General features: G+C 55.5%; 59 protein-coding genes and 2 pseudogenes (2 of these 61 cut by a window edge). 28 read left to right on the top strand and 33 right to left on the bottom strand.

The annotated features are described in order from the left end of the window. The 5 genes from urtC to B2Q93_RS01965 all read right to left on the bottom strand — a co-directional run. Positions 1-269 carry the 5' end (the start) of an urea ABC transporter permease subunit UrtC gene (gene urtC / locus B2Q93_RS01985; protein ID WP_046885595.1) on the bottom strand. Its footprint begins 805 nt before the window's first position, so the window shows 269 of its 1074 coding nt (coding positions 1-269); the start codon lies at positions 267-269; its stop codon lies beyond the left edge, outside the window. Beyond that, complete coding sequence (gene urtB / locus B2Q93_RS01980; protein WP_286808898.1) at positions 269-1843, bottom strand: urea ABC transporter permease subunit UrtB; 1575 nt, start codon at positions 1841-1843, stop codon at positions 269-271. The genes urtC and urtB overlap by 1 nt, the downstream gene beginning before the upstream one ends. A gap of 17 nt (positions 1844-1860) precedes the next feature. After that, entirely contained in the window at positions 1861-3132 is a 1272-nt protein-coding gene (gene urtA / locus B2Q93_RS01975; RefSeq protein WP_207291783.1) for an urea ABC transporter substrate-binding protein, read from the bottom strand. A gap of 197 nt (positions 3133-3329) precedes the next feature. Beyond that, positions 3330-4433 (bottom strand): cobalamin-independent methionine synthase II family protein, encoded by a 1104-nt coding sequence (locus tag B2Q93_RS01970; protein WP_046885592.1) that lies wholly within the window; start codon positions 4431-4433, stop codon positions 3330-3332. A gap of 162 nt (positions 4434-4595) precedes the next feature. Beyond that, positions 4596-4994, bottom strand: a complete 399-nt coding sequence (locus tag B2Q93_RS01965; RefSeq protein ID WP_046885591.1) for a rhodanese-like domain-containing protein — start codon at positions 4992-4994, stop codon at positions 4596-4598. A gap of 68 nt (positions 4995-5062) precedes the next feature. Here B2Q93_RS01965 and ftrA point away from each other — a divergent pair, with 68 nt between their 5' ends. The 3 genes and pseudogenes from ftrA to B2Q93_RS01950 all read left to right on the top strand — a co-directional run bounded on the left by ftrA (position 5063) and on the right by B2Q93_RS01950 (position 8381). Next, positions 5063-6055 carry a transcriptional regulator FtrA gene (gene ftrA, locus B2Q93_RS01960; protein ID WP_286931814.1) on the top strand — a complete coding sequence of 331 codons (993 nt, stop codon included), beginning with the start codon at positions 5063-5065 and terminating at the stop codon, positions 6053-6055. A 270-nt stretch (positions 6056-6325) separates the two neighbouring features. Next, a pseudogene (locus B2Q93_RS01955) lies at positions 6326-6514 on the top strand (SOS response-associated peptidase family protein); the annotation flags it as partial. A gap of 1141 nt (positions 6515-7655) precedes the next feature. Then, positions 7656-8381, top strand: coding sequence for a colicin Z family toxin (locus B2Q93_RS01950; RefSeq protein ID WP_286931679.1), 726 nt, complete (start codon positions 7656-7658; stop codon positions 8379-8381). A gap of 61 nt (positions 8382-8442) precedes the next feature. Here the strand turns inward: B2Q93_RS01950 and B2Q93_RS01945 are convergent, their stop codons facing one another. From B2Q93_RS01945 to dcp, 3 genes and pseudogenes are all read right to left on the bottom strand, one after another. After that, entirely contained in the window at positions 8443-8841 is a 399-nt protein-coding gene (locus B2Q93_RS01945) for a hypothetical protein (protein ID WP_040076100.1), read from the bottom strand. A 358-nt stretch (positions 8842-9199) separates the two neighbouring features. Further along, positions 9200-9936, bottom strand: a pseudogene (locus B2Q93_RS01940) (cytosine-specific modification methylase); the annotation flags it as partial. Positions 9937-9945: 9 nt separating this feature from the next. Continuing rightward, positions 9946-11991 carry a peptidyl-dipeptidase Dcp gene (dcp, locus tag B2Q93_RS01935; RefSeq protein ID WP_286931678.1) on the bottom strand — a complete coding sequence of 682 codons (2046 nt, stop codon included), beginning with the start codon at positions 11989-11991 and terminating at the stop codon, positions 9946-9948. A gap of 125 nt (positions 11992-12116) precedes the next feature. On the opposite strand from dcp, the gene B2Q93_RS01930 reads away from it, so the two are divergent. Further along, a complete protein-coding gene (locus tag B2Q93_RS01930) occupies positions 12117-12656 on the top strand; it encodes a DUF2058 domain-containing protein (protein WP_040075776.1) in 540 nt (179 codons plus the stop codon). Positions 12657-12662: 6 nt separating this feature from the next. Here B2Q93_RS01930 and B2Q93_RS01925 read toward each other — a convergent pair whose 3' ends face one another. Continuing rightward, positions 12663-13346: an RluA family pseudouridine synthase gene (locus B2Q93_RS01925; RefSeq protein WP_286931677.1), complete on the bottom strand. Its 684-nt coding sequence runs from the start codon at positions 13344-13346 to the stop codon at positions 12663-12665. Between the two features lie 260 nt (positions 13347-13606). Then, positions 13607-14011, bottom strand: a complete 405-nt coding sequence (locus B2Q93_RS01920) for a hypothetical protein (RefSeq protein WP_286931676.1) — start codon at positions 14009-14011, stop codon at positions 13607-13609. 76 nt (positions 14012-14087) lie between these two features. On the opposite strand from B2Q93_RS01920, the gene B2Q93_RS01915 reads away from it, so the two are divergent. From B2Q93_RS01915 to B2Q93_RS01895, 5 genes are all read left to right on the top strand, one after another. After that, complete coding sequence (locus tag B2Q93_RS01915) at positions 14088-14477, top strand: hypothetical protein (RefSeq protein WP_286931675.1); 390 nt, start codon at positions 14088-14090, stop codon at positions 14475-14477. 166 nt (positions 14478-14643) lie between these two features. Then, positions 14644-15387, top strand: coding sequence for an LEM-3-like GIY-YIG domain-containing protein (locus B2Q93_RS01910; RefSeq protein ID WP_286931674.1), 744 nt, complete (start codon positions 14644-14646; stop codon positions 15385-15387). 160 nt (positions 15388-15547) lie between these two features. Then, positions 15548-15793: a YmjA family protein gene (locus B2Q93_RS01905; RefSeq protein WP_046885573.1), complete on the top strand. Its 246-nt coding sequence runs from the start codon at positions 15548-15550 to the stop codon at positions 15791-15793. Positions 15794-15881: 88 nt separating this feature from the next. Further along, positions 15882-16628 (top strand): bifunctional NADP-dependent 3-hydroxy acid dehydrogenase/3-hydroxypropionate dehydrogenase YdfG, encoded by a 747-nt coding sequence (ydfG, locus tag B2Q93_RS01900; protein ID WP_046885572.1) that lies wholly within the window; start codon positions 15882-15884, stop codon positions 16626-16628. A 90-nt stretch (positions 16629-16718) separates the two neighbouring features. After that, on the top strand, positions 16719-17405 hold the full coding sequence (locus B2Q93_RS01895) for a GntR family transcriptional regulator (protein ID WP_040075785.1): 687 nt from the start codon (positions 16719-16721) through the stop codon (positions 17403-17405). Positions 17406-17447: 42 nt separating this feature from the next. Here B2Q93_RS01895 and B2Q93_RS01890 read toward each other — a convergent pair whose 3' ends face one another. After that, positions 17448-17879 carry a universal stress protein gene (locus B2Q93_RS01890; RefSeq protein WP_212478051.1) on the bottom strand — a complete coding sequence of 144 codons (432 nt, stop codon included), beginning with the start codon at positions 17877-17879 and terminating at the stop codon, positions 17448-17450. A gap of 262 nt (positions 17880-18141) precedes the next feature. Between B2Q93_RS01890 and ydfZ the strand changes: the two genes are divergently transcribed. After that, positions 18142-18345, top strand: a complete 204-nt coding sequence (gene ydfZ / locus B2Q93_RS01885) for a putative selenium delivery protein YdfZ (RefSeq protein WP_040075787.1) — start codon at positions 18142-18144, stop codon at positions 18343-18345. A 41-nt stretch (positions 18346-18386) separates the two neighbouring features. Here the strand turns inward: ydfZ and B2Q93_RS01880 are convergent, their stop codons facing one another. The 5 genes from B2Q93_RS01880 to B2Q93_RS01860 all read right to left on the bottom strand — a co-directional run bounded on the left by B2Q93_RS01880 (position 18387) and on the right by B2Q93_RS01860 (position 24178). After that, positions 18387-19850: a mannitol dehydrogenase family protein gene (locus B2Q93_RS01880; RefSeq protein ID WP_286931673.1), complete on the bottom strand. Its 1464-nt coding sequence runs from the start codon at positions 19848-19850 to the stop codon at positions 18387-18389. A 215-nt stretch (positions 19851-20065) separates the two neighbouring features. Beyond that, positions 20066-21445, bottom strand: coding sequence for an MFS transporter (locus B2Q93_RS01875; protein ID WP_040075790.1), 1380 nt, complete (start codon positions 21443-21445; stop codon positions 20066-20068). Between the two features lie 53 nt (positions 21446-21498). After that, on the bottom strand, positions 21499-22515 hold the full coding sequence (locus B2Q93_RS01870) for a Zn-dependent oxidoreductase (protein ID WP_286931672.1): 1017 nt from the start codon (positions 22513-22515) through the stop codon (positions 21499-21501). An 11-nt stretch (positions 22516-22526) separates the two neighbouring features. After that, a complete protein-coding gene (gene rspA / locus B2Q93_RS01865) occupies positions 22527-23741 on the bottom strand; it encodes a starvation-sensing protein RspA (protein WP_040075792.1) in 1215 nt (404 codons plus the stop codon). Positions 23742-23851: 110 nt separating this feature from the next. After that, on the bottom strand, positions 23852-24178 hold the full coding sequence (locus tag B2Q93_RS01860) for a YnfA family protein (RefSeq protein WP_046885568.1): 327 nt from the start codon (positions 24176-24178) through the stop codon (positions 23852-23854). A 148-nt stretch (positions 24179-24326) separates the two neighbouring features. On the opposite strand from B2Q93_RS01860, the gene B2Q93_RS01855 reads away from it, so the two are divergent. Continuing rightward, the gene (locus B2Q93_RS01855; RefSeq protein WP_233804646.1) at positions 24327-24656 is read left to right on the top strand and encodes a DUF1283 family protein; all 330 of its coding nucleotides are present in this window, start codon (positions 24327-24329) and stop codon (positions 24654-24656) included. Positions 24657-24695: 39 nt separating this feature from the next. Here B2Q93_RS01855 and B2Q93_RS01850 read toward each other — a convergent pair whose 3' ends face one another. Beyond that, on the bottom strand, positions 24696-25406 hold the full coding sequence (locus tag B2Q93_RS01850; RefSeq protein ID WP_207293692.1) for a YnfC family lipoprotein: 711 nt from the start codon (positions 25404-25406) through the stop codon (positions 24696-24698). Positions 25407-25510: 104 nt separating this feature from the next. Here B2Q93_RS01850 and B2Q93_RS01845 point away from each other — a divergent pair, with 104 nt between their 5' ends. From B2Q93_RS01845 to dmsD, 5 genes are all read left to right on the top strand, one after another. Beyond that, positions 25511-25816: a DUF1161 domain-containing protein gene (locus tag B2Q93_RS01845; protein WP_207293691.1), complete on the top strand. Its 306-nt coding sequence runs from the start codon at positions 25511-25513 to the stop codon at positions 25814-25816. A gap of 147 nt (positions 25817-25963) precedes the next feature. Further along, complete coding sequence (ynfE, locus tag B2Q93_RS01840; protein WP_286808880.1) at positions 25964-28402, top strand: selenate/tellurate reductase subunit YnfE; 2439 nt, start codon at positions 25964-25966, stop codon at positions 28400-28402. Between the two features lie 10 nt (positions 28403-28412). Beyond that, positions 28413-29030: a DMSO/selenate family reductase complex B subunit gene (locus B2Q93_RS01835; protein ID WP_040075798.1), complete on the top strand. Its 618-nt coding sequence runs from the start codon at positions 28413-28415 to the stop codon at positions 29028-29030. A gap of 1 nt (position 29031) precedes the next feature. Beyond that, a complete protein-coding gene (locus tag B2Q93_RS01830; protein ID WP_233804460.1) occupies positions 29032-29883 on the top strand; it encodes a dimethyl sulfoxide reductase anchor subunit family protein in 852 nt (283 codons plus the stop codon). Positions 29884-29925: 42 nt separating this feature from the next. After that, a complete protein-coding gene (gene dmsD, locus B2Q93_RS01825) occupies positions 29926-30540 on the top strand; it encodes a Tat proofreading chaperone DmsD (protein WP_286931671.1) in 615 nt (204 codons plus the stop codon). Positions 30541-30563: 23 nt separating this feature from the next. Here dmsD and B2Q93_RS01820 read toward each other — a convergent pair whose 3' ends face one another. From B2Q93_RS01820 to B2Q93_RS01790, 7 genes are read right to left on the bottom strand one after another with little or no spacing between them, the layout of a single operon-like run. Next, complete coding sequence (locus tag B2Q93_RS01820; RefSeq protein WP_286931670.1) at positions 30564-31661, bottom strand: fatty acid desaturase family protein; 1098 nt, start codon at positions 31659-31661, stop codon at positions 30564-30566. Continuing rightward, on the bottom strand, positions 31648-32775 hold the full coding sequence (locus B2Q93_RS01815) for a sterol desaturase family protein (RefSeq protein ID WP_286931669.1): 1128 nt from the start codon (positions 32773-32775) through the stop codon (positions 31648-31650). Before B2Q93_RS01815 ends, B2Q93_RS01820 begins: the two co-directional genes overlap by 14 nt. Beyond that, the gene (locus B2Q93_RS01810; RefSeq protein WP_286931668.1) at positions 32768-33385 is read right to left on the bottom strand and encodes a phosphatase PAP2 family protein; all 618 of its coding nucleotides are present in this window, start codon (positions 33383-33385) and stop codon (positions 32768-32770) included. The genes B2Q93_RS01815 and B2Q93_RS01810 overlap by 8 nt, the downstream gene beginning before the upstream one ends. Continuing rightward, on the bottom strand, positions 33382-34668 hold the full coding sequence (locus tag B2Q93_RS01805) for a F390 synthetase-related protein (RefSeq protein ID WP_286931667.1): 1287 nt from the start codon (positions 34666-34668) through the stop codon (positions 33382-33384). Before B2Q93_RS01805 ends, B2Q93_RS01810 begins: the two co-directional genes overlap by 4 nt. Then, complete coding sequence (locus B2Q93_RS01800) at positions 34665-35471, bottom strand: MBL fold metallo-hydrolase (RefSeq protein WP_233804447.1); 807 nt, start codon at positions 35469-35471, stop codon at positions 34665-34667. Before B2Q93_RS01800 ends, B2Q93_RS01805 begins: the two co-directional genes overlap by 4 nt. Further along, entirely contained in the window at positions 35449-36465 is a 1017-nt protein-coding gene (locus B2Q93_RS01795; protein ID WP_046887264.1) for an NAD-dependent epimerase/dehydratase family protein, read from the bottom strand. The genes B2Q93_RS01800 and B2Q93_RS01795 overlap by 23 nt, the downstream gene beginning before the upstream one ends. After that, entirely contained in the window at positions 36462-37478 is a 1017-nt protein-coding gene (locus B2Q93_RS01790; RefSeq protein ID WP_233804445.1) for a 3-oxoacyl-[acyl-carrier-protein] synthase III C-terminal domain-containing protein, read from the bottom strand. The genes B2Q93_RS01795 and B2Q93_RS01790 overlap by 4 nt, the downstream gene beginning before the upstream one ends. 388 nt (positions 37479-37866) lie before the next feature. On the opposite strand from B2Q93_RS01790, the gene osmY reads away from it, so the two are divergent. From osmY to clcB, 5 genes are all read left to right on the top strand, one after another. After that, a complete protein-coding gene (gene osmY, locus B2Q93_RS01785; RefSeq protein ID WP_046887262.1) occupies positions 37867-38577 on the top strand; it encodes an osmoprotectant ABC transporter permease OsmY in 711 nt (236 codons plus the stop codon). Positions 38578-38598: 21 nt separating this feature from the next. After that, complete coding sequence (locus B2Q93_RS01780; RefSeq protein ID WP_046887261.1) at positions 38599-39498, top strand: glycine betaine ABC transporter substrate-binding protein; 900 nt, start codon at positions 38599-38601, stop codon at positions 39496-39498. Positions 39499-39507: 9 nt separating this feature from the next. Continuing rightward, the gene (gene osmW / locus B2Q93_RS01775) at positions 39508-40155 is read left to right on the top strand and encodes an osmoprotectant ABC transporter permease OsmW (protein WP_040075814.1); all 648 of its coding nucleotides are present in this window, start codon (positions 39508-39510) and stop codon (positions 40153-40155) included. Beyond that, entirely contained in the window at positions 40155-41303 is a 1149-nt protein-coding gene (gene osmV, locus B2Q93_RS01770; RefSeq protein WP_046887260.1) for an osmoprotectant ABC transporter ATP-binding protein OsmV, read from the top strand. Before osmW ends, osmV begins: the two co-directional genes overlap by 1 nt. A gap of 97 nt (positions 41304-41400) precedes the next feature. Beyond that, positions 41401-42693: a voltage-gated ClC-type chloride channel ClcB gene (gene clcB, locus B2Q93_RS01765; protein ID WP_286931666.1), complete on the top strand. Its 1293-nt coding sequence runs from the start codon at positions 41401-41403 to the stop codon at positions 42691-42693. Here clcB and bioD read toward each other — a convergent pair. The 3 genes from bioD to B2Q93_RS01750 form a co-directional block, all read right to left on the bottom strand. Then, positions 42646-43341, bottom strand: a complete 696-nt coding sequence (bioD, locus tag B2Q93_RS01760) for a dethiobiotin synthase (RefSeq protein WP_040075818.1) — start codon at positions 43339-43341, stop codon at positions 42646-42648. The genes clcB and bioD overlap by 48 nt on opposite strands. 126 nt (positions 43342-43467) lie before the next feature. Further along, on the bottom strand, positions 43468-44688 hold the full coding sequence (mlc, locus tag B2Q93_RS01755) for a sugar metabolism global transcriptional regulator Mlc (protein ID WP_040078502.1): 1221 nt from the start codon (positions 44686-44688) through the stop codon (positions 43468-43470). Between the two features lie 127 nt (positions 44689-44815). Continuing rightward, positions 44816-45715 carry a LysR family transcriptional regulator gene (locus B2Q93_RS01750; protein WP_233804434.1) on the bottom strand — a complete coding sequence of 300 codons (900 nt, stop codon included), beginning with the start codon at positions 45713-45715 and terminating at the stop codon, positions 44816-44818. A gap of 121 nt (positions 45716-45836) precedes the next feature. On the opposite strand from B2Q93_RS01750, the gene B2Q93_RS01745 reads away from it, so the two are divergent. The 5 genes from B2Q93_RS01745 (at position 45837) to B2Q93_RS01725 (ending at position 50529) form a co-directional block, all read left to right on the top strand. Beyond that, entirely contained in the window at positions 45837-47090 is a 1254-nt protein-coding gene (locus B2Q93_RS01745) for an MFS transporter (RefSeq protein ID WP_286931665.1), read from the top strand. Positions 47091-47163: 73 nt separating this feature from the next. Next, positions 47164-48648: a carboxypeptidase M32 gene (locus tag B2Q93_RS01740; RefSeq protein WP_233804430.1), complete on the top strand. Its 1485-nt coding sequence runs from the start codon at positions 47164-47166 to the stop codon at positions 48646-48648. A 98-nt stretch (positions 48649-48746) separates the two neighbouring features. Next, complete coding sequence (locus B2Q93_RS01735) at positions 48747-48986, top strand: DinI family protein (protein ID WP_040075822.1); 240 nt, start codon at positions 48747-48749, stop codon at positions 48984-48986. A gap of 137 nt (positions 48987-49123) precedes the next feature. After that, complete coding sequence (gene asr, locus B2Q93_RS01730) at positions 49124-49441, top strand: acid resistance repetitive basic protein Asr (protein ID WP_046887255.1); 318 nt, start codon at positions 49124-49126, stop codon at positions 49439-49441. A gap of 269 nt (positions 49442-49710) precedes the next feature. Beyond that, positions 49711-50529 (top strand): trypsin-like serine peptidase, encoded by an 819-nt coding sequence (locus B2Q93_RS01725; RefSeq protein WP_286931664.1) that lies wholly within the window; start codon positions 49711-49713, stop codon positions 50527-50529. Positions 50530-50707: 178 nt separating this feature from the next. Here the strand turns inward: B2Q93_RS01725 and mdtI are convergent, their stop codons facing one another. From mdtI to B2Q93_RS21310, 3 genes are all read right to left on the bottom strand, one after another. Beyond that, positions 50708-51037, bottom strand: coding sequence for a multidrug/spermidine efflux SMR transporter subunit MdtI (gene mdtI, locus B2Q93_RS01720; protein WP_040075825.1), 330 nt, complete (start codon positions 51035-51037; stop codon positions 50708-50710). Further along, entirely contained in the window at positions 51024-51386 is a 363-nt protein-coding gene (gene mdtJ / locus B2Q93_RS01715; protein WP_040075826.1) for a multidrug/spermidine efflux SMR transporter subunit MdtJ, read from the bottom strand. Before mdtJ ends, mdtI begins: the two co-directional genes overlap by 14 nt. A gap of 118 nt (positions 51387-51504) precedes the next feature. Further along, entirely contained in the window at positions 51505-51675 is a 171-nt protein-coding gene (locus tag B2Q93_RS21310; protein ID WP_422655509.1) for a hypothetical protein, read from the bottom strand. 129 nt (positions 51676-51804) lie between these two features. Between B2Q93_RS21310 and B2Q93_RS01710 the strand changes: the two genes are divergently transcribed. Then, positions 51805-52842, top strand: a complete 1038-nt coding sequence (locus B2Q93_RS01710) for an AI-2E family transporter (RefSeq protein WP_207293671.1) — start codon at positions 51805-51807, stop codon at positions 52840-52842. 3 nt (positions 52843-52845) lie between these two features. Here the strand turns inward: B2Q93_RS01710 and B2Q93_RS01705 are convergent, their stop codons facing one another. Together B2Q93_RS01705 and B2Q93_RS01700 are read right to left on the bottom strand one after the other, a co-directional pair. After that, a complete protein-coding gene (locus B2Q93_RS01705; RefSeq protein WP_233804421.1) occupies positions 52846-53796 on the bottom strand; it encodes a zinc-dependent alcohol dehydrogenase family protein in 951 nt (316 codons plus the stop codon). Next, entirely contained in the window at positions 53786-54682 is an 897-nt protein-coding gene (locus tag B2Q93_RS01700; RefSeq protein ID WP_233804418.1) for a LysR substrate-binding domain-containing protein, read from the bottom strand. Before B2Q93_RS01700 ends, B2Q93_RS01705 begins: the two co-directional genes overlap by 11 nt. A 111-nt stretch (positions 54683-54793) precedes the next feature. Between B2Q93_RS01700 and B2Q93_RS01695 the strand changes: the two genes are divergently transcribed. Then, positions 54794-55405 carry a LysE family translocator gene (locus B2Q93_RS01695; protein ID WP_233804415.1) on the top strand — a complete coding sequence of 204 codons (612 nt, stop codon included), beginning with the start codon at positions 54794-54796 and terminating at the stop codon, positions 55403-55405. On the opposite strand, the gene smrA is transcribed toward B2Q93_RS01695, so the two are convergent. Beyond that, a protein-coding gene (gene smrA, locus B2Q93_RS01690) for a DNA endonuclease SmrA (RefSeq protein WP_233804413.1) crosses the window boundary here: on the bottom strand, positions 55402-55851 show its 3' portion. 114 nt of this gene lie beyond the right edge of the window; 450 of the gene's 564 nt are visible here — the last part of the coding sequence; its start codon lies off the right edge, out of view; it ends in the stop codon at positions 55402-55404. The genes B2Q93_RS01695 and smrA overlap by 4 nt on opposite strands.

Raw genomic sequence — 55851 nt, 5'->3', positions numbered from 1 at the left:
GCATACCCGCCGAGGGCGAAGAAGATCCCGTGCCCCAGTGACAACATGCCCGCGTAACCCCAGACCAGATCGAGGGCCACCGCTACGATGGCGTAGCAGAGAATTTTGCCAACCAGGGTCAACATCCAGGTCGATACTGCCAGCGGATGGGTGGCCGGCAAGAGCGACAGAAAGGGCAGCACCAGGAGCGCCGCCAATAGCAGACTGCCGACAATCGGTGCGGTACGTGGCGCTTTGCGCGCCAGGGTTAATGTCAGTGGCTGGCTCATTAGTCAATTACCCTCCCTTTCAGTGCAAACAGACCCTGCGGCCGTTTCTGGATAAACAGAATAATCGCCACCAGGATGAGTATTTTGCCCAGCACGGCGCCCATCTGCGGCTCCAGAATTTTATTGAAGATACCCAGCCCGAACGCGGCCGCGACGCTACCTGCCAGCTGTCCGACGCCCCCGAGTACAACCACCAGGAAGGAGTCGATGATATAGCCCTGACCCAATTCAGGACCGACGTTGCCCAGTTGCGAAAGCGCCACGCCGCCCAGCCCGGCAATGCCCGATCCGAGGCCAAACGCCAGCATATCGACCCGCCCGGTGGGCACCCCGCAGCAGGCAGCCATATTGCGGTTTTGCGTGACTGCCCGGACGTTGAGCCCAAGACGCGTTTTGTTCAGCACCAGCCAGGTGAAGAACAGCACCATCATGACAAACACCAACACGACAATGCGGTTCCACGGCAATATGAGGTTGGCAAAAACCTGTACCCCGCCGGAGAGCCAGCCGGGATTTGCGACTTCGAGGTTTTGCGCCCCAAAACCCATACGCACCAGCTGGATCAGCATCAGGCTGATGCCCCAGGTGGCGAGCAGCGTCTCCAGCGGACGGCCATACAGATGGCGGATCACCGTGCGCTCCAGCGCCATTCCAATCCCGGCAGTTAGCAGAAAGGCGACCGGCAGCGCCACCAGCGGATAGAGCCCCAGCCACTGAGGCGTGAATTGCGCCATCGCCTGCTGCACAATCCAGGTGGCGTACGCGCCAAGCATCAGCATTTCGCCATGCGCCATATTGATCACCCCCAGCAGGCCATAGGTGATCGCCAGCCCGAGCGCCGCCAGCAGTAAAATGGAGCCGAGTGACAGCCCCATAAAGGCCTGGCCCAGAAGATCGCCTATCATCAGCCGACGCTCAATCTGCTTCAGACTGTGGCTTGCCGCCGCGCGTACGCTGGCATCGGGTTCGGTTTGCGCCTGCGTGTAGGGCGTAAGCAGCGCCTGCGCCCCGGCGTCGTCTGCCTCACCCAGCGCGGTCACGGCCTGGCGGCGCACTTCTGCCTGCGGGCTGGACAGTTGCAGGCGGGCAATCGCCAGATTGAGCGCCTGGCGTATCGCCTCGTTTTGCTCGGCGTTCAGCCGCTGCTGCATAAAACCCAGCATCGCGGGCTGGGCATCCCGCTGCAGCAGCTTTGCCGCAGCAAGACGATCCGTGACGTTGTCACTGATAAGCTGATGGGTTGCCAGCGCGGTGGCGGCGGCAATACGTAGACGGTTAGTTAGCCGCACCGCCTTAGGCTGTCCCTGCGGCGTCGCGGCGCTGCTCAGGGTGTCATAGCGCCCGTTGTGGCGGGTAAAGGCGTGTTTCTTTGCATCGACGTAAAGATTCTCCTGTTGCAGTGCCTGTAACAGCGGCAGCCTGGCCGGGTCCGGCGTCGTCGCCCACTCCCCGAGCAGTACCGCCTGCTGGCTGCGGCTGGCGGCAACAAAGGTATCGGCGTCCGTTGCCTGCGCCATCCCTGGCACCAGCCCGGCAAGCCACATGATGGCGATGAGTAAGCGCAGCATGCTCATGGCTGATCTCCCTGAACTTAGTTACTGGCGGTTTTGATAGGGGTGTCGGGTTTTTTATCGTTACCGGCGATAAACGGGCTCCATGGCTGAGCGCGCACCGTGGCATCGGTCTGCCAGACCACGTTGAACTGACCGTTATCTTCGATTTCACCGATCATCACTGGCTTATGCAGGTGGTGGTTGGTTTCATCCATGGTCAGGGTGAAGCCAGACGGCGCTTTAAAGGACTGGCCCGCCATAGCGGCACGCACTTTATCCACGTCGGTGGTACCGGCCTTCTCAACCGCCTGAGCCCACATATGGATCCCCACATAGGTGGCTTCCATCGGGTCATTGGTCACCACGGTATCGGCGTTCGGCAGCTTATGCGCTTTGGCGTAGGCTTTATACGCGGCCACAAACTGCTGGTTGTCAGCGTTATCGACCGATTCGAAATAGTTCCAGGCGGCCAGATTCCCCACCAGCGGTTTGGTGTCGATACCGCGCAGCTCTTCTTCCCCAACCGAGAAGGCGACGACCGGCACGTCGGTGGCTTTTACCCCCTGGTTCGCCAGCTCTTTATAGAAGGGAACGTTAGAGTCGCCGTTAATGGTAGAGACCACTGCGGTTTTGCCGCCAGCGGCAAATTTTTTGATACTGGAGACGATGGTCTGGTAGTCGCTGTGACCAAAGGGCGTATAGACCTCTTCAATATCTTTATCCTGAACCCCTTTCGAGTGCAGATAAGCGCGCAGGATTTTGTTAGTGGTGCGTGGATAGACGTAGTCGGTGCCCAGCAGGAAGAAGCGCTTCGCGCTGCCGCCATCTTCACCCAACAGATACTCCACCGCCGGGATCGCCTGCTGGTTAGGTGCCGCGCCGGTGTAGAAAACGTTCGGCGACATCTCTTCCCCTTCGTACTGGACCGGATAGAAAAGCAGGCCGTTCAGCTCTTCAAATACCGGCAGAACCGATTTACGCGAGACCGAGGTCCAGCAGCCGAACACCGCGGCAACCTTATCCTGGCTCAGCAGCTGGCGCGCTTTTTCAGCAAACAGCGGCCAGTTCGAGGCGGGATCCACCACCACCGGCTCCAGCTTTTTACCCAGTACGCCCCCTTTGGCGTTAATTTCATCAATAGTCATTAACGCCACGTCTTTCAGCGGCGTTTCAGAAATAGCCATCGTGCCGGAGAGCGAGTGCATGATGCCGACTTTGATCGTTTCAGCGGCCTGAACGCTGAAACTCATCCCCATGGCCACCACAGAGGCGGAGAGAGCAAAAGCTTTTATTAAGGTACGACGGTGCATATTTTCACTCCTGAAATGAAAGCTGTGCGAAATCGTCCGCGACGACAGGACGTTGAAAGAGCAAAACATCAGTTCAGAAGTGAATGAGCAAAAAGGATGCCAGGTTGACAGCGTGCGGGTTTAGCGAGGTTTAACGGAGGGAGATGGTGCAGCGGCACAGCGTTGCATTAATTAAGTGCAACGCTGTGCCTCATTTTTTACCAGACTTCGCTGGCGATGCGGGTGACCAGGCGAACCTTGTCCCACTGTTGTGCTTCGGTCAGGCTATTGCCCTCTTCCGTTGATGCAAACCCGCACTGCGGGCTGAGGCAGATCTGATCTTTAGCCACATACTGGCTCGCCTCTTCCAGACGCGCTTTCACCCCTTCTGGGTTCTCCAGCTCGCCGTTTTTGGTCGTGATCAGACCCAGCACAACCTGCTGCTTGCCCGGACGGACGAAACGAAGGGGAGCAAAATCACCGCTGCGATCGTTATCGTACTCCAGGAAGAAAGCGTCAACGTTCACCGTGCCAAACAGAACTTCGGCCACCGGCTCGTAGCCGCCCTCCGAGATCCAGGTTGAACGGAAGTTACCGCGACAAACGTGCAGGCCGATGGTGAGGTCGTCGGGCTTGCCCTCCAGCGCTTTGTTCAGAACACGCGCATAGGTGCGGGCCAGTTGCTCGGGGTCGTCACCGCGCTCAATGATCTGCCGACGCTGATCGTCGGAGCAGAGATAGGCCCAGACGGTGTCGTCCAGTTGCAGATAGCGACAGCCTGCTTCATAGAAGGCGTGGATCGCATCGCGCCAGGTGGTGGCCAGATCGTCAAAATAGGCATCCAGTTCAGGATAGACGGTGGCATCGATATCTTTGCGACCGCCGCGGAAGTGCAGCACGCTCGGGCTGGGGATGGTCATTTTTGGCTGCGCTTCACCGCTAATGCTTTTGAGATAGCGGAAATCTTCCAGCATAGGGTGCGCGCCAAAGCCCAGTTTGCCGGTAACCCGCACGCCGTGGGCTTTAGTCTGCACGCCGTTGAACTGAATACCCTGGCTGGAATCGTAACGCTCCACACCCTGCAGACCGTCGAAGAAATCGAAGTGCCACCAGGCGCGACGGAATTCACCATCCGTCACCACGTGCAGGCCGCAGGCACACTGCTGCTCAACAACATGGCGGATGGCGTCATTCTCTATGGCACGCAGCGCGCTGGCATCAATCTCACCGTTGGCAAATTTCACCCGCGCTTCTTTAATCGCGTCAGGGCGTAAAAAACTGCCAACTACGTCGGCGCGGTATGGGGCGTTATGTCGCTGCATGCTTTTCTCCTTTATCTGTCGGCAGATGATTGCCGACAGTGATAATTCATCTTATGAATCTTTAGACTTCTGGATGTCTAAATGTCCAAAAAAGATGTCACATGCGACCCGCCACGGCAAACGAGAAAAATTCATGTGTGTTGAATAAAATTCATGTTGCACTCAGTCGCCGCTGGCGAAGGCGAAGTTTTCATCCTCCCAGCCGGTGATCCCCCCCAGCATGATCTTCACCGGCAGTCCCAGCCGGGCGAGTTTCAGCGCCGCGCGATCGGCTCCGTTACAATGCGGCCCGGCACAGTAAACGACGAACAGCGTACCCTCCGGCCACTGAGCCATCTTTTCGGCGGTGATTTGCGACCAGGGTAAATGGATGGCACCCGGCAGGTGGCGATGGGCAAAATGCGCCGCCTGCCCGACGACGTGCAGTAACACGAAATCCTGCTGACCACTGCTCAGGGCATGGTGCACATCCGCGCAGTCGGTCTCTACGCTCAGACGACGCAGAAAATGGGCGACCGCTTCTTGCGGCTCGGCGACGGGGAACTCGGTAACATAACTCATGGCTTTCTCCTGTGTGTCTGTGTTAACACTAGAGTAACGAGAGACGATGCCTGTGAATGCCAGCACCTATGCCAGAAAACAGCAAAAAGATGACAAACTTAAGACATATTGCGCGCCCGCGTGTGGTGGCACTGGCCTATGACGGCCTCTGTACTTTTGAGTTTGGCGTGGCGGTGGAGATCTTCGGCCTGCCGCGCCCGGAAATGGGCGAGAACTGGTATCGCTTTGCCGTGGCATCTGTGGATGGCGGCGAGCTACGGGCTACGGGCGGGATCCGCATGGTCGCCGATGGTGACCTGTCGCTGCTGCAGGAGGCGGATTTGATTGTCGTTCCTGGCTGGCGTGGCGTAGAGAGCCCGGTGCCGTCAGCGCTGTGCGTAGCCCTGCAACAGGCACAGCAGCGAGGCTGTCATCTGCTCTCTATTTGCTCAGGCGTCTTTGTGCTGGCCGCTGCGGGGTTACTGAATGGCCAGCGCGCAACCACGCACTGGCGCTATACCCAAACCCTGAAGAGCCGCTTTCCGCGCATTAACGTGGTGGAAGATGTGCTGTACCAGGACGAGGGGCAACTACTAACGTCCGCGGGGAGCGCTGCGGGTATTGATCTGTGCCTGCACGTGGTGCGACGTGATTATGGCATGGAGGCGGCTAATCAGGTCGCGCGCCGCCTGGTGATCCCGCCCCATCGCGATGGTTCTCAGACCCAGCAGCTCAGCCGCCCGGTGGCACAACTGCGTGAAAGCCAACGGCTGGGGCAGTTATTCGATTACCTGCATCAACATCTGACCCTGGGGCATACGGTCAGCTCCCTCGCCCAGCGCGTGGGGATGAGCCAGCGTACGTTTCTGCGACGTTTTCAGGAGGCGACCGGTACCACCCCTGCCCGCTGGCTGCTGAACGAACGCCTGACCCGCGCCAAAGAGTTTCTGGAGAACAGCCGCCTCAGTATTGACCGTATCGCCGAACAGACCGGCTTCGGTAATACCGCTACGTTGCGCCATCACTTCCGACAGCACTTTGCCCTGTCGCCTGCCCAGTACCGCAAACAGTTCTGCTCGTGAAAGCAGGCAAAAAAAAACCGCCAGAGACTGGCGGTAAATGCTTGCATGGATAGATTTTGTGTTTTGGTATCTACGTTCCCGGTATTCCGTGCCGGGTTGCGGATCGTTTAATACGCTATCATGGAGAAAGTAAATGAGAGGTAAACGGCGCACAAAGAGCTGAGCTGCCCCGGCGTGATGGCTAACAGAGTGAGAATCTGCCATTTTCTACCCGGGGCCTGAGTCACTACAGAGTACTGGCGAAAACACCTAACCTTTAAGGAGGTTTCTATGTGTGGACGTTTTGCACAAGCCCAAACCCGGGAAGCGTACCTGGCGTTTCTTGCTGACGAAGCCGAGCGTGATATTGCGTACGATCCGGCTCCAATCGGCCGTTATAACGTGGCGCCGGGAACGAAAGTCTTGTTACTCAGCGAACGCGATTCACAATTACACCTCGATCCCGTCTTCTGGGGTTACCTAAAACATCAGCGTTGTTTTCCTGCTTTTGAAGTCCGGGTATGCCAATACCTACGAATCCCTTCATCCTCGAGCAGAGGACGACAGGATACCATCCCATTTCTGGAGTAGACGAGACATCGGCTATCGAGCGGCAATGAACCTATCAGCTTGCCATCCGAGCGCCTGACGATGTCGTACCAATCACCTTGCTCTTGGTCTTCTTTCACACAACCCCCTCTTGCTATCAACAAATTTACACTCAACCGGCAGGGATAAATCCCCTATTGGAACAAACTCACCAGAGGTCTGAAAGTCCCTAACAGGGCTGCCGGAAGAAAATTTAATTATTAACTAAGCCAAAAAACCACACACCAAAATACTGTACGGATAAACAGTATTTATTCGTTTGGCCTAAGTATGCACGCGAAAGGCATGATAGCGCAAGTTCATTTATCTAACTGATTTGGATAATTTTTTCCGCTACTTCCGTGTAAATAACGACCGTTATTTTTAACACTTAAAACAGCCAAAAACTCCGGGGTAAATGACTGATAAGAAAACCTCAGGCGTCTCGAGTCAGCGCCGCCCCGGCGGCTAAATATAATTATCGGGAGTGACACTATTTGTCAGGTTGGTATTTTGTTGGTTCGCTGTGTCTATTCCTAAATCGACTCTGACACAAAGTAGGCCACCCCGGTTGCGACCATTAATATGCCGATCTCTCTGCGTCCCATAGTCGTCAGGTTGCTCATACGCCAAACCTAACAAGTTCATTTCTACCCTCTCATATAGGGTGTAAAGTGCTCACGCCCCACCCTAATTGATAATGATTCTTGTTATTGACAACATTAAATCAGCGATGTACGATTGATTGACTGTACAAATATACAGTCATTTAAGTGCCTAAGCGCTGACGTGTTAAGTGATTAACCGGATCTGGATGCCTGTGGTTTAAGGATGAACAGCAGGCATTGACCTACGACAAGGAAGTTTCATCAATAAAACCAAGGTTATCTTTCTTGACCGCCAGTGAAGTGTTTTTGCCTGCATGTCATGCAAACTATAACCATGAAATATAGGGACAGATGGACTTTCCCTCATCAGCACTTGAAATATCAAGAATCAGAAAAAGAATCGAAATTAATTAAAAGGAATTTCTATGCCTAAAGATCATAACCTCAACGTCAATTACGATGTCTTTAACTGTAATGAAGGTGTTCCGCCTGAGCCAGGCTTGTCATGGAACATGATGACAGGAACATGGGAATGGGATAGTTTGAAAATTAGCGCAAATTCAATTCCTGATAAACTCCCACAGGAAATCAAAGATGCACTGGAAAATAATATCTGTGTTGTCTGTGGCAAAAAGAACTGCCCTTATATTACTCAAGACCAAGATTATAAAAAGCTTACAGATGCTCTTAAAAAAGGGGATAAGACTCTAGCTAATAGTATTTATCGAATTAAATTTGCACAGTTTCATAACGGGAAAGAGGCTCGTATCAATGAGACGATGAAAAAGATTCGCTCTAACAAAGCTGGAGGCGGTGTTTTTTGTCAGCCACGAACTTCCTACAATGGCCCATTTGAATCCCGCCGTGTAATTGCAGTTCCGGGAGCTTGGAGTGAATGGGTTGTACTAGAAGGTTTCAATGGGAGTTTACAGCATCCACAACCTTCAACTATCAATTTCAGTCCTTCATCTAACACAGAATCATCATTCGATGTTGAGGTTAAATATCCTGAGTATAACCAGATGAAAACCATCAGAACCATGGGGCCGGGGTCATTTTCGTTAACAGCAACAGGAGCCGGGAACTCTTATGCAAGGGTCAGATCTCACTCTGTTCCTGTGACGGTAACTTTGGATTTTCCTAAACGCTAATGAGAAGTGAAAATCATGGCCATAACATTAAGCGGTGGCCATGATTTTTAAATTGGTAGTTTTAATTGCTCTTGTTGTAATAAAGAACGATATCCTTTCCTATTTGTTCATTTTCCACAGGCATTTTGAAACCCTTTTCCGTAGATAGTGCGCTAGCGATGTAACTGTCCATTAATAGCTTAGAGTTAAAATATGTTCGCAAGCGCCCCCCTACGTTATTTTTTACTATGGCGTTTAGCTTTTGGGCACAGTCCTTAGTGTTTTTTAATCTTATACTCGTTGAGTAGAAAACTTTAGAATCAAAAACCCCATCGTAAAATCTCACTTCTGAAACACATTCCTTTGTCAAAACGAAGGTTTCATTGTTTGATTTGTATACAAGCCCACTGGTCGCACTGGATGCAAGTGAAGAGGACGTAATAAAAAGCAATCCGAGTGCTAGCTTTTCAAAGGATTTCATTTATACCGCTCCGTAGTTGTGAATGTTCATAACCCATCAATTAAAATGATGCCTATTTTTACAGAGCTCACATTCTTCCATTTTATTGTTTTGTAAGCGTATCACGTTTTGATTGGGCGGTGGGGTTAAAAAATCTAATCACGGATAGGCTTTTCTCAATTGCCGCCTGGTTTAATTTCTCAGGCTGAGCCATAATTCTGGGCCGGATTACTGCATAAAGCACAGTCTGACAGAATTCGGAAGCGCCTTTCTTTGATGGCTCTATAGTTCAATAGGTATAATATCTTCTGTTCGCGTTATGCAGCGATTGCATTAAAAAGCCGCGTTTAAGCGGCTTCACTTTAATCGATTATGCAGCTTACTTAGTTCTGCACAGCTCGGGTAGGTTTGCCCTTACCAGTGCTCCAGCATACGACGGTGGGACTGCATTCCCACACCGGGCCACCAGCTCATCCTTCGTGTACTTCAGTCCGCGATAGTCCCGGTCGATGACGTACCAGTCCGGGAATCCCTGCGCCCGGTACAGTTCGTGTGGCTGGAGCATGCGCATCCCAATATCAACGATCCGATACAGCACGCCATCCACTATAACTGAGCCGTCGGAGTCCTCGCTGCAATACTCGCGAAGGAACTCGAGTACTTGCCGGGCGCGTTCTTCGTTGTAGCCTTCGACAGCAAGCGTGGTCTTCACTTCCCCGACATGAGTGCCGCCAGCTGTTAAACCCGGTGCTGGAGCATCCACTACCCGGCTATCCTGACAGGTACCACGCAGCATCACCAGGTGCGATGTGACCAGGCCATGGTGATCCGTGGTAGTAACCGTATGGGCCGGTTCATCCAGAGGCACACCTGCGCCCTGGTAGTTACCGCCAAAGTGTTTAACCAAATTAGCTGCTACCAGCCCAAATTTGCCGCCGCCAGCAACAACCGTTCCCAGCGGCTTATCCAGTCCAGTACTCACGGCGCTTGTCCAGGGCGTTCGCCATAACCCATTTGAATCAGGGTGGGCATCACCAACTGCGATTTGCCACCACCACCAGCGGTGACCGTTGCGCTCGGCTCATCCACTCGATGCCCGGTTTTGTTTCCAGCCTGAAAAAGTCCTTACGAATTTAATCCGCGATTTACCAGCATTGGTTCAATCTGCGGATCATGCCCACGCCACGCGCGATAAAGTTCAGCTAAATCAGTGCTATTCCCTCGGGACAAAATCGCCTCACGGAATTTCTGCCCGTTCTCGCGGTTCAATCCGCCCTGCTCCACAAACCACTGGTAGCCGTCGTCGGCCAGCATTTGCGTCCAGAGATAGGCGTAATAACCCGCCGCGTAACCGCCGCCGAAAATATGGGCAAAATAGCTGCTACGATAGCGTGGCGGTATGGCCGGGAGATTGAGTTGCTCTTTCTCAAGGGCTGCGGCTTCGAAGGAGTCGACATCCTGCGGTGCTTTATCGGCGCTGATACTGTGCCAGTTCATATCCAGCAGCGCGGCACTCAGCAGTTCGGTCATGTCATAGCCTTTATTAAACTGGGTGGCGCTGAGCATTTTCTCACGCAGCGCGTCCGGCATTGGCTCTCCGGTCTCGAAATGACGAGCGTAGTGGGCAAAAACCTGCGGATGGCTGGCCCAGTGTTCGTTGATCTGCGAAGGGAATTCCACGAAATCGCGCGGTGTATTGGTCCCTGAAAGCGTGGCGTAACGCTGGCTGGCAAAAAGCCCATGCAGAGTATGGCCAAATTCATGGAACAGGGTGATGACATCGTCCCAGGAGATCAGCGCAGGCTGACCGTTGGCCGGTTTCTGGTAGTTACAGACGTTGTAGATTACCGGCCGCGTGGCGAACTCATGAGATTGCTCGACGAAGTTGCCCATCCACGCGCCTCCGCCTTTCGAATCACGGGCAAAGAAATCGCCATAGAATAGCGCCAGCCCGTCATCGTTATCATCGAAGATCTCCCAGACGCGGACATCCGGGTGATAAACCGGGATATCGCTACGCTCAACAAAGCGAATGCCAAAGAGCTGGCTTGCCGCCCAAAAAACGCCGTCGGTGAGCACCGTATTGAGTTCAAAGAAAGGTTTGACCTGACTCTCATCCAGCGCATATTTCGCCAGCCGCACGCGCTCGGCATAGAGAGACCAGTCCCAGGCCTGAGCCGTAAAGCCGCCTTGCTCAGCGTCAATTACATGCTGAATGTCCGCCAGCTCTTTTAGCGCGCGCCCTCGCGCCGCCGGGACAATGCCGCGCATAAACTCCAGCGCCGCCTGCGGCGTTTGCGCCATCTGGTCGGCCAGCTTCCAGTTGGCAAAACTCTCGAAGTTGAGCAGTTCAGCCTGCCGGGCACGCAGCGCGGCCAGGCGACAGACGATAGCGCGGGTATCGTTTTGGTCGCCCTTCTGCGTGCGCAGCCAACTGGCCTGAAAAAGATTTTCACGGGTTTGCCTGTCACGAAGCTGTTGCAACGCGGGCTGCTGGGTGGTGTTAAGCAGCGGAATCAACCAGCGATCCTGGAGCCCCTTTTCCTCTGCGGCCTGCGCGGCGGCGGCTACCTCTGCCGGGCTGAGACCCTCTAACTGATGGCGATAATCAAGCACTAACCCACCCGCCTTATCGGCAGCCAGAAGCCGCTGATTGAACTGGCTGGTCAGCGTCGCCGACTCGGTATTTAACGCTTTTAGTTCTTCCTTACCTGCGGCATCCAGCCGCGCGCCGGCCAGAATAAAACGCTGATAAAGCTCTTCAGTCAGGCGCAGAGATTCAGCATCCGGGGCCTGGTCGTGCCGCTGGTTATAGACAGCCTCAACGCGGTCAAAAAGGGCATCGTTAAGCCAGATATCATTAGCGAGCGCCGCCAGTTCGGTTGAGACCGCCTCCTCCAGCGCCTGCAGAGAGTCGTTGGTATGTGCTGAGGTCATGGCGAAAAAAACACTACTGACGCGCGACAGCAGCGCCCCGCTCTTTTCCAGCGCTAAAATCGTGTTGTCAAAATCAGGCGGCAGGCGCTGACTAATGATGGCGTCAATCTCTTCACGCTTCTGGCGGATCGCTTCGTCAAAGGCCGGACGATAATCGTCGTCGTTGATACGGTCAAAAGGGGGAGCCTGGTAAGGTAACGCGCTGATTTCAAAAAAAGGATTGTGCTGCGACATGACGAACTCCTGAATAGGGTGAATCTCACCAGAGTAGGCCAGCGCGCCACTCCCTGCAATCCTGGTATCCTGTTAATAATTGCAGGTATAATCGTGGAAAATGTTTAACGGGTTCAGAGAAGACGATGACAAAACTCACCTTACAAGAGCAAATGCTCAAAGCTGGCCTGGTCACCAGCAAGAAAATGGCCAAAGTCCAGAGAACCGCTAAGAAGTCGCGCGTTCAGGCCCGTGAGGCGCGTGAAGCCGTAGAAGAGAATAAAAAGGCGCAGCAAGAGCGGGATAAGCAGCTGAGCGAACAGCAGAAGCAGGCAGTGCTCTCTAAAGAGTTCAAAGCACAGGTGAAGCAGCTCATTGAAATGAACCGCATTCCCCTCTCTAAAGGCAATATTACCTTTAACTTTACCGACAATAACGTCATTAAAAAGCTGGAAGTGGATAAGACCACCCAGGCCCAGTTGATTAACGGACGTCTCGCCATTGCGCGTCTGGCCGTTGATAACAAACCGGAAGGCGAATACGCCATCATCCCGGCGAGCGTTGCCGAGAAAATTGCCCAGCGTGATGCCGGCAGTATTGTGTTACACAGTGCGCTGAGCCAGGAGGAGCAAGATCAGGACGATCCTTACGCCGATTTCAAGATCCCTGATGACCTGATGTGGTAAACCGCGTCAGAACGGGCTGGCATGATGTATATCTATCACCGCATGGCTGACCGGATGGACAAAATGCAGCTCGCTGGCATGCAGCATCAACCGCAACGTCTGTTCCGTGCCCGGCTGCAGACGCCCGCCGTAGAGATCGCAGCCTAATATCGGGTGACCCAGGTGCTGGCAATGAATGCGCAATTGATGGGTTCGCCCGGTCTCAGGGATAAGTGCCACCCGGCTTACTGGCAGACCGTCGCGATAAAAACGCTCCAGAATCCGATAGCGAGAGCGTGCTGGCTTACCCTTGATAGCGCAAATCGACATCAATGGAAACAGCGCAGGATCTTTAGCAATGGGCGCATCAATCACCCCTTCATCATGGCGAAGATGGCCACAGAGCAGCGCGCTGTAGCCTTTTTTTACGCTGCGCTGGCTGAACTGCCGGCAAAGCGCTGCGTTAATGGGTTTAGTGCGAGCGACCACCATCAGCCCGGATGTGCCAAAATCGAGACGATGCACCAGCGCGCAGCCGGGGAATCGCTGGACCAGGCGGTAATGCACCGAATCAAGATTCTGCGGGTTTTTACCCGACAGACTGAGCAAGCCGGCAGGTTTGTTGATCAGCACCAGGTGTTCGTCCTCATAGAGGATCTCTATTTCGTCATGGCACGGTGGTGCAATAAAGGTATCAACAATGGTAGACATCAGGTCGCCTGCTGTAAGAAAGGGGGCGAATAATATCCCATTCTTTACCGCTACGCGAATTGCCACGCTGCAGAGTGAATGTTACGCGCCCGCTCTGACGATGCAAGGCAAGCGCCCTCGCCCTCTTAACTGGCGGCGCGGCAGAATGTTCTCTTTTTCCTTTTTTGATTACGCAAAGCAAGCGGGGATTACACGTCTGTGAGAGCGGGAACATTAATAACAGGGTTGATAATAAAAAACGTTTACGCCCGCCATGCTTATTAGCTCCAGCTAATAGAATCGAGCAGACCTGAAATATCCTCCCGAATTTCCATCCCGGAATCTGTTAAATCAACAATAGAAAGAATACTTTCATTGCCCAGTTGAATATTGACCTGCTCTACCACCAGCGCCAGATGCGTCATTACCGCCTGGAGCCCGTGAATGTCAACATTAACTTGATCGAGACTGAGATAGCAGACGCCCCTCGCTGTGATCGCAAAACTTGCGCACCGGTTAGTGTAGTGTTGGTGAAAAGCCGTAATCCACTCGGCCGTTGGGCAATAATAAGGCTTTATTTGGATGCAGAGACGCTCAACGATACCCTTATTAATAATGCACGCCGCTTTATCAAAGTCCGTCAGAGTGACAGCATGTGTCATAAAAATCGAGGCAGGCTTTTTCATCAGGGTAGTTCTTATTTATGAGAGAGATACATTTCATGCTATAATACCTATCCCCTGTCTTCAACCGTCACTTTTTATGCCGCAACTTATCTGGTGTCTCGATAACTATTTCGAAGAGAAGAAAAAAGATTGTTATTTCGTGGTATTCGGCCGCAAATTTCCCATAAAGCATGATGATAATTTTAAAAAGAGTGAAAATCCGCCGGGTAGAGCAGCGTTATTAAGCTGGTTTAAAGCACACTATCCCCATATAGCGGTCGAGCCGGTATGGCCGCACAGCAGCACCAGTCTGTCGCTCTTCTTTGATCGGGAATACGATGGTTCTGTCACGATTGAGTTTGACGACGAGAGTCTGCGTGCGTTCTGCGAAGAGTGGGAAGATGAAGACCAGAACGGGTGTTCCAGAGACGGGACGTTCATCTGTTATCACCTGCCTTATGCGTCTTACCTGGAAAATCGATCATGAAATGAATGTCGAACACCATAAATACAAAACCTTCTTTTCTACTTGATAGAGGAAAGGGGTTGTTTAGTTTTAAGGCGAAATGGCACCGGTATAAACAGTGAAGCTCTGCTTAAAAATGCCGATAGTGTTACTCGTAATTTATCCTGACAATCAAGGAAGCTGAACTGTGATGGATTTATCCAAATATGTAAAATCATTAAATATGGCGCAATCCTATGTTTACGCCTTTTATGATCTCGAGGATGAGACTAAGAGACCTTTTTACATTGGCAAGGGCAAAGGTGTACGCTGTATTGACCATATTAAACGCCCCGATGAATCACCCAAATCAACACAAATTAAAGCGCTTATGGCCAGAAATAGCCTGGGCATCGACATCCTTCGTCACGGCATGGAGGAATCGGCTGCGAAACTGGTAGAAGCGACCTGTATCGATCTACTAGGCGTAGATACGCTTACCAATAAAGTCCGTGGGAGTAGTTCATTAATGGGCCGCATCACGCTCGATGAACTGCACCGATTACTGCTTAAAGAAGAGACAACAATAGCGCCGGAACACGCCGGGCTGGCGTTCTTATTAAATAGCACCTACAAATCAGGCATGAGCGATCTCGCATTATATGAGGCGACGCGCGGCGTTTGGGCGAGAGTTCCGAAAGATGACAACCTCAAATTTGCCTATGCCACCTACGGTGGGCTTGTGATGGAGGTATATCAAATTGAGTGCTGGATTAAAGCAGGTTCACAACAATACTTCACCCGTGAGCTAACTCTCAAACCGGAAACCAAACGTATGGAGTTTGTGGGAAGAGTAGCCTCACAGGAGGTTCGGGATTTATATGTTGGTAAACTCATCAGTAAAAGACCAGGCTATGGCAGTCCCTTTGTTAAGGTCGGTACTGGCAATTAACCCCTAATTTATGCCCGAGGTGGCTGTTTTGCAGTGAAGAACGCGGGCACATATTCTTTTTCCTCACTTCCCGCAAACCTGAAGAGTGCCAGGCTGAGCCATTACAATGCTATTATCTCTCACAGCCAACCCAATCCCCGGCACTCTTTCGGAGAAAACAATGAACCACGACATTCCCCTCAAGTTTTACGACATCGTTGACGAGTACGCCACTGAAACGGACATTGCCGTTAACGACGCCGAGCGCGACACTCTGGCGCACTATTTTCAGCTGCTGATCACCCGTTTAATGAATAACGAGGAGATCAGTGAAGAAGCCCAGCAAGAGATGGCCGCAGAGGCCGGTATTAACCCGCTGCGCATTGATGACGTTGCCAACTTCCTCAATCAGTGGGGCAATGAGTAGCCCACATTAAGGCCATGCAGCGGCCCTTACCCTGCGCCAGATCACATGCTATGGTAGTACAACACAAAAAGCGTTGAGGAACAGTGAGATGATTATTTTAGTAACTGGAGCGACCGCAGGTTTTGGTGAAAGTATTACCCGTCGTTTTGTGGCCAACGGTCACAAAGTGATTGCCACGGGCCGCCGTCAGGAGCGTTTGCAAGAGCTGAAGGATGAGCTGGGTGACAGCATTCTGACCGCGCAGCTGGACGTGCGTAACCGCGCCGCCATTGAAGAGATGATCGCAAACCTCCCTGCCGAGTGGCGTGAAATTGATGTGCTGGTTAACAACGCCGGTCTGGCGCTGGGCATGGAGCCTGCGCATAAAGCCAGCGTTGAAGACTGGGAAACGATGATCGACACCAACAACAAAGGACTGGTCTACATGACCCGTGCCGTGCTGCCGGGTATGGTTGAGCGTAACCGCGGCCATGTCATTAATATTGGCTCTACTGCGGGCAGCTGGCCTTATGCAGGGGGTAACGTTTATGGCGCCACGAAAGCTTTTGTTCGTCAATTCAGCCTCAACCTGCGTACCGATCTGCACGGCACCGCTCTTCGCGTGACCGATATCGAGCCCGGTCTTGTGGGCGGAACCGAGTTCTCTAACGTGCGCTTCAAAGGCGACGACGATAAAGCCGGTAAAACCTACGAGAATACCCAGGCCCTGACCCCAGAAGATGTCACCGAGACGGTCTGGTGGGTCGCGACCCTGCCGAAACATGTCAATATCAACACCGTAGAGATGATGCCGGTCAGCCAGAGCTTTGCTGGCCTGAGCGTCCATCGCGGCTGATCTTCCTCTCCCGGCCTGCGGGCCGGGTATGGGATGACCGGCAAAAGAATGGTAGTATTTACCGCTTAATTCTTCGAGAAATCACAACGCATGGCCGCAGAATCGCAACTTAATCCTACACAGCCCGTCAACCAGCAAATCTACCGCATTTTGCGCCGCGATATTGTGCGTTGCCTGATTCCGCCGGGAACGCCGCTGTCGGAAAAAGAGGTCTCCGTGCGCTTTGACGTCTCCCGTCAGCCAGTGCGTGAAGCTTTTATCAAACTGGCTGAAAATGGACTTATCCAGATCCGTCCGCAGCGCGGCAGCTATGTTAATAAAATCTCGCTTAATCAGGTGCGTAATGGATGTTTCGTGCGCCAGGCCATTGAGTGTGCGGTGGTCCGCCGCGCCGCCAGCCAGGTAAACGACAATCAGTGTTATCTGCTGGAACAAAATCTGCACCAGCAGCGTATAGCCATTGAGCGCAAGCAACTTAATGACTTTTTCCAGCTCGACGACGAATTCCACCAGAAGCTGGCGCAAATCGCCGACTGCCAGCTGGCGTGGGATACGGTTGAGAACATTAAGGCGACTATCGATCGGGTGCGTTATATGAGCCTTGACCATGTCTCCCCGCCCGAGATGCTGTTACGCCAACACTACGATATTTTCAGCGCGCTGGAAAAACGCGATGGGGATGCGGTGGAAAAGGCGATGACGCTGCATCTGCAGGAGATTGGCGAGTCCGTGCAGTTAATTCGTCAAGAAAATAGCGACTGGTTTAGCGAAGAGTAATGCTGCCGCATCCTGTTATATTACCAGGATGCGGCAAAATAATTAGCGAACCACTAATACCGGAATTTTGGCATAGCGTAAGACGGATTCGGCGTTTGAGCCTAACAGATGGGTGGTGACGCCCGGTTTTTTTGAGCCAATAACAATCACGTCATATTCACCGTCAGCACTCATGGCAATGATTTCGTCGCGCACGTTACCGAATCGTACCCGCGTCTGAATATTTTCCGGCGCGATATCGAATAGCCGCTTCAAGTCATTCATCTTCTTTTCTGACTCTTGCGTCATATAGTTTTCAAACTTTTTAATGTCTGACGAGAAACCTCGTAACATGGCGCGTCCGCTGACCGGCAGAATGTTTAATAGCGTGATGGTGGCATTATCAGCCATAGCGAGAAAAGAAGCATGGCGCACCGCTTTATCGCTTAAATCCATTTCAAAGACATCGACAGGCATCAATATTCTTTTGTACATCGTCTCTCTCCTTATTGCGCTAGCCAGGTTGCTTAACGGTATTAAGAGTGACACGATGAAATCAAACCATTCCTAAACAGTCCCGTCAGGAAATTACCTTAAGAGGTAAAGAAATGTCGGCCTGAGTTATTCTTGCTGTGAGATAAAAAAGTGTGAGTTTGATCAAAAACAAAAAAACGGCTGCGCTACAGGCGTATTAATACTATCCCGTGAGCGGCAAGAACCATCACGTCGCTTCGGTTAGCATTAGAGGAGAAATATGATGATGACTTACGACCGCAACCGTAACGCAATTTCCACCGGCAGCCGGGTAATGATTAATAGCACCGGCACTACAGGCACCATCCGCGCGATTCATAGCGAAGGGCTGAGCGCCGCTCAGGTACGCCGCAGCAAAACGGTAGAAGTCGAGGGCGTAGAAGGCCGATTCGAACCGGTTGAACTCATCCGCCTCGGTTTGCATTAAGAGGCCGAATCATGCCGCCGCGCACGGCGGCATCTCCTGACTCAGCGGGAAGCGGCGTACTGCGCCACCGTCGCCTTCGCCCCCAGCTTCAACAGTGTGAGATAAGCCTGTTTCACCGCCTCAACAAAGATTTCATCCTGCGGTAATTCATTGCCGAAAATCGCTTCAATACCCAATAGCGCCGTGACCCGACTCACCCCTTCTTCACTGTGCTGTACCGCCGCCTGAATAACCGGCAGCAGCGGGTCGCACACCTCGATAGGTTGTCCCTGCTCATCTACTCCGCTCACATAGCGCATCCAGCCCGCCACGCCCAGCGCCAACAGCGGGAAGCTACGTTGATGTGCCCGATGCCAGCGCACGGAGTCGAGCATTCGCTGCGGCAGTTTCTGGCTACCGTCCATGGCGATCTGCCAGGTGCGGTGACGCAACGCCGGATTGCTGTAGCGGGCAATTAACAGCTCAGCATAACGGTGAAGATCCACCCCTTTCACCTTCAACGTGGGCGCCTGCTCCTGGAGCATCAGCGCCTGCGCTGCGTGGCGGTAGTTCGTATCTTCCATGCAGTCATTGATATGCTGATAACCCGCCAGATAGCCCAGATAGGCGAGGAAGGAGTGGCTGCCGTTTAACATACGCAGCTTCATCTCTTCGAAGGGGACAACGTCTGCAACCAGCTCCGCCCCTGCCTTTTCCCACGCCGGTCGCCCTGCTACAAAGTTATCCTCTACTACCCACTGGCGGAAGGGTTCACAGGCAACCCCGGCAGGGTCGCGTACGCCGGTAATGTGCGCGATTTTATCCAGCGTATCGGCGGTAACGGCAGGCACAATACGATCCACCATGGTGGACGGAAAGGTGACATTCGCTTCAATCCATTCCGCAAGCTCGCTTTCTACCGCCCGGGCGTAAGCACAAATAACATTTCGGGTAACGTGACCATTTTCAGGCATGTTGTCGCACGACATCACGGTAAAGGCCGGCAGCCCTCGCTGTTTACGACGAGATAGCGCCTCGACCACCACGCCGGGAGCAGATTTCGGCTGATGGGGGTTTTGCAGGTCTGCCACGATAAACGGATGATCGAGCATCAGTTCCCCGCTGGCAGGTGCATGGCAGTAACCTTTTTCCGTAATGGTCAGCGAAACGATGGCGATTTGCGGTTCGCACATGGCTGCCAGCACGGTTTCCAGGCCGTCCACATCCGCATGCAGCGCTTTTGTGACCACCCCAACAACGCGTGCAGTCCAGGCATCGGCAGACATTTCCGCTACGGTATAGAGGTTATCCTGCGCGCGAAGATCGGCAATTTGCTGCTCACCGCCGATCAAATTAACCTCGCAGTATCCCCAGTCGCTGCCCTGCTCTGCCGCCAGGATATCGGTGTAGACTGCCTGATGCGCTCGGTGGAATGCACCAAAACCGAGATGAACAATGCGCGTTTGCAGGGTATTTCGATCGTAGCGCGGGAGCGTCGCGTTTGCCTTTAATAACGGATTTTCCATAATTGACTCTTTTAGCGAAGATTTATCTCAGGCGCGTCGCCGCGTCCCAGAGGAGTCGCGGCGGCACCGGCTTACTAAACTAACTAGAATGGTAGAAGCTATAAAAAGAGAGCTGCCATCTACCATACTGATTGTTGAAGCCGGGTTATTGATTTACGTTAACTTTTAGGCAAGTGGTGTGACAGCTATTAAAAGCTGTGTGACAACATTCGCCATCAGGATAAAGCGCCCTGCTTAGCGCGTGCGCCATCCCGCGCAGGCTTTGCTTCGGCTGCATCTTCCAGGGCGCTCAGATCACGATCACGCACTTCGGGCATCAGCACGGCAGAGACCAGACCAATCACCGAGTAGACCACCACCATGACCGCGATCGGCCACCAGGCACCGGTCATATTGCAGAAAATTCCTGCCAGCACCGGACCGAAGCCCACCGCCACCAGCCCCCCCGCCTCTTTCGAGATCGCCATGCGGGTAAAGCGATTACGCGAGCCAAACATCTCCGCCATGGTAATGTTTTCCAGTGCAAACAGCCCCAGCACCGCGACGTTGTGGATGATGATAATGGACGCCATGATCACCCCTGGCGCGTTGGCTTTGTCGACGATAATCGACAGCATCGGCCAGGCCAGAAGAATGGCTGAAATATTGAGGATAATATAGGGTAAGCGACGGCCAAACTTATCTGAGAGCCAGCCCAGCAGTGGAATCGAGATAAAGCCCAGGAACGAACTGATCATCAGCGCATCGGTAGGGATGCTCTTATTAAACAGCAACGTCTGCACCAGATAGCCCGCCAGAAACGTCTGAATCAACCCGGAGTTACCCGCCTGACCAAAGCGCAAGCCGGTCGCCAGCCAGAAGGATTTGCTTTTAAACATCGCCCCCAGAGTGCTCTCCTGCGGCGCCGTCACGGCTGGCGCCTCTTCGGCATTCACCTTTTCGAAGACCGGGCTCTCTTTCAGGTTCATACGCAACCAGATAGCAAAGATCATGACCACCACGCTTGCAAGGAACGGGATACGCCAGCCCCATGCCACCAACTCTTCCCGGTCGAGGGCAAAGAACATAATCGCCCAGATCGCAGTGGCGCTCAGGGTGCCGCAGTTGGTGCCCATCGCCACCAGTGAAGAGATGATCCCGCGTTTACCTTTCGGCGCATACTCCGCCAGCATGGTGCCTGCCCCGGAGATTTCCGCCCCGGCGCCAAGCCCCTGGATGATACGCAGCGTGACCAGCAACACCGGCGCAAAAATCCCGATCTGCGCATAAGTAGGCAGCACGCCAATCAGGGTGGTGCAGATCCCCATCATGGTAATGGTGATAAACAGCACTTTTTTACGGCCAATGCTGTCGCCCATTTTCCCGAAGATAAAAGCCCCCACGATACGGGCGATATACCCCGCGCCGTAGGTACCCATCGCCAGGATCAGGGCCATTGCGGCAGACTGTTCCGGGAAGAAAATCTCGTGAAAGACCAGCGCGGCGCCCAGCGAGTAGAGCTGAAAATCCATGAATTCGAGTGCAGTCCCAAGCCAGCCCGAGACTGCGGCTTTGACGAGATCAGAGGTGCTTCTTTCATGTTGTACTTGAGTCATATTGGCTATCTCAACAGGGTAAGATGCGTACTACCAAACCGCATTCGTCATAATTAAGAGAACGTCAGTAATACCTTGCAGCAGTGCCGCTGGTCTTTTTCAAAGCGTTCAATGGCGTCTTTAACATCGTGATAATCAAAGGTATGGGTAATAAGTTTGTCGGGGTCGATAAGTCCCTGCTCGAGCCAGCTAATCACCACCGGGAACTTATTGGCATTCAGTCGCGACGAGAAGATCGACAACTCTTTGCCGGTGATCCCCTGCTGGACAACCTGGCTTGGCTCGCTGGAAAAGCCCATCAGCACAATACGTGCCGCAGGGGATGCCAGCGTAACGGCTTCCTGCAAAATCGACGGATGACAGGCCGCGTCGATGATTAATGTCGGTTTGATCCCTTTTGCTTCCAGCTCTGCCTGCAGTGAACCATTGCCGTTATTAATCACCCAGTCCGCACCGCTGTGTTGCGCCATCTCCAGACGCTCGTCGATACGATCGACCACGATGACCTGACTGACGTTGTACACCCCTTTCAGCGCCTGAGTGGTAACCAGGCCCATGGGGCCCGCCCCATAAATCAAGGCCACATCCTGTTCTAGAGGGCTGGCATGTCCGGTGACGTTCGCGGCAATCGTGAAGGGCTCCACCATGACCGCATGTCTGTCGCTGATGGTATCCGGGATGGGCCAGGCATTTTTTTCTGGCACCACGGCATACTCGCTAAAGCCGCCGTCACGGTGCACCCCCAGCACCACCAGTGAGGTACAGACATTGGGCTTACCCACCGAACAGGGATAGCAGTGGCCGCAGCTGATCACCGGGTCGACAGAGACTCGCTGCCCTATGCGCGCGTGGTCAACCCCCTCGCCCACGGCATCAATCACACCAAAGAATTCATGACCGATGACCCGTGGATATTTGGCGAAGGGGTTATGGCCACGATAGATATGGCTATCGGAACCACAAATTCCCGCCAGCTTCACCTTAACCCGCACCTCCCCGGCTGCGGGCTCTGCCCGCGGTCGCTCTTCAATGACCAGCTCTTCAGGTTTCTGGATGACGATACTTTTCATCTTCTGCTCCTTTACCAGTTCCACAGGGTGCCATCTTCCAGACGGGCAACCGGCAGATAGGCGGGATCGTAGGGATATTTTGCTGCCAGTTTTTCATCAAACTCGATGCCGAGTCCGGGCTTGTCGCCTGGGTGCATGTAGCCGTTGTCGAAACGCCAGCTATGCGGGAAGACTTCCAGCATCTGTTCGGAATAGCCCATATACTCCTGCACGCCAAAGTTCGGCACCCACAGGTCGAAATGGAGAGCCGCCGCGTGGCAGATCGGCGACAGATCCGACGGCCCGTGCGAGCCGGTACGTACCTGGTAGAGCGAGGCGAAATCGGCGATACGACGCATGCCGGTGATCCCCCCCGCGTGGGTAATGGTGGTGCGGATATAGTCGATCAGCTGTTCTTCAATCAGTTGTTTGCAGTCCCAGATGCTATTAAAGACTTCGCCTACCGCAATCGGGGTTACGGTATGCTGACGAATTAAACGGAAGCACGCCTGGTTCTCTGCCGGCGTAGGATCTTCCATCCAGAACATGCGGAACGCCTCGATGCTCTTACCGAAACGCGCAGCTTCAATTGGCGTCAGACGGTGGTGCATGTCGTGCAGCAAATGCTCGTTAAAACCAAATTTATTCCGCACGGCATCGAACAGCTTCGGTGTGAAATCGAGATATTTTTCGGTTGACCAGAGCTGCTCTTCCGGCCAGTTGCCTTTGGTGGCAGGCTCGTAGGCCAGCCCTTTGCCCTTCGACATGCCGTAGGTGGTTTTCATACCCGGCACACCGCACTGCACACGAATCGCCTTAAAGCCCATCTCTTTGTGGCGGGCGTAATCTTCCAGCACATCATCAATGCTATGGCCGGTGGTGTGGCAGTAAACCATCACCCCTTCACGGGAGGCGCCGCCCAACAGCTGATAGAGCGGCATGTTTGCCGCTTTAGCCTTAATGTCCCACAGCGCCATATCCACGGCCGAAAGAGCAGACATAGTCACCGGGCCGCGACGCCAGTAAGCGCCTTTATAGAAGAACTGCCAGATATCCTCGATGCGATGCGCATCGCGGCCAATCAGTTGCGGACAGAGGTGATCTTTCAGGTAGGAGGCGACAGAAAGCTCGCGACCATTCAGGGTGGCATCGCCAAGCCCGACGATACCGTCGTCAGTGGTAATTTTCAGCGTGACAAAATTACGGCCTGGGCAGGTAACAAATACTTCAGCCCCAACAATCTTCATGTTCCGGTTCCTTACATCTTGCGTTGTGATGCAGGAAATTTATGCAATAAGCCTACTACCATACAAGTATTTCGATCAAAAAATCCTCACCGGATCACAAAAAGAGGCGCTCAGGGGCGCCCCCATCCTGCCACGATAATCAGCATGCCGCAGAGCGCTATCGCCGCGCCTGCCCAGTCATACGAGCTCAATTTCACCCCATCCACGACCCGTAACCAGAGGAGAGCCGTGCAGACATAGACACCACCGTAGGCGGCATAGACCCTGCCGCTGGCCGCCGGATGCAGAGTCAATAACCAGACAAACAGCGCCAGCGCTACCGCCGCAGGCAGCAAAAGAAACACCGACCCACCCCGCTTCAGCCAGAGCCAGGGCAGGAAACAGCCCAAAATTTCACAAACTGCAGTGGCGAAAAAGAGTAAAGTTGTTTTAATCATATTTAACGTACTTTGAGGGGGTTGAGTTATTATACCCAACTCTATAAGGAAGCGTTCCACACAACTGATGTGGTTTTGCCCTCAAAATGGACTGTTGTAGAATCGACGGCGTCATTTTCGAATCTTCGCCGTTCGGGAGAAAATCACCATGAATACAATGAGTATACGTCTCGGATTGGTTGCCCTGCTGGCGGCGATGTTTATCGCTCCAGTCTCTGCCAATACTAGCAAGTTGATTATCGAATCCGGGGATAGCGCGCAAAGCCGTCAGAACGCTGCAATGGATAAAGAGCAGTGGAACGACACCCGCAGCCTGCGCCATAAAGTTAATACCCGCGCAGAGAAAGAGTGGGATAAAGAGGACGTGGCCTTTGATGCGCGCGATAAGTGCCAGCAAAGCGCGAACGTTAATGCCTACTGGGAACCCAATACCCTGCGCTGCCTTGACCGCCGCACCGGCCGCAGCCTGGCACCCTAATCGCCCTGCACTTTACCGCGCAGATCCCTGCGCGGTTTCTCAATAGTAATCAATTGTGTTTTTGATGGTGTATTTGTGTTCCTGCGCCGGTTTTACGCTCTGATCCACAATCAGGAGCTCGCAGGTCACGGGGTTGTCATGGCGATCGTAATCGCAACTCTGCTTGACGTTGCCCAGCGTCTTGTCGTTCAGCATGCTGACGGCGGTATAATCCAGCCGCTTGCGAAGATCCGCAGAAGGTTTGGAGGCCACCGACAGCCGTTGCTCCCCTGAAACGCTCGTCTTGCCCAACGGATATCCATCCACATCGTAACGATAGCTAACATCGGTCTCTTTCCCGTGCGCGCTGACAATAAACCCGGCGTCATTGGTCTCCCATGAAGTGCCTGAAGCAACCATCTCGGCCAGCTGACATTTACCCTGTAAACGCAACTTTTTCTGCATCGTCTGCGCGTCGAGGTAGTAGTTAGCATTAAGTACCAGCGCCACCCCCGAATTCGATTCGATGTCGTGGATCTCCAGGGTATCGAAACACCCTTCGGTGGATAACGAACCGCTGACCCGTTTCGCCACTTCCCCTTTCTCATTCATCAGAGTCTGACTGAACTCTTTTACCGGTCCGCGCAGGGGATCAAAGTCAAATTCATTAGAAAAGCTTGCCATTTCAGGCGTAAACGAAAGCGGTGCTGAGGCGTTATCACATCCCGCCAACAGTGTCGTCAGGGCTAAACTGGCTGCAATTTTCTTCACGTAACTCACCAAATCTGGAGATAATTCTCAATCATATTAGCAAATACAGACGTTTACACTAAGCCTGCTAAAATTAACCTGATGCCAAACTAAAGGAGGCGGTTATGAAACAGTTACCTTTGATTACTGCACTGCTGCTGGCTGGCGTGGCTCCGGCTGCCCTGGCGGCACCCGATTCCTGCGAACGGGTTAAAAGCGATATACAGCAGCGAATTATCAATAATGGCGTACCCGAGTCGGGTTTTACCCTCAACATTGTGCCGAACGACCAAAGCGATCAACCCGATACTCAGGTTGTTGGTCACTGTGCTAATGACAGTTATAAAATTCTCTATACCCGCACCAGCAGCGGCAATTACCCGGTAAGCGGTGCCGCCACGCAAGACAATGCTCCCACCGAGCCCCAGTAACTTTCCCCCGCCCTGGCGGGGGAAATGCCCTCTTCATTGATAAGGATTAATATTTTCTACCTCTAAACAGGTAACACTCCCTTCGTCATTAGCCTGGTAATCATCAGGCATGAAATTGTTTGCACAACAATAACGATGGAGTGAGCTATGTCCGATCATCAGCACTGGGGGGCGATCAGTCGCCGAAGCCTCGTCAAATCCACCGCTATCGGTTCCCTCGCTCTTGCAGCGGGCGGGATTTCCTTGCCTTTTGGGTTACGTAGCGCGGCTGCGGCAGTTCAGCAAGCCACGCAGCCTGCAGAAGATAAAGTCGTCTGGGGCGCCTGTTCTGTTAACTGTGGCAGCCGCTGCGCGCTGCGTCTGCACGTTCGCGATGACGAAGTGTGGCGGGTCGAAACCGATAACACCGGCGAAGATATCTACGGCAATCACCAGGTTCGCGCCTGCCTGCGCGGCCGCTCTATCCGCCGGCGTATGAATCACCCGGATCGCCTTAACTATCCGATGAAACGGGTGGGCAAACGCGGCGAAGGAAAATTTGAACGTATCAGCTGGGATGAAGCCCTGAACCTGCTGACCGACAGCCTGAAAAAGGTGGTAAGCCAGTACGGTAACGAAGCGGTCTACATCAACTACTCCTCTGGCATCGTTGGCGGCAACGTGACCCGTTCGTCCCCGTATGCCTCGCTGGTGGCACGCCTGATGAACTGTTACGGCGGCTTCCTCAGCCATTATGGTACTTACAGTACCGCACAGATAGCCTGTGCCATGCCCTACACCTACGGCAGCAACGAGGGTAACAGCACCTCCGACATCGAGAACAGCCAACTGGTCGTCATGTTTGGCAACAACCCGGCGGAGACGCGCATGAGCGGCGGGGGTATTACCTACTACCTCGAACAGGCGCGGGAGCGCTCAAACGCCCGAATGATCGTCATCGATCCGCGCTATACCGACACCGCGGCCGGACGTGAAGATGAATGGATACCCATCCGTCCCGGCACCGACGCCGCACTGGTGAGCGCCCTGGCCTGGGTATTGATTACCGAAAATCGGGTTGATCAAGCCTTTCTTGATACCTACTGCGTGGGATACGACGAAAAAACCCTGCCAGATGGTGCCCCGGCCAACGGGCATTACAAAGCCTGGATTCTGGGGGACGGCGAGGACGGTCTCGCCAAAACACCTGAATGGGCGGCCAAAATTACCGGTATTCCTGCCGAACGTATTGTGAAGCTGGCGCGCGAAATCGGCAGCGCTAAACCGGCCTATATCAGCCAGGGGTGGGGTCCACAGCGTCATGCCAACGGCGAGCTGAGTGCGCGCGCCATCGCAATGCTGCCAATCCTTACCGGCAACGTCGGCACCCATGGTGGCAACAGTGGCGCGCGGGAATCTACCTATACCATCACTATCGAGCGCATGCCGGTGCTGGAAAATCCGGTCAAAACGCAAATCTCCTGTTTTAGCTGGACGGATGCCATCGCCCGCGGACCGGAAATGACCGCTACCCGCGATGGCGTACGCGGTAAAGAGAAGCTGGATGTCCCCATCAAATTTATCTGGAACTATGCCGGAAACTGCATCACTAACCAGCACTCGGATATCAACAAAACCCACGCCATTCTGCAGGACGAGAGTCAATGCGAGATGATTGTGGTGATCGACAACTTTATGACCTCCTCGGCGAAGTACGCCGACCTGCTGCTGCCCGATTTAATGACCGTAGAGCAGGAAGATATCATCCCTAACGACTACGCCGGGAATATGGGATATCTCATCTTCCTGCAACCGGCGACCTCGCCCAAATTTGAGCGCAAACCTATCTACTGGATAATGAGTGAGGTGGCTAAACGTCTCGGCAAGGATGTCTACGATAAATTTACAGAGGGGCGCACGCAGTCAGAATGGCTGCAATACCTTTATGCGAAGATGGTGGCCCGGGATCCGCTTTTACCCGCTTATGATGAGCTGAAGAAAATGGGCATCTATAAGCGACGCGATCCTGCCGGGCACTTTGTGGCGTACAAGAAATTCCGCGAAGACCCTCTTAACAACCCGCTGAAAACGCCCTCCGGCAAAATTGAAATCTACTCCAGCAAGCTTGCAGATATCGCCCATCGCTGGGAGCTTGCGCCAGACGAGACCATCAGCCCCCTGCCCATCTATGCTCACACCTTTGAAGGCTGGGATGATCCGGCGCGTGACCGCTATCCGCTTCAGCTTTTTGGTTTCCACTTCAAGGGACGCACCCACTCAACCTACGGCAACATCGACGTGCTGGAGGCCGCCTGTCGCCAGGAGGTGTGGATCAATCCGCTCGATGCCGCGTCGCGTGGGATTAAAAACGGCGATCTGGTCCGGGTGTTTAACGGACGCGGCGAATTGCGTATTGCCGCAAAAGTCACGCCGCGCATCATGCCCGGCGTCAGCGCGATGGGCCAGGGCGCCTGGCATAACGCCGACATGAATGGCGATCGCGTCGATCACGGTGCCTGCGTTAACACCCTCACCACGCACCGCCCCTCACCGCTGGCGAAGGGGAACCCTCAGCACACCAACCTGGTGCAAATTGAGAAGGCATAAGGAGTAGTCGATGACCACCCAGTATGGATTTTATATTGACTCCAGCCGCTGCACCGGGTGCAAAACCTGCGAGCTGGCCTGTAAAGATTACAAAGATCTGACCCCGGACGTGAGCTTCCGTCGCATTTACGAATACGCAGGCGGCGACTGGCAGGAGGATAACGGCGTCTGGCAGCAGAACGTCTTTGCCTACTATCTGTCGATTGCCTGTAACCACTGCGAAGACCCGGCCTGCACCAAAGTCTGCCCGAGCGGCGCCATGCACAAGCGGGAAGACGGCTTTGTGGTGGTTAACGAAGAAGTCTGCATTGGCTGCCGCTATTGCCATATGGCCTGCCCGTACGGCGCGCCACAGTACAACGCCGCCAAAGGCCACATGACCAAATGCGATGGCTGTTACGATCGCGTGGCAGAGGGCAAAAAGCCGGTCTGCGTGGAGTCCTGCCCGCTGCGTGCGCTGGACTTCGGCCCGATTGACGAGCTGCGGCAGAAACACGGCAAGCTGGCGGCCGTTGCGCCGCTGCCGTCGGCGCATTTTACGAAACCAAGTATTGTCATTAAACCCAATGCCAACAGCCGACCAACGGGTGATACCACCGGCTACCTGGCCAATCCGAAGGAGGTATGAGATGGGAAGCGGATGGCATGAATGGCCTCTGGTCATTTTTACGGTATTTGGGCAGTGTGCCGTGGGGGCAATACTGGTGATGGGCTTTGTCCTGATGCGGGAAAGTAATGGTCCGGCACGGGAGCGGATCCTGCGCATGATGTTCTTTGTCTGGCTGGTGATGGGGGCAGGCTTTATTGCCTCGGTGCTGCATCTGGGCTCGCCGCTGCGGGCCTTTAACTCCCTGAACCGCATCGGGGCCTCTGCCCTCAGTAACGAAATCGCCAGTGGTTCGCTCTTCTTTGCCGTAGGCGGCCTCGGCTGGTTGCTGGCGATGTTGAAGAAACTGCCGGATGCGCTCTACACCGCCTGGCTGGTGATCACCCAAATGCTGGGGATCGGTTTTGTCTGGGCAATGACCCGCGTCTATCAGATCGATACCGTCCCCACCTGGCATAATGGATATACCACCCTGGGCTTCTTCCTGACGGTGCTGTTGGGCGGCCCGATTTTGGCTGCGCTGTTATTGCAGGCGGCAAAAGTGAAGGTCCATAGCCAGGCGGCGGCATTAAGCGTCCTGGCGCTGCTGGTCGCTGTGGCAGTGGTGGTGCTGCAAAGCAACATGCTCGCCACTGTTCACAGCTCCGTGCAGCAGGCCAGTACCCTGCTACCGGAGTATGGTTCGCTGCAGGTGTGGCGTATCATACTGCTTGCTGCCGGGCTGGGATGCTGGCTGTGCCCACTGCTGCGACGCCAGTCGCCGAAAACCTGGGGGCTTGCTGCAGGGCTTGTTCTGGTCGTCATGGGTGAGTTAATCGGCCGTGGCCTTTTTTATGGTCTGCATATGACAACCGGCGTGGCTATCGCCGGATAAACCGGCGCGGGTTTGCCCCGCGCCACTGCAAGGGATGTTGGCATGAATTCTGTTTTACATCGCGAATCTTTCGCTTTTAGCGCCCGGGTTCTGGGCGCCCTGTTCTGGTACGCACCGGATAGCGCCGAGGCGGCACCGCTGGTAACGGCCCTCTCCACAACGGACTGGGCCGCCGACTGGCCTCTTTCATCGGAACAGCTGCAACCTGTGGTTGAGATCCTGCAATCGCCGGCCGATGAACCGTTACCTGAAGCCTGGCAGCGGCTCTTTATCGGCCCCTATGCGCTACCGGCTCCGCCATGGGGTTCGGTTTGGCTGGATCGTGAATCGGTGCTATTTGGTGACTCGACGCTCGCGCTGCGTCAGTGGATGCGTGATAACGCCATAACCTTTGAGGCTCAGCAAAATGAGCCCGAAGATCATTTCGGTACCCTGTTGATGCTCGCAGCCTGGCTGAGTGAAAACGGGCGTGACGATGCCCGCGATGCGCTACTGGCAGAACATCTGCTGCCCTGGAGTCAGCGTTTTCTCTCCGTGCTGGAACAGGAGGCAAAGCATCCATTCTATAGCGCGCTCGCCCAACTGGCCCGCCTGACGCTGGAGTCGTGGCGAACGGCGCTGCCCGTCCCGGTCGCGAAAAAACCGCTCTATCGTTGATAAACCTGCCCTTCGGGGCAGGTTTACGCCTCTGGCTTTTCACCCATCCGTGTTAAAAATCGCTGCTGGAGCTTCAGCAGATCGCGCAGCGACAGGCGCTGGTAATCCAGCCCTTCTTCACGTGCTATGGCCTCGATCACCTGACTTAAATCGTGATAGTGGCGATGATTCCAGTGCGGAAAGAGATGATGGGTCAGATGAAGATTCAGCCCGCCCAGCCAGTAGCCCAGCCATGCCGGACGGGTAGACCAGTCAAAGGTGGTAGTGAAGACATGGGCCAGCCTGCCCTCACTCATCTTGCCGTTTTCCGGAGGTAACTGCGCGTGGCCCTTCGCCCAGTGGGTACCGATGACCAGCATCACGAAGAAGAGCGACGAGGTCATCTGGCTCGCCAGATAGATACCCGCTACTGTTCCGGCGCTAAAACTGTCTGCCATTACCCAGCCAGGTAACAGCAGCGAGAACCCGATGTGTGCCCCCTTACCGCAGAGAAAAACCCACCAGCCGGCGAATCCACGCTTCTCGAGGTGGGGAGTGACCGGCGTCAGCCCGCCTCTGTCCAGCCAGTCCATCACCCAGATATACCAGGGAAAGGTCAACGCGGCCACCAGCGGCCAGTAGTAGCGTTGCGCCTGCATCATGGGCCGCCAGCGCTGCCAGGGGCTCTGACGCAGCAGGCCGTTTTCGGCGGTATCAGGATCGTAGCATTCGATATGGGTATAACTGTGGTGAAAACGTACGTGACGCACCCGCCAGCAGTCCGGATCCATGCCCAGCGGTACCGTGATGAGCCGGTTTAGCCACCGGTTCGCACTCCTGCCGCGCAGAAAGGCATTGTGGGAGGCGTCATGCATAACATTCACCGCCAGTAACATTGCGCAGACTATCATCAGCAGATACCAGACAAAAAAGGACAACAGGTGCTGCTGGATGAGCGCCACGCCATAACAGAGCAGACACAGCGCCAGCAGAGCCAGCGCTTTACCGACAGTGCGCGCATCTGCGTAGCGGTGATCATTATTTTTTGCCAATAACGCCCGTGACTCACGCTGTAACGCCCTGACCAGGCGTGGATCGTCTGCAGGAAAACGAATCGATTTTTGCGGATTAAACAGGTTCACGCTGTGCCTCGTTCACCCTGCGCCCTTGACCCGCCAACAGCGCAAGGGCGTGCACAACGAGCCCGGCCATCCCCCCCAGCCAGTAAGGCTGGCGCCAGTCCCAGATGCCGATAAACAGCAGCGGCAACCCCAGCGTCACCAGCAGCCAGAGCACCACTCCCCACAGCTGCCCATCGCTGATCCCGCACAGCGCGATAGACCCTGCGGCCAGTAATAAAAACAGCGCGGTCTGCTGCGTGGTGACCCGCTCAATGTCGTAGCCGTAAAGCTGGATATAACCCAGCACCAGGCCAAACAGTAAGAGCGCGCCGGCGATCACGATCGTAGCTGAGACGTTAAACCGCCGGGGCGGTTGAGCACGCGTTTTTCGCACCCCAAGCATGCGCAGGAAAGGCAGATTGCTCTCCCGCAGAGGATTAGAGGAAGGACGTTCACCCTGCACACCGTAACCGGGCTCGACGGGTGGCGTGACGCGACAAAAAGTACCAAATAACTTGTCCCAAAAGATAAAGGTACCGCCGTAATTGGAGTCGGCAAAGCGGCGCGCCTTGTAATGGTGTACCCGATGATGTGACGGTGTAACAAACAGATATTCCAGCCAACCCAACTTTGGTGTTAAGGCATTGTGGTTAAAGAACTGCGCGCTGTAATGCAGCACGGAGACGACTAAAAAAACGCTTAACGGGACGCCGAGCACCGCTAACACCAGAAAGAACGGGATCCCCGTTAATGAGGAGTACCATGAGTTCCTCACCCCCAGTGAAAGATTGAAATGCTCGCCCTGATGGTGCACCACATGTACCGCCCAAAGAGCGCGCAGCTTGTGGTGAAGGCGATGGAGCCAATAAAAACCAAAATCCCACGCCAGAAGGGTGAACAACCACAGCCAGACCGGTGATACGCCATCAAAAAGGTGCAGACTGAAGCGGCTGAAGACCAGCCCGTAACAGAGCACCTCGGTGCATCTAAACAACCACAGGACGATATGCCCGGAGTTGATGTTAAAGACAACATCGTGCCAGTCGATTTTTTGTCGCCCGGTCAGGTGTAAAATGCCCGCTTCGCCAAACACCAGAATCAGCATAACAATAATCGGAACCAGTAAATCACTCATTAATACGCTCCCTGTGTAATGTCCGACGCCTCTCCAGGTGTAACGCCAGCCAGCCGCATCCCCAGGCCAGCATGCCGCCACCCAGCAGATCGATAAACAGATGCCTGCGCAGCTGCAAGATCGAATATCCAATGGTAAGCGCCCAGACCAGGCTTGCCACCGTCAATACGCCCTGCCGTCTGGCGGCAATAGCCCAGACGGAAAGCAGGGTTAACGCCGCATGCAGCGATGGAAAACAGTTTTGTGGTGAATCGACGCTAATAAGCCAGGTCAGAAGTTGCGACGCGCTGCCGTCGGAAGAATAAGTGGGATAATGAAGCGTGGTCGGCCAGAGCAGGTAAATCACGCCTGCACCCAGCGCCGACAGCTGCATGGCGCATGTCAGCCAGCGCAGGCGATCGCGCGGAACCAGCAAATACCCAAGCGGCACCAGCAAGAAAAACGACAAATAGAGCCAGATTGCCGAGGGCGAGAAAGGAATACTGGAATCGATAGCCATCGGTGTCAGATGATATCCCTTCCCCTGCAGACGATCGCTGAGTGCGTAGGCCACCCCCACCGCCCCCCAGCCGAGAAGCATGTGCCACAGACGGGGTTTTATCGCATTCATGCTTCCCCCTGGCGACGGACGATACGCCGTCTTTTATGGGCAAAGTGCGCCGGTAACGGCCGGGAAATTAAGAACCAGTCCAGCGACGCGGGGGCGATCCCCTGGCGGGTGAAGAGCTCGCTGAGAGCCGAGCGACACTGCTCAAGGATCGCCTTGTCGCAATCCGCTATTAATGTCAGGCTCGCCGCTCCATTCTGCTCCAGCCGGTAGTCCGCCGTCAGGGGCAATGTCTGGGCCAGCACGCGGCTACAGGCATCAGCAAACACCACCTGTGGCTTACCTGCCCGATCGGGAAGTTGCAGCTGATCGTCCCGGCGCCCTTCGATGCGCTCGATGGCGCGGGCGGCGTTGCCGCAGGGGCATGGTGTCGTGCGCGCAACCAGCACATCGTCAAGCCGATAGCGCACAATGGGCTGAGTGGTGCGCGTAAAATCGGTAATCAACGGAATAAAGCGGCGATCGTCCAGCCACTGGGGCTCAATATGCACAAACTCTTCATTGAGATGCAGCGTGCCATGAGCACAGGTTGACGCCAGAAAACCTTCCGTTGCCTGATAGATTTCCCCCACTGAACCAAAAGTCTGTTTGAGCAAGGGTTTGTCCTGTTCGTCCAGCACCTCTGCTACCGAGATGACCTTTTTCACCGATAAGCTCAGCTCGCCGGCCTGTACCGCCAGCGCCAGGGCGCGCAGCACCTGCGCCGGGGCAACGATCAGGGTCGGAGATTGTTGTGCAAGACGGACAAGCCCGGCAGAAAACGGTGCCAGTAGATCGTAAAACTCGAGGCTCAGCCAGCGGTTATTGACGCTCTGATAGAGGTTGTTATCCGCACGCAAAAAAAGCGCCACGCGCTCGCCGGCGAACAGGCCATCCGGCAACGCTTTCGCCAGTATCCCGGCGGCCCAGACCTGCTGCTCATACGGGCTGACCACAAACAACCCGCGTCGCCCGGAGGTCCCCGACGAGAGCCCCACGCTATAGCGCCCTATCGTTGGACGAAAATCCCGACTCTGCTCGCTCTGCAGCGCACAGGCCATCAGCGCGTCGCGCTTCAGCCCGGCGGTGTTCATTTCATCGAACTTTTCCATCATCAGCGCCTTATCCATGGTGGGCCACTGGCTGAGAGGTAACCTGAGATAACGGCGAAACCATGGGCTTCGGGACAGCACCCGTTTTTTAAACCTTTCCAGGCGCCGGGTCTGCCACGCTTCCAGCGCCTCGCGGTCGGTAAAACGCAGATGGCGGGTGCGATAATAGCGCCATAGCAGCCGAAGCGGGATCATAAGTCTCCCTCATGGCAAAGACGGATATCCACCTGCCCTTGTTGCCAGAGCTGGTTGAGCTTTTCCAGCGTGCGATAAAACGCCGCCGGGTCAGACATCACCAGGTTCGCCAGGCGCGACGGCCCTTTCAGCTCCCGGTAACTGGTGGGAGACCAGGCGGCATCTGCCGCCAGTAGGGTCCATCCCGCATCGGTAAGCACAAAGGCGCCAAAATGCCCTGCGGCATGGCCTGGCAACGGCACCAGCAGAATTTCGTCATTGCTACCGGGCAATAGATACCCACGATCAAAGGGCATCAGCGCCGCAGGTAGCGCCACGCATTCGAAGCGCTCAAAGAAAGTGAGCGACGATTCAAACTCAGCGGGAAATAGCCCGGGGACAAAGGCCTGCCGCAGCGCGGCAAAGCCACGCAAATGTCTCACCTGCTGCCAGCCTTCCCCCGAGCAGAGGCAGGCTACGCCAGGAAAATCGCGTAACCCGGCAACATGGTCGGCGTGGTAATGCGACAGAATAATGCCGTCGATATCCCCGCCGGTGATGCCGCGCGCGAGCAGCTGTTGGGCCAGCGACGCCTGCGGGTCAAAGTAGACGGGCGTCATCTGGCGATAAATGCGAAAAACGCCTTCGCGGGTATATTGCTCAAACCACGAGGCATAACCCGTATCCCATAGCCAGCGCTTGCCCCCTGCCTCCAGCAGCCACGCGCGGGAAGGAAATTTGCAAACGCGAAAGCCGGCGCCTTTCAGCGCCATGCAGCCAATATGGGTACAGTAGCCCACTTCAAAGGCGGTAATCGTTGCCATGCGTTCTTAGCCACTCCCCGGTACGTGCGATGCCATCATCCATTGTAAACACCGGGTGATACCCCAGTTCATCAATGGCCCTTTGTTGACTTAAGGTCATATCGAAACAGACCGTGCCCGCACTATAGCGGGTAATGCGTGGTTCCTTGCCGCTGCAATGGCCCACTAGCTCCATACCGCGAGCCACCAGCGACATTAGCGGCCAGGGCAGCGCCTGGATGCGATAGTTCAGGCCAAGCTGCTGGTGCAGCAGCGCGTTGAGCATCGTTTTAAGCTGCTGCGGCTGATGGTTAGTGATGTTATAGACGCTGCCGGAGCGCAGCCCGGCCTCGCCGGTGGCGAGGGTCATGGCGTGCACCACGTTTTCGACATAGGTCAGATCGAGTAGCGCCTCTCCGCCGCGTGGCAAGCGCAGCACGCCGCCGTCGCGGTGCAGTTGCTGCAATAGCCGCGGTACGATCACCCTGTCGTGAGGGCCGAACAGGCCGCGCGGGCGCAGAAGCACAAAGGTGGTGGCCGGGAAGCGCGCAACCGCAGCCTGAATCCGCTCTTCAGCGGCGTATTTGCTGCTGGCGTAATGGCTGGAAAAATGGCGCGCCCGGTCACTCTCTTGTACATCGTAGCGATGCTGAAAGTCGAAATAGATGGCCGGAGTCGAAATATGAATAAAGCGGGGGATTTCCAGCTCCCCAGCGGCCTGCGCCAGGCGGCGGGTGGACTCGACATTGGCCTGCCAGAAGGCGGCGCGCCCGCCCCAGGGCGACGATTTCGCGGCACAGTGCCATACTGCGTCGCAGCCGTTCATTAACTGGCGGCACTCCGCCTCGCTGGCAGTCGTTAACTCGAGCGGGATAAAGTGCGCCCCCGCCTGCATTAAAGCGTTGCCTTCCGACCGATTGCGACCGGTGGCGACCACCTGATGCCCTTGCGCCAGTAATTGCGAAACGGCATTGCGACCCAGTCCGCTGGTCGCGCCTGTGACCAGGATCTTCATGGGATCAGCACCATTCCTGCAAGGGTCAACCCCGCTGCCGTCCCAATCAGCATGACGGGTTTACCCGGCTGGAAACGCCCGGAGATGACCGCTTCATGTAACGCAGTCGGAATTGAGGCCGCCACCTGATTACCGTAGTAGCGATAGATGTCGACCAGTACCGCTTCCGGCACCTTGAGGCGCTTACGCATATGCTCAAGCGAAAGATGGCTGGCCTGATGGGGTACCACGGTAGCAATCTCATCAAGGGCAATACCGCTTTTTTGCAGCAAACGTGCAAAATAGTCCTCAATCAGCGATGCGGCGAAGCGGAATAGGCGTTTGCCCTGCATGTGGAACAGGAAATCGCTATCGGTCATGCCCGCGCGCGGGTTACGTCGCGTGCCACCGGCGCGGATTTCACACAGTTCGCTGCCATCGGGATACATTTCAATCAGACTGGCGACGATACCGCTGGCCCCATCTCCTCGTTCAACGATAGCGCAGGCCGCGCCGTCGCCAAAGATCAGCGAAGACTCTTCATGCGCCCAGTCGATACCCCGCGAAGCGATATCCGCCGAGACAATTGCAATACGCCGATAAGCGCCGCTATTGAGCAGGCCGGCCGCCACTTCCAGCGCTGAGATAAAGCTGACGCAGCTGCTGTTAATGTCAAATCCGGCTACGCCTGCGGGCATATTCGCCGCCTGCAAAATATGGATCGCGCTGCAGGGTAGCGCCTGAACGGCAATGGCCGAGGCGCAAATCAGCAGGTCGATGGACGAGGGGGCGAGCGACGCCGAGGCCAGTGCGTTATGCAGCGCCTCTGCCGCCAGAGCCGCCTGGCTGGCCTCTGCCGTGGCATGATAGCGCCAGAGAATATTTGAGCGTCGCTCAACATAGCCTTCGGGCTTACCGAGCTGGCGGTCCAGCGTTGCGGATACGATTTTTTCTCCCGGTAACGCAATGCCCGTGGCAATAATTTTTAGCGCTGTCGTGGGTGCGCCAGTCACCCCTGTTTTTCCCTGCAACACACTCACTTCCCTCTGCAGAATTTGTGATAGTTCTTTTTATGCTGGCTCAGGTCACCACGTAAGAGACGCTGAGCGGTAACGCGAAGAGTACAGGCGAACAGACCAGGCTGCCAGACCCGCGTTTTCAGGGTTGACAGCCGCCACCATAGTGACGTTGTCACTTGTTGCATCGCGGTTTAAGACTATTCTGCCCGGCCCTGTGCCATACGTTATGCCATAAGGCGTAACACCCTGTTTTCCCTCTAAACCTTGCGCAACAGTTTTTGTCATTAACTGGCACCTTTGCCGGCTCGTTGCTATAGCTGAAAAAGACCCTGCCGGAACATGGCATAACAACAGGCGACCAACAGGTTGCTATAACGCATGCACAACAGGGAGACACACCGCAATGCACGCATCGTTTTTCACACGCGCACTGTTATTTATCGCCGCCATCGCCGTGGTACTCGGGCTGCTTACCTGGGGTATTGGCCTTGAGACGATAAAAGCGCGCCAGGTTGACCTGATCTATCTCGGCCAGCAGCATCTCATCCTGGTCTTTTCCTCCATGTTTTTTGCTTTGTTGATTGGCATTCCCAGCGGTATTGCCCTCAGCCGCCCCGCCGCACGCGGTATTGCCGAATATGTAATGCAGATCTTTAACGTCGGCAATACGTTGCCACCGCTGGCCGTACTGGCGCTGGCGATGGTGGTGATTGGCATCGGTGACACTCCGGCCATCATCGCCCTTTTCCTTGCTTCGCTGCTGCCCATTGTGCGTAACACCTACGCCGGGCTCTGTTCAGTTCCCTCTTCCTTACTGGAGGCGGCAAATGGCATCGGCATGACCAAATGGCAACGCCTGTGTCAGGTCGAGCTGCCCAATGCCTGGCCGGTAATCTTATCGGGGATCCGCATCGCAACCGCCATTAACGTGGGCACCGCGCCACTGGCGTTTCTGATCGGGGCCAGCAGCTATGGCGAGCTGATCTTCCCGGGCATCTACCTGAACGACTTCCCGACGCTGATTCTGGGTGCTGCCGCCACGGCGCTGTTTGCCCTGATTCTGGATACGTTGCTGGCCGTGCTGGGCCGTCTTCTGAGCCCGCACACCGCCTGATAATTATAATAAGGAGCCACCATGACACTCTTTTCCCGCCTGGCAGGGCTGTGTGCTGCCACGCTCTTAGTCGCGCAAGCGCAGGCCGCGCCACTGATTCTGGCGACCAAAAGCTTCACCGAGCAACATATCCTCTCCGCCATGACCGTGCAGTATCTGCAAAAAAAAGGCTTTGAGGTTCAGCCAAAGACCAACATCGCGACGGTGATCTCCCGTAATGCCATGATCAACAAGCAGATTGACATGACCTGGGAGTACACAGGCACCTCGCTGATTATCTTTAACCATATCAATAAGCGCATGTCGCCCGAAGAGTCTTACGAGACGGTAAAACGCCTGGATGCGAAGCACGGTCTGGTGTGGCTTAAACCGGCCGATATGAACAATACCTACGCCTTCGCCATGCAGCGCAAGCGGGCCGAAGCGGAGCACATTAATACCATGTCGGAGATGGTGGAAAGAATTGAAAAAATCCGTAAAACCGATCCGGACAATAACTGGCTGCTGGGGTTGGATCTGGAGTTTTCCGGGCGCAGCGATGGCATGAAACCTCTGCAGGCTGCCTACCAGCTGGAGCTTGACCGCCCACAGATCCGCCAGATGGATCCGGGTCTGGTCTATAACGCCATTCGTGACGGTTTCGTCGATGCCGGCCTGATCTACACCACCGATGGTCGGGTAAAAGGCTTCGACCTGAAGGTGCTGGAAGATGACAAAGGCTTCTTCCCCAGCTATGCGGTTACGCCGGTGGTGCGCCAGGATACGCTGAAAGCGAACCCGGGACTGGAGGAGGCGCTGAACACACTATCTGACCAGTTAAATAATGAGGTGATCACCGAGCTGAATAAAAAAGTGGATATCGATCATCAGTCACCCCAGCAGGTCGCTCGCGACTTCCTGCGAAGCAAAAATCTGCTGTAAGGAGGAGAGATGGAGACGATTCACTACATCATAGACAACTGGGGTTATCTGATGACCCTCACCTTCCAGCACCTGTGGCTGGTCGCGCTGGCGGTAGGGCTGGCGATAATCATCGGCGTTCCGCTCGGGATTCTGATTGTCCGTCACAAATGGCTGGCCACGCCGATACTCGGCCTGACCACCATCCTGCTGACTATACCGTCGATTGCGCTGTTCGGGCTGATGATTCCGCTATTTTCGCTGATCGGTCATGGCATTGGCGCCCTGCCTGCCATCACCGCCGTGTTTCTCTACTCACTGCTGCCCATTGTGCGTAACACCCATACCGCCCTCGATAGCCTTCCGTCCGGTCTGCAGGAGGCGGGGCGCGGTATCGGCATGACCTTCTGGCAGCGCCTGCGCTGGGTTGAGATCCCGATGGCACTGCCGGTCATCTTTGGCGGCATTCGTACCGCCGTAGTGATGAATATCGGGGTGATGGCAATCGCCGCGGTGATTGGCGCGGGCGGCCTGGGTCTGCTGTTACTGAACGGCATCGGCGGCAGTGATATCCGTATGCTGATTGCCGGCGCCGTAATGATTTGTCTGTTAGCCATTGTGCTGGACTGGCTGCTGCACCGTTTGCAGCGCGTTCTGACTCCAAAGGGGATTCGATAATGATAAAACTGGAAAACCTCACCAAACAATTTGCCCAGAAAAATGGTCAGGGCGTGAAAGCGGTAGATAACGTTAACCTGAACGTGCCCGAGGGCGAAATGTGTGTGCTGCTGGGCCCTTCCGGCTGCGGTAAAACTACTACGCTGAAGATGATCAACCGCCTGATTGCCCCCAGCAGCGGCAAAATTTTGATTAACGGTGAAGATACCACCGGCATGGATACCGTAACCCTGCGTCGTAGCATCGGGTATGTGATTCAGCAGATCGGTCTTTTCCCGAATATGACCATCGAAGAGAACATCACCGTGGTCCCCCGCATGCTGGGCTGGGACAAGAAACGTTGTAAAGAACGCGCCACAGAGTTGATGGACATGGTGGCGATGGATCCGCACAAGTTCCTTAACCGCTATCCGCGCGAAATGTCCGGCGGTCAGCAGCAGCGTATCGGCGTGATTCGCGCCCTGGCGGCGGATCCGCCGGTACTGTTGATGGATGAGCCCTTCGGCGCCGTCGACCCCATCAACCGCGAAGTGATTCAGAATCAGTTCCTGGAGATGCAGCGTAAGCTGAAAAAGACGGTGATGCTGGTGAGCCACGACATCGACGAAGCGCTCAAGCTGGGGGATCGTATTGCCGTCTTCCGCCAGGGGCGTATTGTACAGTGCGCCAGCCCTGACGAGCTGTTGGCAAAACCGGCGAACGACTTTGTCGGCTCTTTTGTCGGCCAGGACCGCACCCTGAAGCGTCTGCTGCTGGTATCAGCGGGTGATGTCACCGACCAACAGCCGACCCTTACCGTGCGCCCGGATACGGCTTTAATGGAAGCCTTCGCGCTCATGGACGATAACGATATTCGCGCCGTCACCGTGGTCGATGGTCAGGGCAAGCCGCTTGGATTTGTTAAGCGTCGGGAAGCCCGAAATGCTACGGGGGCCTGCGGCGATATTATCCATCCGTTCCGCATCACCGGCAAAGCCGAGGACAACCTGCGCGTTGTGCTGTCGCGCCTTTACGAGAGCAACACCAGCTGGATGCCCATCGTCGATGAAGAGGGACGCTATAACGGCGAAATTTCCCAGGACTATATTGCCGAATACCTCAGCTCCGGTCGTACCCGCCGGGCGCTGAATATTCATAGCGACACTTAATCCCATCCGGCCCGGCTTCTGTCGGGCCGAATACGGCTTTCCTGACCGTCGATTTTCCCTCACAATTACCCCACTCTACCTTTTCTATTGCCGAGCTATGCAGCGTCTTCATGCTTATCCCGATATCCGGGCGATGTTTCGTCGGTTACTGATTGCCACCCTGACGGGCGTGCTGGCGGCACTGGCCGTGGCCGTCTTTCGCCATGCGATGTACCTGCTCGAAGTGGCATTTTTAAGTAATGACAGCGGTAGCCTGGTGAACGCGGCCGCCAGTCTGGCCCCCTGGCGGCGCGCCATCACCCCGGCGCTCGGGGGACTGGCGGCGGGTCTGCTGCTGTGGGGCTGGCAACGCTATACGCGCCAGCGCCCGCATGCCCCCACCGACTATATGGAGGCGATTGAAACCGGTGACGGGCAGTTCGATTATCCCGGCAGTCTGGTGAAATCCCTCGCCTCGTTGCTGGTGGTGGCGAGCGGCAGCGCCATTGGCCGCGAAGGGGCAATGATCCTGCTGGCGGCGCTGGCGGCCTCGTGGTTTGCCAGGCGCTTTACCCCACAGCGCGAGTGGAAACTGTGGATAGCCTGCGGTGCGGCAGCCGGTATGGCCAGCGCTTATCATGCTCCACTGGCAGGCAGTTTATTTATCGCCGAAATCCTGTTTGGCACCCTGATGCTCGCCTCGCTCGGCCCGGTGGTGGTTGCCGCTGTGGTGGCGCTGCTGACCACTCAGCTTCTCAGCCCGGGCGTGACGCAGCTGTATCAGGTGCACCTGAGCGGCTTACCCGACGGCATCGATTATGCGCTGATGATCGCCATGGGGCTGCTGGCAGGGCTTGGCGGCCCCCTCTTAATGTGGTTGATGGACCAAAGCCACGCCCTCTTCGTGCGGCTAAAGCTCTCTCCCCCGCTGCAGCTGGCGCTGGGCGGATTGATTGTCGGGTTGCTGTCGCTGTTAACGCCCCGGGTCTGGGGCAACGGCTACAGCGTGGTCCAGGCGGATCTGCTGGCCCCGCCGCTGCTTGCGGTCGTAGGCGGCGTGTTGATCTGCAAATTGCTGGCGGTATTAGCCAGTAGCGGTTCAGGCGCCCCCGGTGGAGTATTTACACCGACGCTGTTTATCGGTATGGCGCTGGGAATGGTCTTCGCCCGGATAGCCGGCGTAGCGATCCCCCAGCCGGAGATGGCGATATTGCTGGGGTTAACGGGGATGGCCACGCTGCTGGCGGCCACCACCCATGCGCCGATTATGGCGACGTTGATGGTCTGTGAAATGACCGGGCAGTATGCGCTGCTGCCCGGCTTACTGATTGCCTGCGTGCTGGCGTCGGTACTGTCGCGAACCTTACGCCAGAACGCGATCTACGGCCAGCGCGCGGCCGAACATGGTTAGATCGATATATTGCGACAGCTCTCGCTGCTCTGCCCGCGGCAGATAAGGTAACTCGCCCACCAGAGGGCCCGGCAGTTTTTTGCTCAGCACCTCGATGATTTCGGCGTAATGGGCCAGCCCCGGATTGATGCGGTTCGCCACCCAGCCCACCAGCGGCAGACCGTCGTTGGCGATAGCCTGGGCGGTTAGAAGGGCATGGTTAATGCAGCCCTCCTGAATACCCACCACCATCAGTACCGGCAATTGCTCCTGGACCACCCATTCAGAGAGCGGACGCAGGTCGTTCATCAGGCTCCGCCAGCCGCCGGTGCCTTCAACCACCACGTGATCGACCTTGTCACTTAAGTTCGCCAGGCCGTTCGACAGCAAGGTGTAATCGACACGCCCGCTGTGCGCTACACTGCTCTCATCTTCGCTGAGGGCAATAGGGTTAATCGCCTCATAGGGCAACGCCAGGGAAGAGACGCTTTGCAGCACCAGGGCGTCTTTATTACGCAATCCTTCTGGCGTCTCTTTACTGCCTTTTGCGACTGGCTTGTATCCTGCCACGCACTTACCGCTCGCAGCCAGGGCCTGCAGTAAGGCGCGGGAGACCACTGTTTTGCCGACAGAGGTATCCGTACCCGTAACAAAGAAACGCTTAAGCATCACTTACTCCACCGTTATGCCGTGAAAATATAAACCAACGAAATAATTCAGTGGAGGAAGTCTAAGGTATCCGTGATATCACCGGCTTGAGATAGCGCAATATTTGGTAACTCTATCGGAAATCAATTAACCCTGGAGTAAGCGAATCAGTAAGGAGCCGTTATACATCGCATCTTTGACCAGCGCCGCTCCGGCCATGGTGCCCTGATTAGTGAACTGGGTGCTTTCAACGGCAATGTGTTTGCTGTAGGCGGGCAAGGATTGCTGGCGGATGCAGTCGGCAATAGCCGGGAAGAGGACATCGTGCGCCTGGCTCAGGGGAGAGCCAATCAGAATTTTTTGCGGGTTGAACAGGTTAACCATAATGGCGAGAATGCGCCCAACGTTATTACCCACCCCGGTAATAATATCTTTCGCCAGCAAATCGCCCTGCTGCGCGGCGGCACAGAGCGACTCGACGGTGAGTGGCTGGCCGTGCAGCATTGAGCTCATTGACTGGCTCAGGCGCAGTTGGGCCAGCTCCATAATACTTTCGATACTGGCGATGGTCTCCAGGCAGCCGTGGTTACCGCAATAACAGCGTTTACCATAGGGATCGACCTGCGTATGACCAATCTCGACCAGGCTGCTGCTGCCCGCATGCAGGAGACGACCATCGGTAATGACGCCGGCGCCGACGTTATGATCGATGACCACCTGAATAACGTCCCGCGCCCCGCGCGATGCACCAAACAGGGCTTCGGCCATGGTCCAGGCGCTGATATCATGCTGGATGTAGACCGGCACGCCGGTATGCTTCTCCAGCACTTCGCCCAGGGCCATCTCTTTCACATCCTCGTAAAAAGGCATGCGGTGGACCACGCCGTTTTCGGTATCAATAATGCCTGGCAGCGTGATAGCGATAGCGGTCAACCGTTCCAGTTTTTGCTGATGATTGATAAAGAACTGATCGATAAGCGCAGTAATGCGCTGCAGCAGCGGCTGCGCCGCCGTGAGGGGTAACGGCAAGCGGTCTTCTACTACTAACTTGCTGCTGAGATCCCGCAGGGCGAGCATAATCTCACCGCGGCTGATACGCAGCGACAGGTAGTGCCAGGCTTCGGTTTCTACCACCAGCCCCACTGCCGGACGACCACGGCTGCCCGGCTCCTGAATCTCAGTCTCTTGCACCAGGTGAGCTTCGAGCATTTCGCGGACAATTTTTGTAATACTGGCGGGGGCCAGTTGAGCAAGACGGGAGAGGTCAATACGCGAAACCGGACCAAGCTGATCAATCAGGCGATATACTGCTCCTGCATTGGTCTGTTTGATCTGATCAATATGCCCAGGCTGACTATCAGCAACCACCACGTACTCCCTTATTTTCGCGCTTCGAAATAAACTTTCGGCTATGGTGAAACACTTCACCGTCGGTCGTCAAATATTTACGTAGCCTTGTGATTAACCGCACGTTTTTAACCCTGTTTTGGCGATTTTAGCGCCCCGGCGCGGCAGTAATCAGCTGCGTTTTGAAACGCTGTGCCGCTGCGCTCAGTTCGTGGTGCCTGGGCCAGACCAGCCACATTTCGGAAACGGCATCCGGTTCGGCAAGGGGGACCCAGCGCATTTCGTTGAGTTGCACCCGCTTAAACGAGGCGGGCAGAATAGATACCCCCAGCCCGGCCGCTACCAGACCAATAATCGTCATCGCCTCGCCCACCTCCTGGGCCATCACCGGCGCCAGCCCATAACGGCGCATTATCCCGAGAATATCGTCATAAAGCCCGGTGCCCACATGTGGATCAAAAAAGACAAACGGCTCTCGCGCCAGCTCGGCCAGCGTCACCGTCGGCTTTGCCGCTAACGGATGATCTTTGGGGATCATCGCCATCAGAGGCTCTCGCAGAATAGGTTGCCAGGCCAGGCTTTCCGGGAGTTGGGTGTTGCGCATTAACCCCAGATCCAGCGCCCCTTCGTTCAGGGGAGCGATCTGCTCACGGGTGTTAATCTCTCGCGTCTGAATATGCACGTCGGGATAGTGACGGCGAAACGATGACAACGTCGTCGAGACGGCCGTGATAAAGGGGGCGGAAGAGGTAAAACCGATGCGCAACTCTCCGGTTTCACCCAGGTGAAGTCGTGCCGCACGGGCGGCGGCCTCGTCTACGGTACCGAGGATCTGGCGGCTGTCGGCAAGAAACTGTTTACCCGCCGCCGTAAGCGCAACGCTTCGGTTGGTTCGCGCCAGCAGACGCGCCCCGACCTGCTGCTCGAGTATTTGAATTTGTTGACTCAGCGGGGGTTGCGAGATGTTGAGCCTGGCCGCCGCGCGTCCAAAGTGCAGCTCTTCAGCTACGGCAATAAAGTAGCGCAAATGTCGCAGTTCAATATTCATATATTTAAAGTATCATTTGAGATTATTAATATATTAGACAGAATATTTACAATTTCCTACCCTGATCATTGTGGTCATACCCACTACCCGTCGTCACGGAAATCTAAACCAAGGAAACAGAGTGAGCCGTACAACTACCGCCGATATCGCGCCGGCAAGCGACATCGACGACAAACCCGCCCGACCGCTGCCGGTACAATTCATTAAGCGCGGTACGCCGCAATTTATGCGCGTCACCCTCGCGCTCTTTTCCGCCGGACTGGCGACCTTTGCCCTGCTCTACTGCGTACAGCCGATATTGCCGGTACTCTCCAGCGAGTTTGGCGTTTCACCAGCCAGCAGCAGTATCTCCCTTTCGATTTCCACCGGCATGCTGGCTATTGGACTGCTCTTTACCGGCCCGCTCTCCGATGCCATAGGGCGTAAACCGGTGATGGTTACCGCCCTGCTGTTGGCTTCGATCTGTACCCTGCTATCGACTTTGATGACCAGCTGGCACGGTATTTTGCTGATGCGCGCGCTGATAGGCTTATCGCTGAGCGGCGTAGCGGCAGTAGGGATGACCTATCTTAGCGAGGAGATCCACCCCAGTTTTGTTGCATTTTCGATGGGGCTCTATATCAGCGGAAACTCGATTGGCGGCATGAGCGGACGCCTGCTAAGCGGCGTGTTTACCGACTTCTTTAGCTGGCGGATCGCGCTGGCGGCCATTGGCTGTTTTGCGCTGGCCGCAGCGCTGATGTTCTGGCGTATATTGCCGGCATCACGCCATTTTCGCCCCACTTCGCTGCGTCCGAAAACGCTGTTTATCAACTTTCGTCTCCACTGGCGGGATAAAGGGCTCCCGCGCCTGTTTCTGATGGGCTTTTTGCTGATGGGCGCCTTTGTGACCCTCTTTAACTACATCGGTTATCGGTTGATGCTCTCCCCCTGGCATCTGAGCCAGGCGCTGGTGGGTCTGCTGTCGGTGGCTTACCTGACCGGCACCTGGAGCTCGCCGAAAGCGGGCGCCATGACGGCCCGCTATGGCCGCGGCCCGGTCATGTTGGCCTCGACGGGGATAATGTTGAGCGGACTTCTGCTGACACTGTTCTCTCCACTGTGGGTGATTTTTGCCGGGATGCTGCTCTTCTCGGCGGGCTTCTTTGCTGCCCATTCGGTGGCCAGCAGCTGGATTGGCCCCCGTGCGCGCCGCGCTAAAGGCCAGGCCTCTTCCCTCTACCTTTTCAGCTACTATCTCGGATCCAGCCTTGCCGGGACGCTGGGGGGCGTGTTCTGGCACCACTACGGCTGGAACGGCGTAGGGGCTTTTATCGCGCTAATGCTCTGTGCCGCGCTGTTGGTGGGGGCCAGCCTGCATAAACGGCTGCATTAAATAAACCCGGCCTCGTGTTTACGCCAGCCTGATGCTAACGTGGGGCATTGGCTTGTTCAGACACGAGGTCTTAATGGAAAACAATAACTACCAGCAACTCACCCGCACTTTCCAGCGTCTCTCCCGCTTCTCTCACCTCTCCTCCATCGCCAGCTGGGACATGTTTACCATGATGCCGCCAGGCGGGAGTGCGGCACGTGGCGAAGCCCTGGCAGAGCTGAGCGTGTTGCAACACCAGATCCTCACCGATAAAAAAGTGGGCGAATGGCTGGATGCGGCTCAGAGTGAGGATTTGAACGACGTCGAACAGGCCAACCTGCGAGAAATGCAGCGACATTATCAACAGGCGTCTCTCCTGCCTGAAGCCCTGGTCGAAGCGAAATCGCTGGCGGGCAGCAAATGTGAACATGCCTGGCGTACCCAGCGCCCTGCAAATGACTGGCAAGGCTTTTCGGCCAACCTGAAAGAGGTGGTCAAACTCAGCCGTGAAGAGGCCCGCCTGCGCGCGGAGGCGAAAGGCTGCACCCCGTACGATGCGCTGCTGGATATTTTCGAACCGGACATGACCAGCGCCCGGCTGGATGTACTCTTTGCTGATCTGAAATCCTGGCTGCCGCAACTGCTGGCGCAGGTTGTCGAAAAGCAGGCCCAGCAGTCGTTCGTGCCGCCTCAGGGGCCGTTCCCGATTGCCACTCAGCGTGAGCTGGGGCTTGAGACGATGACGATGCTCGGCTTTGATTTTAACGGCGGACGCCTGGACGTGAGCGCGCACCCCTTCTGCGGCGGCGTACCGGAAGATGTGCGAATCACGACCCGCTACGACGAAGAAGATCTGCTCAGCGCCCTGTTTGGCGTGGTACATGAAACCGGCCACGCGCGTTACGAGCAGAACCTGCCGCGCACCTGGCAAGGTCAGCCGGTTGCGCTGGCGCGCTCGACGGCCATTCATGAATCTCAAAGCCTGTTTTTTGAGATGCAGCTCGGGCGCAGCAACGCCTTCCTGAAAAAGCTGCTTCCTGCCGTTCATCAACGTTTCGGCAGCCAGGCGGCGTTTTCTGAAGAGAACTTTATCGCCTGGAACCAGCGCGTGAAGCCGGGGTATATCCGCGTAGATGCGGACGAAGTGAGCTACCCGGCACACGTGGTTCTGCGCTACGAAATCGAGCGTGCGCTGATTAACGGCGATATCGAAGTGGACGATATTCCAGCCCTGTGGGATGAAAAAATGCAGGCCTGGCTCGGATTATCGACGAAAGATAACTACCGTAACGGCTGTATGCAGGATATTCACTGGACCGACGGTGGTTTTGGCTACTTCCCGTCTTATACGCTGGGCGCGATGTATGCCGCACAGCTCTTCCATGCGGCCAGAAACGCGCTGCCGGGACTGGACAGCGCCATCGCCGAAGGCGATTTCAGCGCCCTGTTCGACTGGCTACGCCAGAATATTTGGCAGCACGGGAGTCGCTTCAGCACCTCGCAGCTCATTCAGCAGGCCACCGGCGAAGATCTGAATAGTGCGTACTTCCGCCAGCACCTCACCTCACGTTACCTCTGACCTCTCGCGCCGGGCGCTCCGCCCGGCGATTTCCCGCTTGCTATTTTTGACTGCGCCAGTTTAAATACTGGATATAAAAACAGTGCAAGGATTAACCGATGTTTGTGGAACTCATTTACGACAAGCGCAATGTGGCGGGTCTGCCTGGCGCACAAGAGATCATCCTTAATGAATTAACCCGCCGGGTTAACCGCATCTTCCCGGAGGCGGTAGTTAAGGTAAAGCCAATGCAGGCCAACAGTCTCAACAGCGATGCCAGCAAAAGCGATCGTGAAAAACTGAACCGCATGCTGGAAGAGATGTTTGATGAGGCCGATATGTGGCTGGTCGCTGAATAAAGCGCTTCTCGCACAGGTTGTACATATCGTTACACGCCGATACCAATCACTCACGGAAGCCTCGGATTTACAGGGATATAGTCTCTTCAACGGCCCCGCAGTGGGGTTAAATGAAAAACCAATTCGAGGACAGAACGATGAAAAAAGTATTAGCTCTGGTTGTTGCCGCTGCTATGGGTCTCTCTTCTGCTGCGTTCGCTGCAGATGCTGCCACCACCGCGGCACCTGCCGCCACTGCAACCACCAGCGCGGCGCCAGCGGCGAAAACTGTGCACCATAAAAAACACAAGAAAGCCGCAGTGCAGAAAGCGCAGGCTGCGAAAAAACACCATAAAAAAGCGGTAAAAAAACAGGAAGCTGCGCCAGTTGCACAAAAAGCCCAGGCAGCGAAAAAACATCACAAGAAAGCAGTAAAACACGACGCGGCTAAACCGGCTGCTCAGCCCGCTGCATAAGGTCATGCGTGCCTGAGGGCACATCAGTATCCCGGTGCCGGAGCGCAATCTGTTCCGGCACCGTTTTTATTTCCGGAGGGCGTTATGCTGCGTCGCTATCGGTTTGAGCTGATTCTTATCACCCTAATTTTGTGCGCGCTGATTTCCGGTAGTTTTTTCCTTTCCTGAATGTAGCACGCTGATTTTGCTCCCACTTTCTTGCGGTCCCGTCTATAGTTATTTAACAGGGTTTACTTTAATAATCATAATTACCCCTTTCAGAGTGAGCTATGCATAGATCTGCAGCGATTTTACTGGGAACGTTAAGTCTCTTATCAGGTTTTTCTTATGCCGACGACGGCAGCGATGACGCGGCGAATGCCGATGAAATTCAGACGCTGTTCTTTGGTCATGATGACCGTACGCGCGTCAGCGATCCCACCCAGGCCCCCTGGGATGCGATCGGACAGCTTGAAACCGCCAGCGGAAACCTCTGCACCGCCACCCTCATTACCCCACGCCTGGCCCTGACCGCCGGGCACTGCCTGCTTACCCCGCCGAAAGGGAAAGAAGATAAAGCGCTCGCCCTGCGCTTTGTGTCGCAAAAAGGGTTATGGCGTTATGAAATACACGGTATCGAAGGGCGGGTGGATGCCTCTCTAGGCAAACGGCTAAAGGCCGATGGCGACGGCTGGATTGTTCCCCCTGCCGCGGCTTCATGGGACTTTGGGCTGGTGGTGTTGCGTTATCCGCCGTCCGGGATCACCCCCCTACCACTGTTTAGCGGCGATAAGGACGCGCTCACCGCCGCGTTGAAAGCAGCCGATCGCAAAGTGACGCAGGCAGGTTACCCGGAAGATCATCTGGACAGGCTCTTTACGCACCAGGACTGCGTCGTCACCGGCTGGGCGCAAAACAGCGTTCTTTCGCACCAGTGCGACACCCTGCCGGGTGACAGCGGTTCACCTCTGATGTTGAAAACCGCCAGCGGCTGGCAGTTGATTGGGGTACAAAGCTCGGCGCCGGCGGCGAAAGATCGCTGGCGGGCAGATAACCGCGCGCTCTCCGTCACTGGCTTTCGCGACAAATTACAGGCTCTGGCGCAATAGTAATACACCCCAGCTGCAATATGCGTTACTGCCTGGTATCGTCAACAGGCACCGGCCTGCTGTACCAGATGCGCTGCCGGCTGGCTAAGTTAGCTCTTCAATGCCCCTCTTGAACACCTAATTTTCAGCAAACACAGGTGGCAAATTTCGCTGCCCGCTCTCGCAGGCAGCAGAACAGTCAGGCCAGTTTTATCATCACCATTCCGGCAATCAGTAACACTAATCCGACCCAGCCTTTAGGATTGAGGCGCTGACCAAATAGGATCCAGCCCGCGGCTAAGGTCGCTGCGATGCCGAAACCGCCCCACAGAGCATAGGCCACCGACAGATCGATCCCCTTGACCGCCTGAGACAAGGCGCTAAAGGCCCCCAGCACGGCGGCGATAGAGAGGAGGCCCTGAAGTTTGCGGCGAAAACCGTCAGAGAATTTCAGGAAAATATTCGCGACGATCTCCAGCACGATGGCGAGCGCCAGCCAGGCGGCGTGGATCCATTCAAACTGCTGCATGGGTCACCTCGTTTTTCTGTTTTTTGCTTTTACGGGTGCCCGATTTAATCAGCACAATACCTGCGACCAGGGTCGTCAGACCGGCGATTTTCATCGTTGAAAGGGTTTCGTCAAACAGCATCACGCTGAAAAGGGTAATTATTAAAATACCTATTCCTTCCCAGAGTGCGTAGGCGACACCCAGCGCGATTTTTTTTACCGCAAATGAGAGAAATATATAAGAGAGCGTAATCATCGCCAGCATTAAAATAAATCCGGCATGTCCACCACTGGTTGCTGCCCATTTCATCGACAGCGTGCCGGTTATTTCAGCGATAATGGCCAGAGCTAATAAGATCCAGTAAAACATGGTTTTCTCCTGCTTGAGAATAGAGTCCTTCGCGGCTCGCTGTGAACAGCAAACCTAAAAAAAAGAAATAGTAATAGAAAGCTAAACGCGTAGCGTCAGCTCAGGCAGAGAGAGGGATCTATAGCGCGTTGCGCCAGTGTTGCTCACCAGCAAGCGGAGAGAAAGAGGGGGAAAAACCAAATGTTAATGCTGTGGAATACGTCCTGAACAGATTGTCCATAAAATTACAATTATCTGCGGTGTTGCTTCTCGTCATTGCAGATGAAAATTGTCTCCGGTAGTTAAACACAGCTGATTTTTATCACAGGGCAAATATTTACTCAATACCTTTTCAATTCTTTACCCTTGTCGTTTGATATTGGTTAATTTATTTCCCTGTGCCTCGCGATTATTATTAACAAAAAACGCAGGAGCTCGTATGGCAAAACCTATCATCACGCTCAACGGATTAAAAATAGTCATCATGCTGGGCATGCTGGTCATCGTGCTGGCCGGGATCCGTTTTGCTGCCGATATTATCGTTCCCTTTATTCTGGCGCTGTTTATTGCCGTGGTACTCAATCCGCTGGTGCAGCGGATGGTGCGCCTGCGCGTGCCGCGCGTGCTGGCTATCTCGCTCCTGATTGGCGTGATTATTCTTGGCATGGTCCTGCTGCTGGCATATCTGGGCAGTTCACTAAACGAGCTGGCGCGCACCCTGCCCGTTTACCGCGACTCGTTGCTGGCGCCGTTACAACGGCTCGATCCCTGGCTCCACCGCGTGGGTATCGATGTGTCGATCGAACAATTACAAACATTTATCGATCCCAACGCCGCCATGACCCTGGTGACTAACCTGCTGACGCAGCTTTCGAATGCTATGACCTCGATTTTCCTGCTGCTTCTGACGGTAGTGTTTATGTTGATTGAAGTGCCGCAACTACCGGCGAAACTTCAGCCGCTCATGGCACGCCCCGCTGAAGGGATGGGCGCTATCCAGCGTGCACTCGACAGCGTAACCCACTACCTGGTGCTGAAAACGGCGATCAGCGTCGTGACCGGGCTGGTGGTCTGGGGCATGCTCACTCTGCTGGAGGTCCGCTTCGCGTTCGTCTGGGGATTGTTGGCCTTTGCGTTGAACTACATCCCTAATATCGGGTCGGTATTGGCCGCTATTCCCCCCATTGTTCAGGTGCTGGCGTTTAGCGGTTTTTACGATGCGCTGATTGTGCTGTCGGGCTATCTGCTGATTAATCTCGTGTTTGGCAATATCCTCGAGCCGCGCATGATGGGGCGCGGGCTGGGGCTTTCTACGCTGGTGGTCTTTTTATCACTGATTTTCTGGGGCTGGCTGCTGGGGCCGGTGGGCATGCTGCTCTCTGTACCGTTGACGATTATGGTCAAGATCGCCCTTGAGCAGACCGCCGGGGGGCAGAGCATTGCGGTGCTGCTCAGCGATGTGCAGCCATCGCGCTAACCTTCACGCGCCCTTCAGCTTAAGTAGCGGTTTCCCCACTCTCCCCGGCTGGCGATAATGCCTCAGCGCATCACGCCAGTCGGCAAAGGGCCAGACCACCGCGTCGCTAGAGTGGCTGGAGATCAACCGTGGCCACAGGGCCTGAAATTCGGCCTGCCACTGCTCGGTAGTCAGGGTGGCAAAGGTATTGCGCACATGAAACCAGTGCACCTGCGGGTAGTGGTGTCTCAGGGTAAAGGGCTGTCCGCTGAGCAGGCCATAGCTCACAAAGGTTCCCTTTTTCGGCATTCGTTCCAGCAACCTTTGCGCCAGTGCGCCTCCTGTCGCATCGAATACCCCCTCGCTAGTGGCGGCGACGTGGCAAACCGCCCCGGCATCCTCCTGCGCCACAGGAATGATGCCCAGTGCGGCGAGTCGTTCGGCATGTGCTGGCGAACGGTGGATGCCATAGACAGCCCGGGCGCCGCTCCCCAGCGCCCACTGGCCCAGTAACAGGGCACAATCTGATCCCGCGGCGGTGAGCAGCACCTGTTTGCCCGTTACAGGATAAAGTTTCAGCATCAATTGTGCCGCCAGCGGATTGATAAACGCTCGTGCGGCCAGCGTATCACCGACCTCATCCGGCACCGGGATCGCCAGCGCAGCCGGGCAGTCCACTCTCTGCTGCCAGGTGCCCTCTCCCCGCAGAGGCAGCACGCGGCGCCCCAGCAGATGACCAAAAGCAGCCGGCGCGTCTATTACCCTGCCCACTCCTTCATAGCCCGCCACGGCAGGCAGGGAGATTCGATGGCGATAGGCTCCCGTAATGGGAATTAAATCGGATGCGTTCACCGGGGCGTAGAGCATCTCTACCCGAAGTGCATCTGCCGCACGCGCCCCTTTATTTTCGCTCTGCAGCCTGAGCGCGGCATCGGGTTCGCCAAAACGCTGGTAGGTTAACGCGTTATTGTTCATCGCAGCACTCCGGTACGCAGGTCAGAAGATAGTGACGCAGCGTCGCGATCTCTTTCTGGCGCGGACTATCTTCCGGCCAGACCAGATAGTAGCCATCGCCCGTCACCACCTGGCGGGTAAACGGCAGCGCCAGCACCCCCTTCTCCAGCGCGTGGCGACTCAAGGTCAGGTCGGCCACCGACACGCCATGCCCGGCGATGGCTGCCTGGTTCCCCTGCTCCAGTGTATCGAAGAGATGGCCGCGGCTGATATCCACCTGCTGTTCCAGCGGGGTGTCTTTCAGCCAACGACGCCAGTCCCGGCGGTCTGCCGAGGGATGTATTAGATCGCAACCCGGAAGATTGCGCTGCGCCTGCGCCACCAGCGAGGGTGCGCAGACAGGGGCAAGACGCTCCGCAAACAGCCGCAGGGCGTGGGTCTGCTCGCCGAACTGCCCGTTCCCCAGCAGAATGGCGCAATCGAAAGCCTCACGATGAAAATCGATCCGGTCTACGTCCATCCAGACGCTGGAGACCTGTACCTCCGGTACGCTATGGCGTTCATGAAAGCCTTTCAGCGCCTGAAGCAACCAGTTAACCGTCAGGGTTGTGGGTGCCTTCAGGCGCAGGAACTGAGGGGGAGTACGAAAGGCGTCACAGGCGCTTTCAAGCGCGACAAATCCGGTACGCAACTGGCTGGCCAGCGTTCGTCCCGCATCGGTTAACTCGACGCGGGGCCCTTTACGCAGGAATAGCTGGCAACGGAAATGCGCCTCCAGGGTGCGGATGTGGCGACTGATGGCGCCAGGGGTAACGTGCAACGCCTCGGCGGCGCGGGTGTAAGAGCCCAGCAGCGCGGCGATATCAAAGGCACGCAGCGCATATAAGGGCGGAAGGGGTGAGGACATCGCGATCTTCCATGATGAGTTTTACTCACATTTAATCGCAGGATTATCCGTTTTTCAATTCCCCAGCTTTTGCCGACACTACCCACTCACTTTGTTTACCCGGAGGCAGTGATGGTTATCAGCTTGTTCGCGACGTATCTCTTTTCGGTGGTGCTGTTATTGATTACGCCGGGTCCGGTCGTGGCGCTTATCACCCATACGGCGCTTCGTCAGGGGTACCGCCCGGCCTTTATCACCGTTGCGGGGAGTAATCTTGCGTCGCTCATGTTGATTGTCGGGGCGGTAGTGATGCTGAGCGGAGCGGTGCGCATTCATCCGCTCTCCCTTCCGCTGGCGGGCGTGGCGGGTTCTCTCTATCTCGGCTGGCTGGCGGCGGATCTGTGGCGGGAAGGTGGCACAGAGGCCCATGACGAGCCTCGCCGCGGAGGATTTGGGGTGGGGTTTTTCACCGCTATTGCCAATCCCAAAGACATCCTCTTCTTTGCCGCCTTTTTCCCACAGTTTATTCGCGTAACACCCGATTTTGCGCTGAGTGTAACCCTGCTTACGCTGGGCTGGATGATTCTGGATCTGCTGATTCTGTCGCTCTGGATCCTGAGCGTCCGCCGCTGTTTACCTGCCCGCTCCCTCCCGGTGGTGAATCGGCTGACGGCGCTGTTTTTAGCGGCCGTGGCCCTTTCGGGCCTGGTGCTAAACAGCCAGGCCGCGTTCAATGTGCTTTAGCGGCTCCGTTTGGCATGGCGTTCGCGGGTGTCGAGTTTGGCTTCGCTGGACTTGTGCAATGCGACATAGCAGGCTCCGCTGCCGCCATGATGAGGCTGCGCGGGGCAGAAAGCCTGAACCGCCTCGAATTCCGTCAGCCAGCGAGCCAGATAGCTGCGCACGATGTTGGCGTGAGAATCCGCCTCACGGCCTTTACCGTGCACGATAATAAGGTTACGAAGTCCCTCCCGCTCGGCCTGACAGATGAAGCTAAACAGCCGTTGACGGCACTGCTCTACAGGGGTGCGCAACAGCGAAAGGCTGGCCTGGCGCGGATATTTCCCCAGACGTAGCTTCTCGACTACGCCCTGCTGGATACCTTCGCGCTGATAGGCCAGCGGCTCTGCAAGCGGAAGAATATCGAGATAGCCGGTGGTCAAAAAGTTATCGAGCTGTTCCAGATCGAG

Origin of the sequence: Leclercia sp. UBA5958 (genome assembly GCF_002430365.1) — a bacterium.
Lineage (GTDB): Bacteria > Pseudomonadota > Gammaproteobacteria > Enterobacterales > Enterobacteriaceae > Enterobacter > Enterobacter pneumoniae.
This window is presented reverse-complemented; position numbering and strand designations above follow the sequence as displayed.

Coding starts and splice junctions, on each gene's coding strand:
- urtB (WP_286808898.1), bottom strand. CDS start 1,843: ATGAGCATGCTGCGCTTACTCATCGCCATCATGTGGCTTGCCGGGCTG.
- urtA (WP_207291783.1), bottom strand. CDS start 3,132: ATGCACCGTCGTACCTTAATAAAAGCTTTTGCTCTCTCCGCCTCTGTG.
- B2Q93_RS01970 (WP_046885592.1), bottom strand. CDS start 4,433: ATGCAGCGACATAACGCCCCATACCGCGCCGACGTAGTTGGCAGTTTT.
- B2Q93_RS01965 (WP_046885591.1), bottom strand. CDS start 4,994: ATGAGTTATGTTACCGAGTTCCCCGTCGCCGAGCCGCAAGAAGCGGTC.
- ftrA (WP_286931814.1), top strand. CDS start 5,063: ATGCCAGAAAACAGCAAAAAGATGACAAACTTAAGACATATTGCGCGC.
- B2Q93_RS01950 (WP_286931679.1), top strand. CDS start 7,656: ATGCCTAAAGATCATAACCTCAACGTCAATTACGATGTCTTTAACTGT.
- B2Q93_RS01945 (WP_040076100.1), bottom strand. CDS start 8,841: ATGAAATCCTTTGAAAAGCTAGCACTCGGATTGCTTTTTATTACGTCC.
- dcp (WP_286931678.1), bottom strand. CDS start 11,991: ATGTCGCAGCACAATCCTTTTTTTGAAATCAGCGCGTTACCTTACCAG.
- B2Q93_RS01930 (WP_040075776.1), top strand. CDS start 12,117: ATGACAAAACTCACCTTACAAGAGCAAATGCTCAAAGCTGGCCTGGTC.
- B2Q93_RS01925 (WP_286931677.1), bottom strand. CDS start 13,346: ATGTCTACCATTGTTGATACCTTTATTGCACCACCGTGCCATGACGAA.
- B2Q93_RS01920 (WP_286931676.1), bottom strand. CDS start 14,011: ATGAAAAAGCCTGCCTCGATTTTTATGACACATGCTGTCACTCTGACG.
- B2Q93_RS01915 (WP_286931675.1), top strand. CDS start 14,088: ATGCCGCAACTTATCTGGTGTCTCGATAACTATTTCGAAGAGAAGAAA.
- B2Q93_RS01905 (WP_046885573.1), top strand. CDS start 15,548: ATGAACCACGACATTCCCCTCAAGTTTTACGACATCGTTGACGAGTAC.
- ydfG (WP_046885572.1), top strand. CDS start 15,882: ATGATTATTTTAGTAACTGGAGCGACCGCAGGTTTTGGTGAAAGTATT.
- B2Q93_RS01895 (WP_040075785.1), top strand. CDS start 16,719: ATGGCCGCAGAATCGCAACTTAATCCTACACAGCCCGTCAACCAGCAA.
- B2Q93_RS01890 (WP_212478051.1), bottom strand. CDS start 17,879: ATGTACAAAAGAATATTGATGCCTGTCGATGTCTTTGAAATGGATTTA.
- ydfZ (WP_040075787.1), top strand. CDS start 18,142: ATGATGACTTACGACCGCAACCGTAACGCAATTTCCACCGGCAGCCGG.
- B2Q93_RS01880 (WP_286931673.1), bottom strand. CDS start 19,850: ATGGAAAATCCGTTATTAAAGGCAAACGCGACGCTCCCGCGCTACGAT.
- B2Q93_RS01875 (WP_040075790.1), bottom strand. CDS start 21,445: ATGACTCAAGTACAACATGAAAGAAGCACCTCTGATCTCGTCAAAGCC.
- B2Q93_RS01870 (WP_286931672.1), bottom strand. CDS start 22,515: ATGAAAAGTATCGTCATCCAGAAACCTGAAGAGCTGGTCATTGAAGAG.
- rspA (WP_040075792.1), bottom strand. CDS start 23,741: ATGAAGATTGTTGGGGCTGAAGTATTTGTTACCTGCCCAGGCCGTAAT.
- B2Q93_RS01860 (WP_046885568.1), bottom strand. CDS start 24,178: ATGATTAAAACAACTTTACTCTTTTTCGCCACTGCAGTTTGTGAAATT.
- B2Q93_RS01855 (WP_233804646.1), top strand. CDS start 24,327: ATGAATACAATGAGTATACGTCTCGGATTGGTTGCCCTGCTGGCGGCG.
- B2Q93_RS01845 (WP_207293691.1), top strand. CDS start 25,511: ATGAAACAGTTACCTTTGATTACTGCACTGCTGCTGGCTGGCGTGGCT.
- ynfE (WP_286808880.1), top strand. CDS start 25,964: ATGTCCGATCATCAGCACTGGGGGGCGATCAGTCGCCGAAGCCTCGTC.
- B2Q93_RS01835 (WP_040075798.1), top strand. CDS start 28,413: ATGACCACCCAGTATGGATTTTATATTGACTCCAGCCGCTGCACCGGG.
- B2Q93_RS01830 (WP_233804460.1), top strand. CDS start 29,032: ATGGGAAGCGGATGGCATGAATGGCCTCTGGTCATTTTTACGGTATTT.
- dmsD (WP_286931671.1), top strand. CDS start 29,926: ATGAATTCTGTTTTACATCGCGAATCTTTCGCTTTTAGCGCCCGGGTT.
- B2Q93_RS01815 (WP_286931669.1), bottom strand. CDS start 32,775: ATGAGTGATTTACTGGTTCCGATTATTGTTATGCTGATTCTGGTGTTT.
- B2Q93_RS01810 (WP_286931668.1), bottom strand. CDS start 33,385: ATGAATGCGATAAAACCCCGTCTGTGGCACATGCTTCTCGGCTGGGGG.
- B2Q93_RS01805 (WP_286931667.1), bottom strand. CDS start 34,668: ATGATCCCGCTTCGGCTGCTATGGCGCTATTATCGCACCCGCCATCTG.
- B2Q93_RS01800 (WP_233804447.1), bottom strand. CDS start 35,471: ATGGCAACGATTACCGCCTTTGAAGTGGGCTACTGTACCCATATTGGC.
- B2Q93_RS01795 (WP_046887264.1), bottom strand. CDS start 36,465: ATGAAGATCCTGGTCACAGGCGCGACCAGCGGACTGGGTCGCAATGCC.
- osmY (WP_046887262.1), top strand. CDS start 37,867: ATGCACGCATCGTTTTTCACACGCGCACTGTTATTTATCGCCGCCATC.
- B2Q93_RS01780 (WP_046887261.1), top strand. CDS start 38,599: ATGACACTCTTTTCCCGCCTGGCAGGGCTGTGTGCTGCCACGCTCTTA.
- osmW (WP_040075814.1), top strand. CDS start 39,508: ATGGAGACGATTCACTACATCATAGACAACTGGGGTTATCTGATGACC.
- osmV (WP_046887260.1), top strand. CDS start 40,155: ATGATAAAACTGGAAAACCTCACCAAACAATTTGCCCAGAAAAATGGT.
- clcB (WP_286931666.1), top strand. CDS start 41,401: ATGCAGCGTCTTCATGCTTATCCCGATATCCGGGCGATGTTTCGTCGG.
- bioD (WP_040075818.1), bottom strand. CDS start 43,341: ATGCTTAAGCGTTTCTTTGTTACGGGTACGGATACCTCTGTCGGCAAA.
- B2Q93_RS01750 (WP_233804434.1), bottom strand. CDS start 45,715: ATGAATATTGAACTGCGACATTTGCGCTACTTTATTGCCGTAGCTGAA.
- B2Q93_RS01740 (WP_233804430.1), top strand. CDS start 47,164: ATGGAAAACAATAACTACCAGCAACTCACCCGCACTTTCCAGCGTCTC.
- B2Q93_RS01735 (WP_040075822.1), top strand. CDS start 48,747: ATGTTTGTGGAACTCATTTACGACAAGCGCAATGTGGCGGGTCTGCCT.
- asr (WP_046887255.1), top strand. CDS start 49,124: ATGAAAAAAGTATTAGCTCTGGTTGTTGCCGCTGCTATGGGTCTCTCT.
- B2Q93_RS01725 (WP_286931664.1), top strand. CDS start 49,711: ATGCATAGATCTGCAGCGATTTTACTGGGAACGTTAAGTCTCTTATCA.
- mdtI (WP_040075825.1), bottom strand. CDS start 51,037: ATGCAGCAGTTTGAATGGATCCACGCCGCCTGGCTGGCGCTCGCCATC.
- mdtJ (WP_040075826.1), bottom strand. CDS start 51,386: ATGTTTTACTGGATCTTATTAGCTCTGGCCATTATCGCTGAAATAACC.
- B2Q93_RS01710 (WP_207293671.1), top strand. CDS start 51,805: ATGGCAAAACCTATCATCACGCTCAACGGATTAAAAATAGTCATCATG.
- B2Q93_RS01705 (WP_233804421.1), bottom strand. CDS start 53,796: ATGAACAATAACGCGTTAACCTACCAGCGTTTTGGCGAACCCGATGCC.
- B2Q93_RS01700 (WP_233804418.1), bottom strand. CDS start 54,682: ATGTCCTCACCCCTTCCGCCCTTATATGCGCTGCGTGCCTTTGATATC.
- B2Q93_RS01695 (WP_233804415.1), top strand. CDS start 54,794: ATGGTTATCAGCTTGTTCGCGACGTATCTCTTTTCGGTGGTGCTGTTA.